Below are 43,294 nucleotides of genomic sequence, written 5' to 3'. Positions count from 1 at the left end.
GAGACCGTATCGATGATACCGTACACGCGCATCGCCTGCACCGAGCGGAATAATACTGCAACTCCGATGGTCGGCAGGATGAGCGGGAGCGTGATGTATCTGAACTGCTGCCACTTGCTCGCACCGGCGACGCGGGCCACGTCGTACAGATTACGATTGATGCTCTGGAGCCCGGCAAGGATGAGTAGCGCCATGAACGCCGAGGTCTTCCAGATGTCAGCGACGATAATGATGAACGTCGCGCTGACCGTATCGTTCAGCGTGTTGGTTGGTGCCACTACTCCGAGGTCGGCGAGAATCGGCGTCGCGAATCCGACGTTCGAGTCGAACATCAAGAAGAACATCATCCCCTGGATGACGATTGGGACGGCCCACGGAATGATAATCGCCGCACGGACCCACCGCCGGCCGTAGAAGTCTTGATCTAAGACGAGCGCTTGACCCAGTCCGATGAGGGTCTCGAACAATACGCTGGCCACGGCGAAGATGAGGGTTATTACGAGGGCGCTATCGAGGAGACTCGCGGCGTCGAATCCGGTCGGGAGGAACGTCGTTCCACCGGGGAGGAACCGGTTTTTCTCTCCGGTGAACAGCGCGACGTAGTTGTCGAGACCAACGAAACGGACACTGGAGAGGTCAGTCGAGACGGCGTACAGTGACAGCTCGAACGTCCGCAAGAGTGGGTAGATAGCCACGATACCAAGCAGGACGAATACTGGGGTCAGGAGTAGGTACGCGTACTGCGTGTCGCTCAGGTTCTCCAGCCACCGCAAGAAGACGACGACTGGCCCCGACTGCCGTGACTCACGTGCCGGCTCCGCAGCCGTATCGGCGCTCATACTATCCCTCCGAGAGGTGTGGGACTCATGGTTTGATCTGTTGAGTGTGGAGCTCTCAGCTCGTCAGTTGCTTCTCTCAGTCTCTTCGAGGCTGGATTGGAGCGTCGCCATCGCCTCGGCCGACGACACCTCTTGTCCGACCGCACGGTTCGCTTGTTCTGCGATTTTGCTCGATTGGTTGTTCCAGACGGACGTAACCGGTCGAGCCATCGTGTTCTCACCGGCGACGCGGAGCGTGTCCATGTAGTCGCCGGTCGGTTCGAGCTCCGAAGCCGTCTCGGAGTTGAATAGGCTCGCCCGTGGCGGTAGCCATCCCTCGACCTCTAGGAGGAACAGCTGGAACTCCTTGCGCATCGACGCTTGGATGACCTGCGTGACAGCGTCGAGCTTCTGGCTGTTCGGGTTGACAGTAATGTGCCAGCCACCGAGTGCGGAGGTGGACCCACCGGTTCCGGGGAACTGCGCCTCGCTTTCGGGGACGCCGTAGGGAAGCGGCATCGTCCCGAGGTCGTCACCGAACTCCGATGCTGCTTGGTTAATCGCGTACGGCCAGTTGCGGTGGAATACGGCATTTCCGTCGACGAACGGTGCGAGCGAACTGTCTTCGATCCACCCAAGGATGTTCGTCGGCGTGAAGCCGCCGCCGTAGTCGCTGAACTGCCCGTCAAAGCTCTCGTCGTGGACGAACTTTCGCATCATATTCAACGAGTTGACGACCGGGTCCGAGTCAACGGTGACGGGTCGTTCGCCGACGGGGCCAAACAGGTTCTCGCGACCACCGAAGTAGGCGCCGCCCCACGAAGACAGCACCTCGTTGAAGGTACAGCAGGCGGTCCCGACGTAGATATCCCACTGGGTGGTAAAGCCGTAATCGACACCCGAGACGTCCTGTGCCTCGGCAGCGATGTTCGACCACCGTTTCCACGTCATCGGCTCGGTGGCCCAGTTCTCCTCGGTCGGGTTGTAACCCGCCTCTTCGACGAGGTCTTTCCGGTACAACATCGTCGGGTAATCGGGGTACAGCGGAACACCGAACAGGTCCCCGCTGGCGGGGTCGATGGCCGTTTCGGTGAACCCGCCGAAGTACTCGCTTTCGATGGTCGAAAGCGCACTTTCGGGGAGCACCTCCGAGAGGTTAGCGAGTTGTCCTCGCTGGATGAAGATGTTCACCCAGCCGTTGTCCATCATGAACATATCCGGCGTCGTCTCCTGAGAGCTCAACAACCGGTTGTACGTCGAGCGACGCTTCCCGCTGTCCGGCTGGCCCGGCTGGAACTCGACGCGGATGTCGTCCGAGAGCCCTCCTTTCTCGTGTAGCGCAGTGCGGAGCTGGTCCGCGTGGTCCTGTGCGACAGTCGCGTCAAAGCCCCAGACGACGGTCGTTCCGCCGCTTTCAGACTCACCGACCTGTGCACCGGTGTCGGAGCCGTTACCAAACATACTCGCACAGCCGGAGAGGCCCGCTGTGACTCCCGTCGCACCTGCAGCGGCGATAAACCGCCGTCGTGAGACGCTCTTCTTCGTCCTCTTGCTCGTCTCTGGGTTCGCTGTCATCGTCCGAATTGTTCATCAAAATAGGGCCACTTATACTTTAGGGATTAGATTTGAGATATCACAAGAACTTTATCTGAACTCTGTGGCCAGTAGGTGTATGGGACTCCGACGGTCACTCGACGATTACAAGCAGAACGAAGACGCAACCGACGTATTTCCGGGCGAACGGCGTACGCAGCAAGGCAGATTCAGCGGGTCGGACCAACGCCTCGTTCACGTTTCACCAGCCGGGTCGCTCCGAGACTACTCGTACCCACTTTCGGGATTCAGCGGCATCGTGTCCTCACGCTTCGGCGTCCGTGTCGGTGACGCAGTCGAGTGGTTCGATGCGCTCGACACGGGGAGCCAGACGTACCGAGCGGGCCGCTCGCTCGTCGAGACGACGCACCGTCTCGATGGATTCGACGTGATACAACGCGACGTTACTGACGGGCTCACGCACACGACGGCGTTTGAGCTTGGCGACGGTGCACCGGAAGATATCGAACTGGTCGGGTTTGTCGAGATCAGCCCGGAAGGTCGAGACGGGCGCGTCGGGCAGCTAATCCACGACGAGGCCGTCGAGGTGTATCACAACCGCGAACACGACTATCTCGGCACCTCGACCGAGTTCGTGGAGTGTACGCCCCAAGTACTCGAACGGTTCGACGAGATACTCGCCGCGGAATCGCGGTCGTTTCCGGAGTTCGGCGCGTCCGAAGAGTACGAGGAGAGCCGCCTCACCGGCGGTGTTGGAGTCCGCGTCGCTTTCGAGGAGGGTGAAACCAGTCTCGTCACCCTGCTGTCGGACATCGGAACGCAGTCGCGCTCGGATGCGCTCTCTGCGGTCGCGACCCGAACGCGACGAACTAACAGCGATTCAGCCGCGCTCCTCGCGACGGCACGGCAGGCAGGACAGTACCCCACGGTCACGGACCAACTCGTCGCGACTGACCTTTCGGTCCTTGAGTTACTCTCCGCACCGACTGGGGCCCGAATTGCGGGACCGGATTTCGACCCATACTACCAGTACTCCGGCGGCTACGGCTACACGTGGTTCCGAGACGACGGAGAAGTTTCGACGTTTCTCTTGGAAGCCGACGAGTCGCTCGGGTTCGATGCAGCCGAGATACATCGACAGAGCGCCGAGTTCTACTTGCGGACACAGTTACCTGACGGCCGGTGGCCTCACCGGGTGTGGCCGATGAACGGCCGGCTTGCGCCGGGATGGGCGAACGGCCACATCGAGGGCACGGAAACGCAGTACCAAGCCGACCAGACTGCGAGCGTCCTCGTTTTCCTCGCCGAGTATCTCTCGGCGTACCGACAGTCGCTCCGAAACGTCACCGTTGAGGCCATCGAGAACGCGTTACAGTCGGGAGTCGGCGGGCTCGACAGTTCGCTGGAAGACGATGGCTTTCCGACGATATGCGAAAACGCGTGGGAGAATACGAATGGTCGTTTCACGCACACTGCCGCGAAGTTCGTTCAGGCCTACAGTACGATTGCGGCCGTCACGTGCGATGCAGCCACCAGAGAGCGCGCAGCTACGCGGGCAACGCAGGTCTTCGACGCGCTCGATATGGCGTGGGCCGCCGACGAGGGAATCTACGCGCTCCGATTAGACGACGGTGACGGTAACTTGGACGACCGAATCGACAGCACGACTTTCTCGCTCGTCGACGCCTACCTCGCCTACCGGGCCATCGAGGACATCGGCGAAACGCGACTGCGGCGGCTTGAGCGCCATCTCCACACCGCGTTCTCCAGGCTCTGGAAAGAGACCGACGACATCTCCGGACTCACGCGATTCGAGGGCGATACGTGGCGGCAGCGAGGGCAGGGAAGCGAGAAGGTTTGGACCGTCTCGACTGGCTGGGGCGCGTACGCGGCCGAGAAGTCGATTCGACTCTTCTCGTCGACCGACGAGTACGATCCCGAGAAGTGGGCCGACCAGTTGTTCGACCAAATTGATCTCGACGGCAGTCTGTGCCTTCCATCGGGGTACCTCCCAGAGCAGTTCTTCGACACTGGGGCGCCGGACAGCGCGACGCCGTTGGGTTGGTCCCACGCCATTCGACTAGCCACGCACGCATCCCGTGTCACCCGAGGTGCCCGCACCGAGTAGGGAGTGTTACATTCGAACAACGGGGTTCGAGGCGGTTACCCGCCGGACAGCTCCCTGTCTGTACTCCCATACTAAGATTTATCCCCCGCCTTGGCCGAACACTTGGGTATGGTGGAAGACGAGGTGGTGGACAGCCTCATGCGGATCGGGCTCTCGGACAAGGAGTCGCGAGCATACGTGACGATACTCCGTAACGGGGCTACGACAACCCGGGTCGTCTCCGAAGAGGCTGACATCTCTAAGAGTTACGCGTACGATATCGTCGGGAAACTCGAGGAGCGCGACCTCATCGAAATCGACGACCACGTCCAACCGACGCAGTTACGAGCGATTCCGCCCGCAGAGGGCATCGATAATCTCGTTTCTCAACTACAGACCGTCGAATCCCAGTTAGAGGATCTGTTTGACTCCGAGAGCTACGAACAGCAGAAGTTCAGTATCATCAAATCTCGACGGACGATACTCGCTCAGCTCAACAAGCTGATCGACACCGCTGAATCCGAACTCGTTCTCGCACTTCCCGCATCGGTTCTTCATCGGGTCGAAGACTCGCTCAGAGAGGCCCAGAGTCGGGGAGTATTTTGTATGCTTCTCGTCACGGAATACGACGGCACGAGTTCGATCGACGGTGCGACCGCGAGTATCATCCAGACGTGGAGCGCCCCGGCGCCAGTGACGCTGACCGTTGACCGGGGTGACGGTATCATTGCCTCGGCAGATGCGATACTGAACTCGAACTCAGATGAGTACGCCATCTATCACGCCGAGGAGCATATCGTCTCCTCGTTGTTTGACTCATTTATCGCCAACTACTGGCCGATGGGTGAGCAGGTACACGTTGGGTCGAAAAGCCAACTGCCGGCGACGTTCACGAGCTTCCGCCATGCGGTGTTCGACGCGACGTTACATCTGATGGACGGTGCTGTCGTCACGGCCGAGATGGACATTCGTCCCACCCAGAGTAACGCGGCGTTCGAGACGACTACTGGGACGATCGTGGCGGTGAAACAGAGCCTCGTCCGGCCCTTCTCGAACGACTTTCCGACCCAGGAGTCGTTCGTCGTTGAGACGTCTGACGACACGTTTACCGTCGGCGGCTCGAAGGCGTTCTTGGAGGATTTCGAGGCCCGACGCGTCATTTTCCGCTCGGTCAGTGATACAGAACAGGAATAGCGTTTCCTGTACGTTCTCACCGACTAGTCGCCGTCTCAAGAGACACTCGAGTTGCACACTAAGCGAGTTCGAACTGAAGAGATGGACGTCTCGTTACTACAGAAGGGAGGAATCTACGAGGTGAAGTCGGAGTCAGGGAACATCTACGAGGTCGACGTTGCGAGTGAGACGTGTACGTGTCCAGATTTCTCGAAGCGGAACCCGAGCGGTGGGTGCAAGCATCTACGGCGGACCGATCTCGAAATTCGGAGTGGGAACGTCCCTCGTCCCGATGGCCGTTTCCCTGAGACGACGGACGTAGTTGAGCAACTCTCAGCAGAGATTCGGCAGTTGAACCAGGAGATCGAAGAACGAGAGGACCGGCGACAGACACTCGCTGCTACAGTAGCGGTTATCGAGGAACTCTCAAGTCAATAGACGATTTGTTTAACCAACAATCCTAAGATATCGGCCGAAGACGTTGGTTAACAGAGCCTGACCCATGTCCTATTCACCACCAGACCCACCTCACGAAGTTCCAGCTGACATCGTTTCGAAGCTCGATGACCAACCTCCAGAGGTACTCCGACAGGTCGCTCGGTTCGCCGAAGAACTCGCGGAATACCATGAACGAGAAGCACGGCTAGCGGAAAATGAAGAGAGCAACCAAGTCGAGGAGCGGCCAGAGGACCTTCCGGACGACGTCCCCTCGAAGGCAACGATCACGGTGAAAGAGATCAACGACAATCGGTACTACTACTGGCAGTGGAGGGAGGGAGAGAAAATAAAGTCGAAGTACAAAGGACCGGTCGATTCGGATAACTAGTCCTCGTTTGTCGGTGGGACGGGGAGAGGGTGTTTTACTGGAAATAGTGGTGTGGTGGATGGTAATCTCGTCTCATCCGCTCGTCAAACACGAGTAGAAGCCGATGCTACTCACGATTGGCTGTTAACCAACAAATGAACAGTATTCCCCTCCACGTTGGTTAACTTACCCAGATTGTCTGACGAATGTCAGACCCCACCGTTTCCACTAATACACTTACACGATGGGAACTAGCGGCTCTAGCCACCCACTCTCCCCCCACTATTTCCAGTAAAGCTAGTGACGAAGGTCTCCCGAATTCTCGAGTTGCTTTCTTTCACTAGAACCAACCGCAACAGCAACCGCACTCTAGCTCTCCTACGGACTATCTCAAACGCTATTAATATAAATCTTTCTCTAGTTTAAAGTTTCTTCTTTCTAGGTCGCTCTCTATCATGGTGTTTTACTGGAAATAGTGGGGAGGGGGTGTTCCGTCATTCTCATCAGCTGTTACCCTCCGCAGTCTACCGGTTCGTGTTCTGACCGAGTATACTGGAAACAGTGGAGTCTATCGAGTATATAAAGAAACGTTTACTGGAAATACTGGAACCCTGTGGTCTGTCTTACTCGTGACTCGCTACCTGGTGCTACCGCGAATTACTGGAAACAACGGGGTGGGCCGGTCATCCGCGATCTGCTGTGTTTACTGGAAATGGTGGGGTGGGGTTGTTCATCAAGAGCAGGTTCTTCCAGTAGACTGGAAACGACGGGGTTGATATCGAATAGTGGAACTCACGCCCCATGGCGGTTATACTGGAAATAGTAGAAACGGTGGTCGAAACAGTTATGATTCTAGCCTGAATCAGTCGAGAACAATATGACTCCCCGATTTCAGCCGGACGATACGCTGTACAAACGGCGGAATACACTCAAAGTCGAGTACGTTCCAGACGACATCGTCGGGCGGGATAACGAGATCGAGGAGTACGAAGCGGCCCTGCAGCCGATCATCAACGGCGAGTACCCCGACAACATCTTCATCTACGGCAAGACTGGCGTCGGCAAGACCGCTGTAACGAACTTCTTACTGAACGAGCTCTTGGATTCGGCGGAACATTTCGAAGTTGACCTCTCTGTCATCTCGCTCAACTGCGACGGTCTCAGCACGAGCTACCAGGCGGCGATTAGTCTGGTGAACAATCTCCGAGAACCTGAGCACCACATCGCCGAAACCGGCCATCCCCAATCCAAAGTCTATCGTCTTCTCTGGGATGAACTCAACAAGCTCTCGGGGACCGTGATCATCGTTCTCGACGAGATCGACCACATCACGGACGACACGTTCCTCTACCAGATTACCCGTGCCGACAACAACGGATACATCGACAACATCCAGCTCGGCCTCATCGGGATCAGTAACGACTCGACGTTCCGAGAGCAGCTCGATGCGAAGGTTCAGTCGTCACTGTGTGAAACCGAGATTTCGTTCCCCCCGTACGGTACGGAAGAGCTCCAGAAGGTCCTCGAACAGCGGGCAGAAATCGCGTTCCACCAGAGCGCTCTCGAAGAGGGCGTGATTCCGCTGTGTGCGGCCCTCGGTCGCCAAGATGGTGGTGACGCCCGACGAGCCATTACACTTCTTCGGAAGGCGGGTGACCTGGCACGTACCGAGAACGCGGATTCAGTGACGACCGACCATGTCGAACGCGCCCAGGAGAAGCTCGAGGCACAGCAGAGCATGGACATCATGCGCGACCTCACCGAACACGAGCAACTCACACTCTACGCGCTTACCACGCTCGCTGCCGAGGAGTCTACGCCAGCCCGGTCACGAGTTGTCTATCAGCGGTATAAGGAACTCTGTGAGTATCGGGGCCGAGACCCGCGCACAGCCCGTCGGATGCGTAGTTTCCTCTCCGACTTCGAGATTCTCAATCTCACGCTCTCGCAGATGGAACACCGAGGGCAAGACGGGGGCACGTATCGTGAGCATGAGCTCAATCGCGATATCGCAACCGTCATCGACGCGTTGCAGACGATTATCAGTGACTTCGGTGCCCACCGGAGTATTCTCGAGTACCTCCCCGACTCTGGCGAGGAATTTCGGACAATCTGAATTCGAACTCAGGCCACTCCCTCAATTACCGCTTGTTTCGGGACTGCTCCTAAACGGACCCCACGTTTCCGACGTTCTTGACGACCGGCTAGCAGAATTCAATCAGTCGTCTGCACGTGTTCGGTAAGTGAATCGTGTCGGTACGTTTGGGGGGCGACTGCTCGGGTTGCGCGCGCTCCGGCGGGCAGGCCGTTCCTGCCGGGCCCGGGCGTTTCGCGCTGCCGTTGCGTCTGCGACGGACGGGGCACGGTCGCGGGGCCGGGTCGGGCCAAGTGCAGCCACCCGATACCGGTCAGCCCCGAGGGCGGGCCTGCGAGCACTCGACCCGCAGCCGGGCCGTGACCGAAACCGGGCTGACTGCATCTTCACCAGCCGTTGCGTCGGCGCTCCCTCGATGCGGTCGCGCCGACGGCCGGCTGGCTCAGACGTGGCCGCTTGCGCGGTCCGGGCGGGCTGCTCGCCGTTCGGGCGCTTGCCCTCACCCCTCGTTCGCCCGGGCTGCGGTGGCTACTGGGGGCTCGCCGTGCTCACCCCCAGTATGCCACGGTCCGGGGCTCACTCAGGGCTGGCTGTGCGGCCTGCCGGGCATGCGCTCAAACTCGGCCGCGACGAGCTGTGGGTCTGCGGGCGTCCAGCCCACACCGGGCTGCCGCACGAGGCGTTTCCGTTGCGTCTGCGACGGACGGGACAGGCTCGTGCGGGTCCGGGTGCGGTGCTGTTCCAGCGGGTCCTCGCTCTCTGCGGCCTCGCTGTGGCCGTATGCGACGCCGTTCACCACCGTATACCCCCCGGCCGTGCCGGCTCGGCGCCGCGGCCGCTTCCGTTGCGTCTACCGACGGACGGCGGTCGGCGAGGCGCCGACCCGCGGTGACCGGCTGGGTATATGGCGGTGACCGCGCGCTCACCTCGAGGTTCACCCCCCGCACTCGTCTGTGGGGGTGCCGTCGGTGCCGCGCCGCGCCGGACAGGGTCCGGCGTGAAGGCGCGGCGCGGGCACCTCGGTGACGGCGTCGTCGGTCGACGTCGGAGCCGTAGCTCAAGCAGGTTGGTTCGTGAGAATCCCGCGAGTGAGGTCGCGGGCGTCGGCGCGTCAGCGCCTTCAAAGACTACAATGTCTAGTAACAACTCCAGTCGAAAGGTAGTTTCGGTGGCTGAACAGGCGTTCGAGCAAGCGGATGAGACGGCGGTCGACGAAGACGGCTTCGAGGTCGTTGACGAGACGCCGACGTTCCAAGCGACGGTGCAACAGGAGATTCAGGCAAAGGTGGATGCGAACCACCCAGATGGGATCGCAGACACGAGCGACGAGCGGATTGACGGGGTGACGTTGGCCCAAGAAGAGCGCATTCGAGCGCGGGAAGCCGAGCTTGAACGGATTAGTGCCCGTTCGGAACTGGGGTCGCAAGAGGGTCGTGAGGCGCGGTCGCGGGTGATTGCGGCCAAGTGGAGCGCTGAGCGACGGCGGCAGTTCCAGAAGCGTGCGGCGAGCGTGAATCCGGTGATGGACCCTGACCGAGTGGATCCTCAGACGGAGCTCACCCAGGACCAGTTGGGCGCGGTGAACTCGCAGGCAAAACGGTTGGCAGAGAAGCTGGAGGGCTGGTCGCGAGCGACGATCAGTCGACGACTGAGCGAGGCGGTGTTGGGTGGCAAGGATATGATGTCGGCAGCGGTGAGTGTGTTCGAGGAACTCGAGGGCGCACCGGGGACGATGGTGCCAATCGGGAAACTGGAGGGCGTGTCGCGACGCGAGGTGTGCATTGAAGGAACGCTGACGACGGTGTGGGAGTCTGAGTCGCCGGCGATTCAGCAAGCAGGAATACTCGAAGACGAAAGCGGACAGGTGAAGCTGACGAGTTGGAAGGCCTCAGACGTGCCGTGGATTCGCGAGGGCGAACGCGTGCGGATTCACGGAGCGGCGCGAAACTGGTACGACGGGCGTGTCTCGATTGCACTGACGGGGTGGACGACTGTGCATTTCCCCGAGCGCGACGCTTGGTGGGACGTCTAACGGCGCGAGGTTGCCTTCTTTTTTTGTTGGTGGCCGGGCCGACCCAGGCCCCACCGCCCCACCCTCCGCTCCGTGCTCGCAGACGCTGCGCGCGCAGCCACGACCTCTGTTACTGGGAGAACGCGACCTTTCGGGTGTGATTGAAACGAGGAAGGAGAGAAAAGACACGTTGTAAAACGTCTGAGCGCCAGTTGCCCATCTCGTTCGTGAGTCCCACTCAGACTCTAGTTTTCACGTTATTCTGTGAGTGTGCTCGTATATTGCTGTTCCCAGTCGTTGCGGGCTTCGATTTCCCGGCGACCGCGAGCTGTAATCGCGTAGACGTTCGTTCGGCGGTCTTTTTCGCCCTTGTCGAGGAGCCCCTTCTCGACAAGCGTATCGAGGTTAGGATACAGGCGGCCGTGGTGGATCTCGGTTTCGTAGTAGTCCTCAAGTTGGTCTTTGATTTCGAGCCCGTGTGGCTCGTCCAAGCCGGCGGTGACATACAGCAGGTCGCGTTGGAACCCGGTCAAATCGTACATTTTGATGCCCGCAGCTAGTTTAAGAATACATATACGTTTGTTGGCCATCGGCCGGGTTTCAGAGCGGCCTCGCTGGACGAACGTTTATATCGGAAGGTACAGCCACGACGCGGTATGCCGCCAGAGCGTGATCCGACCGCGGAATTTCGACCGTATGGCGAAGCGATGCAGATTCCGGACGCGCAGTTGGAACCCGACCACGCCGAGCACGGTGACGCAATTCCAGAGCATGACTACCCTGCTGGTGACGATCTGGACACGGACATCTGTCAGACGTGTGAGCGGGCCATTCCTCGGACCCAGAGCCAGTGTCGGTTCTGCCTCGAACAAGGTATTTCGGCCTCTGACAGCGCCTCAGAGCCCCGCGAGCAATCACTCCATGGCATCATCTGCCTGCTCGTTACGTCACAGTCATCGCGGGGTGCACTCGCAAAAGGGACTGCAGCCACACGATTACTGCAGCGTTCCCACTCATCCCCTATCGACGAGTGTACACCTGTTGCAGCGCTCGAACAGCCGATCGCGGAGCCACTTCGAACGCGATGGGGCCACCTCCCGGATGTTGTCCCAGCGACTGGATCGCGTGCGAGTGGGTTCGTAGCGAAAGCACGGTCAGTCTCGCTGTGGTCCGCTTCTCCTTCGACGGAGAGCTCTTTTTCGCGATGGTACGATGCTGCTGGGACGCAGATCACCGACCGGACGCGGCGTGAACAGTTACTCTCTGACTCGGAGACGTGGGTTGTTCCAGCGATTACGCTTCGACGAACGTCTGTCGACATGTCGCCATCACAGTCGTCGTCAGCCTCGCCAACACGGCAACTGCTCCGCTGTCAGTCGTGTGGTGAGCAGACACCGCATCGGTTCGACTCACGCGACGACGGTCCGCCTGCAGCGTGGGCTGGTGAGCCGATCTGGCGGTGTTCCGTATGTCGAACACCGCAGTATGGACCCGACCCGAACGCCTGACGTTGGTACGAGGAGTGAACCAGAGTTCTGTTGAGATTCTTAGAACCTAACAGAAATCGTATGACTCAGATAGACGGCACATTTATTTCAGAACCCGTTTATTCCATCTCTACCACGCTGAACTAACTGATGAGTAGGACTGCTTTGGTTACCGCGATGTCGATTCTCGTTGTCTTGGGTTCGGTGCTGTTCGTGGGTGCTCGCCTCTAATAGTGAGGTCACCGCGGAAGTCGAGAGACTCGGTGGCGGAACTAACTGGTGTCAATAGGTCTATAAGCCAACAGTATGTTGTGATAGAATATACCATGTCACGGACTGGGCCAGAATACGTCGAATCGGAATCTGAACTCTACCAGGACCTTGACCTCAAACGGAAGCAGGGACAGATTTCTGAGGAAGTATCGCAGGCATTCATAGATTTGTATGACTTCGCCCAAGATCTCGGAGACGATATCGAGATAGGAGAGGCAAAGAATGCAAACTTTCGAATGTTTGTCGACGCTCATCGGGGAGATTACCAGAACAACCCAAGCGTGTTCTCGGCGAACGTGAGTGGGTTGGTGAAAATCTGGCCCGCTAAGATGCCCTACAATCGCGAATCTGAACCACCGGTTGGTTGGGACGAACAGGACTACGTCGACTTCAAACACGCATTCCAATCTCTCCGGGGTGTCCCCCGGGGTGACCAAGAGGTGAGCTTCCAAACACTAGTCACGGAGAGGGACCTCGAGGAATTCAAATCAATCGTCGAAGACTATGTCACTATCTGTCGCGAAAAATCCTGATTGATTTGAAACATATCTGGCTGTTGTACTCGCTTGTCTGACTTGGTGCAGCGTTGATTCCCCTGAGTACTACAGACTGTACTGCGAGGAGTACAGTCAGCGGAGTGCCTAATACGCCCCCGTCAGTTGATCAAGACAGGAGGCAACCTCTGTGTTGAAACTGCTTGGACTCACACTCACGTGCTGGGCGCTAGGCATCCTGTCGATCGCAATCGGACTGGGACTGCTCTTGCTGTAATCAGAACCTGACATTCTTGTCGAGTAGAGGCTACTGCGAATGATGGTTACGTAGAACTGTAGAGCATCGCCTTCGGTGTTTCAACAGAGACCTATCCCCGATCCCCGGAACAACCGGTAATTAACTACTGGTCAGTTTTGAGCGATTCGACTCTCTCAGGCGGGATGTTATGATGGGGATCGACTTGCGCCCTGAGTTCAGTATGGTTTCACCGATTTATCAACGACTGAGGATTCAGCAGAATCAGTGTGATATGTCCTCTAGGGGCTCAAGAGCAACAGTACACGTGAACACCGGTGCGTCGTAGTGGGTTGTGTTTGTGTGCGCCGGCGATGGGCGCCGGCGCAGGGGGTCGGAGCCGGTTTCGACCCCTGAGTCGGCGAGGTGACGACGAATGCACCAGGTAATCCACGCACTCGTAACTGCATCGACAACAGATGAAGCCCTTTCGCGAGCAGCCGATGTGTTCGACCAACTGGTGGGCACTGCTCCCCACGCCGAGGCGGTGTTCGACTACTATGTGACGTTTGATGACGATTCTACAACGGTCGCCGGCAGCGCCCGGTGGGGCGACCTGCCGATTGCAGTCCCCGTTGCCTCGGAGGAAGGCCAAGAACTGCTTGAGCGCGGGTGGCAGGCGACCACTCGTGAGTTCGAGCGGAATCTCGAGCGTGTTCGCGAGGGCGTTGACGACCTTGACGCTGCGGCGATCATGCGCGATGAGGACCTCGTCAGGCATGCGTGCCACAATCTCGGGGCGTACCGCGGGCCGGCGGTGTATCTATACGACGAGTTCGCAGACGGTGTTCGGCATCGCGAGCGGCTTGAGCAGCTCGTCGGGTCGAACGACCACCTATGGATCGTTCCCGCTGATGTCCATTACTGACTTTGGAGGCTGTGCCCGATGGAACTCCTGAGAGAGACGCTTCCTGATCGTGGTCTCGCTGTTCGACTCGTCGTTGACGACGCAACTGCCAAGTATCGAGTTGAGTACACGCCGTTGTCCGGCGGTGTGATGACCGACGAGTGGACTGTGTTCGGTGGCACCGTCGGCTACGATGCGTCGGTATTTGCAACTGGCGCTGCTGCACGTGCGTTTGTTGAGCGCGTCCGAACGGTCTCACACGACGACGCCCTCGCGAGGTTAGCAGCAGACACAGACTGAGCGACCGAGTAGTCTGGTGGTGCGCTTGGTGTTGTTTTTGCGCCGCCCGAAGGGGCGGAGGCGCAGTAACAGATGCCGATTCCAACATTCGCAGTTGAGTTGTCCCGCGTTCACCACCAGTCGCCCGCGATGCTCGCCAGGGAGGTGAGTAATCGATGAGTCTCGAACGCGTGTGCCGTCACGACGAGGCGCTGTTCGAGTTTCTGTGGTGTCCGGTGTGTGGCACGGAAGCGTTCACGCACATTCCCTTCGAGGGGGTGTTCTGCACAGAGTGCAATACCAGCGTGACGTGCCGTGAGTCGCCCGAGTCACGTGGCTACGATGAGGCGGTCATCATCACATTCGACGCGACGACGACGTGGAATCTCCACGTCGACGAGAAACTTCGCCGGCCGCTTCCCGACGACGAAGCACGCGTTAAGATTCTTGGTGCGCCGGGTGACTACCACGTCGATTGGTGGGCACCAACCACGACCGAAGACTGGACGCCAGTCGAGCGCAACGAGTTCGCTGACGAATCCGAACCAGAGGCGGTGTCGCACCTCGCATAGCGTCAATCGAGAGGCCCGTCGGTACTAGCGCAACATCGAGATTTTTTGTGCCCGTGGTGGGTGCGGGCTGAAGACACAGTCCGTGTAACTGCGGGCTGAAGACACAGTCCGTGTAACGTGATTTCCATGAGTCACCAACAGACAGAGTCAGACGTCTCGATCGACGAGATTCCAGTTGATCTCGAACTCGTGCATCGTTCGGAGTTCACCCGAGCCGACGTTCCCGAGAAAATCGAGTCGATAACGTGTGCCCTCCTAGGCGAGCAACCACCGACGAACCCACTAGTCGTTCTCAAAGCGGCTCGCTGGTGGTACATCCACGGCACAGGTGAGACCGATCCCGCGTACTGCTGGGCGATTGAGTGGGTTCGCCACCTCACGACCGGCGAAGCGACTGCGAGCGGCCTGTTCAGCGAGTGTCGAGAATATCTTCGCAGCCTCGAGCGCGAGGACAACGATCGGTAGTCCGCCCCGCCTGTTTTTTGTGCGCCCCAGAGGGGTGCGGCGCGTCCTGAAGCGACGCATCAGAACTGAAGCCAATGGCAACAACGAGTTCCCCGTCGGTGTCGTTCGACGAGACCGACACGCGACACGATGAGATGCATCGCACGATCGAACAGTGGCTTGCAGACCTCGCTGCCGACGTCGACGACGCACGGGCGAGCGAGCAGTTCCAGGAGTGGCTGGACGTCCAGAGCCGGTTCCACGACTACTCCCACCGCAACACCCTCCTCATCAACCTCCAGTGTCCCGAGGCGACGAAGGTCGCGGGCTACCGGACGTGGCAAGAAGAGTTCGACCGACACGTCGAGGAAGGCGAGTCGGCGATCTGGATCTGGGCGCCGATCATCACGACGCAGTGTCCCGAGTGTGGAAACGCACCGAGCTACCACGAAAACAGCGAGTGTGAGTACGACGAGACGCCTCCCGAGGAATGGTCAGAGGGGCTCGTGGGGTTCAAGCCCGCTCCGGTCTTCGACATTTCGCAGACCGAGGGCGAACCACTCCCGGAGCTGGACACGGCGGCGACCGGTGAGCCTGACACGCTCGTCGATGATCTCATTGCGATTGCATCGGACCTTGGCGTGACCGTCCGTATCGTTGACCCCAACGAGTGGCGGCATGGCGAAGCGAAGGGCGTCTGCCAGTCGCGGAGTGTCCAAGACCTCACCCCACTCGTGGAAGTGAAGGACCGGTCGAACCGCGCGGACCTCGCGTCGACGATCATCCACGAGTACGCCCACGCGATTTTGCACTTCGACATCACCGACGCGACCGAGCGGGCGAAACGCGAGGTCGAAGCGGAGGCCGTCGCGTACGTTGTCGGCCGATACCTCGGCTTGGATACGAGTGGATCGGCGTTCTATCTCGCGGCGTGGCAGGGCGAGGAGACAGACGTGCTGCAAGAGCGACTGGGTCGGATTAGCGGGACGGCTGAAGAGATTCTCTCGACACTCGACGCGGTCTGAGGCCTCCCATCTGTGGTTCGGCTGTTGCGCTCTGTTGAGCCTCTTTGTCAGACGTAGTTTGTCTGTAATAGAGGGTGTATAGAACTTTTCACAGGGTGTTGTTTTTGCAGGTCCAGCGGTGAATTTCTCGGTACACCGTTCCTGCGGATTTATTGACTGACTGTCGGCGACCCGGCGGAATTGTCTCGATGAGTTGAACTGGCCACTTCCCTTCTCCACGATATGATGACCAACGAACTCGACTCCTTGCTCGAATGGTTCGAGTTGAAGGACGAACTTCGGACGGGATGGGTGCTTCGGAATATCGACTCGCCTGAATCGGTCGCAGCCCACACGTGGGGGACAGCGTCGCTTTGTCTGCTCTATGCCGAGCAGGAAGACGTTGACCGTCAGAAAGCAGTGACGATGGCACTCATTCACGACCTCGGCGAAGCTCGAACGGGCGATATCGCAACCCGCGCGGAAGACGGACGTCAGACCACCCCCACGTCCGAGAAGGAGGCGGCTGAACGGAGTGCAGTAACCGATCTCGTCGGACCTTTCAACGATACTGAATTGCTGTCACTCTGGGAAGAGTACGAGGCACGTGACACCCCGACGGCACAGTTCGTCAAGGACATGGATCTGATCGATAATTGTCTCCAGGCGCTCAAGTACGAGCGCCAAGGTCGGTACGACGAGGCCGAGACGAACGACCACTTTGCCGAGTTCGAGAATCTGGACGAGTTCTTTGCTACCGCCGCGCCTCGCTTCCAGACAGAGCTCGGCCAGGATTTGTTCGAGCAAATTAAATCGCAGTACGAACGAGAACTTGGGCGACCCTGCCAACTCTGAATACGTCTTTCAGTCACGACTCCCCTGGTCGGTGTCGCACCTGTATTGACTGCAGGACGATCAGGACAGGAGCGTTAAAAACAACCCTACCTGATTCTGTGTCACCTGTCACTCTGTTCGGAGTGTCGTTTTTCATGCGCCCGAAGGGGTGCGCGCAGTGCGCGCTGGCTACCATGATTCCTGTACTACCAGAGTTCGACCCACCTACGCGCGTCCTCAAGCGGGCGCAGTACGAGGCGTTTGCATTCGAACTCCTTGATGGCGATGTCCGCGTGCGAAACAAGAGCTATGCCGACCCGGCTGCGCACGAGTATCGGGTTCGAATTCGCGATAGTGTGCCCGATTCGTGTTCGTGTCCCGCTGATGCGAGCGGTGACGGCCCGTGTAAACATCGGGTTGCAGTCGCGATCCGCCCACGAATACTCGAACTCGCCGTCAAGATGCGCGTCGTCACAGATGGTGGGTCAACATCACGCGGCGATGACGGCACAACAGACCTGCCCTGCGAGTGTGAACAGCTGTCTGAAGCTCTTCCCTGTTGGAACTGTATCGACGCTGGGCGGCGTAATCTGTCTGAGTAGTCGTTGGTGTGGGTTTCGTACGTCACCAATCACCCATCAGTCGTCAGACTGCTGGGACGCAGCGTACGCACCAGCAAACTGCTCGCGCATCTCTCGACGGAGCAGTTCACTCATGACTTCGTAGACGACCGGCTGGGGATACTTGTCGAGGAGGTGTTGGACGTCAGCTGCACATTTGCTTTTTTCAGTCGCAAAGTTCGCAGTCCATGGTGAGCTACTCATACAAGAGAGTCATTTGTTGTCTCAGTTAACTGTTCGCCTGGTGAGAAATTCCTACTAACGCAGTCCGCGACTCGTGGCCCACAGATATCGATAACGAGTGTCGAGTGCACGAAACTCGGTGGGCACGAGGCCCACGAGGGAGTTATCAAGGGGGTGGATGCAGATGGCTTGGTACGCGATTCCGCACCCGTTGCAGAACAGGGCGCGTCTTGTGTGACACGACGAGCCTGCAACGGTAATCCACCTGCGAGCATGTTTGGTATTGTGGTTCAGTCATTTAATGACCGTCAACCGAAGCCAACCTGTTCGAGACGGCAACCGCGTTTTTTGGCCCCTGACGGGTGCGGGGCGCACCAAATTGCGTCGCGCGGTGTTCGAGATGGCGACACGAGATGTCTACGAGCGACAGTTCGACGAATCGTGCGGCAAATCCTGTGGAAACGCCTCCTGTCCCGAGTGTGGCGGCCAGGTCATTACCGACGCTGGTGAACGGCGGTGCCAGTCGTGTGGGTTTATCATCGACGGCCACGGCATCGACCGCGGTCCTGAGTGGCGGTCGTTCGAGCGCGAGGAGCGAAGACGAGTGGGTGCACCACGAACGCCGACGCGACACGATCACGGCCTCGCGACCGAGATCGGCCGACACGTCGACGCGAACGGGACACCGATCCCGGGCGAAAGACGACAGCAACTCTCCCGACTCCGCACCCAACACAGTCGGAGTCGGTACCAGTCGAGTCGTGAACGTCGGCTCGCGCGTGGCTTGGACGAAGTCCGGCGACTCGCCGGCGCACTCGACCTCCCAGACAGTCTGCGTGACCAAGCATGTCGGTGTTTCCGGTCCGCTCAACAGGCGGACCTGCTGCCAGGACGGTCGATTGAAGCAGTCGCGGCTGCGAGCGTCCACGCGGCATATCGATGTGCAGGACTCTCGCGAACGCTCGCTGAACTTGTCCCACTCGCACGGGTGGCAGAATCGCGGGTCCGGTCGGCGTACAACGCACTCAATATAGAACTCGGGCTGCCTGCGGAGCCAGTCACACCGGTTGAGTTCGTTCCGCGGGTGGCAGACGCGCTTGCTGTGACGGACCAGATTCGGCGACGAGCACGGTCGTTAGCCGAGACATCAAGTAGTGAGTGGGCTCATCGTGGCGCGAACCCACATGCAGTCGCTGCAGCGTGTGTGTACACGGCCGCTGTGGAGCGTGACTGGCCGCTCACGCAGGCGCGTGTTGCGGCCGTGAGTAATACCTCAACTCAAACGATTCGAACGCACCACCAGACGTTGTGTGAAGCACGTAGGTGAATGTTCATTTAGGCAGACTACTGGGGGCCGAGATACTGCTTGCACTCTACAATCATTTCGTCGGCGAATGACTCGGTCACTTTTCCCTGTGGATTGACAACGGCGTCATGTTTGATTGTCGCGACGACCCATGGAGAACAATACGAGGTCTTGGTCGGGTCTTTGCCACTCACCCAATCATCTCCAACTTCGAAGTTTCGCGGGAGATTACTGGTTGTGAGAGCTGCACACAGATACTCCTCGCCAGGATACGGGAGCGAGTCTGCAGCAAGAACGACCCAGAGGCGTGGATTTGAGCCGCGTCGAAATGGATCCGGTGCCCAGAATACGTCGCCCTTCTGGAAGCGGTTGGTGTCAGTCACGCTGTTGTCGTGGGTCAACGGCGTGTTCTTGCCACTCGTCGTAGTCGAATGGTTCTTCTTCGCGGCTCGCTGCTGTAGCAGCAGCATGGTTAGCTGCAGCGTCAAGGCTCAAGACGTGGTCACTCACGCGCCAGTACGTGCCTCGATGCTCAACGCGGCCTCGTTCTCTGAGCCTGACGAGAGTCGGGCCAACTGAGCCGGGCTTGACGGACGTCCGCTCGGCGATCTCGCTTTGGGTGAACGCTTGGTCAGCATTCTGGGCTAAGAACGAGAGGAGCTTGTAGGCGTTTGTCCCCGGTTTTGGGTTGCCATTCCCGTCGTCAATGGTCTCGAAGCGATCCGCGCTGATGGGCATAGTATATCGGATGTACTAAGATGTATTGAATGTATTGGACAGCAGCACCAGCGCTTATTCGAATAGCAGCGGTTATCTGGACAGATGCAACCAGAAAGTCGGTCAACTGCCCTTCGCATATTTTGGTCAAAATCAGATTAGTAGCTATGTGTCTCGCTTAATCCCTCTCATCAGAAAGGAGATGGTCCCACGGTTACTCACGGCCGTTACGTTCCGTAGGTTAGTCTTGAGCGACCGTTTGGGCTGGAGTTTCTGTCGCAGGGGCAGGTGGTTCGTGTGTTCGGCTCTGGTGAATCGCCATACAGCGGTTGATTTCACTGTGTTGCGGCACGCTTGATGTTGTGAACGACACATTTCACGACGAGTTCGCGAAATTCTCGATACCACGTTCGCGCTCGCACGGCGTCGCCGTGCGTGCGCTTAATCGACGAGAAGACGGTCTCACACATCGATCGTTGGCGGTAGCGAGGCCCATCGACCCGCGCGTTGTGCGCGTGGTCGATGGGCCGGAAGATACGATGCATAATCAGTGGTCTCACGTCCTCTTCCCGCAGTTTCTCGCGTAATTGCATCCAGTCGTAGCCTTTGTCGGCGGCGAGGCTGTGCAGGTCGCCTGCGTTGCGGCAGGCGACCTGCCAGCCGAGCTGTGTGTCGTGCGTTTTCTCAGTCGTACAGTGAACGTCGAGAACCGCCTGAGTGTCTGTGTCGACGAGAGCGGTCGCTTTCAGTGTCTGAACGCGATAATTCGTCCGGCGGCAGTAGTGCTTGCTCGCGTTCTCACGGTCAAAGAACGTGGCGTCGATGGCGGCGTGACCTGAGGGATCGTGCAGCTCCGACGAGAGTCGGAGCAGCACTCGCCAGACCTTCATCTCGAACCTATCAAACGCTTTCACTAACGTCGAGTGGTCTGGGAGATCGCCGTCTTCGAGGCCGATCTCCGCCAAAATATGCGGCATCTCGCTCAGCAGATCGAGTGTGTTGCGGTACGATTCATCGAGGTAAACCCGCAGACAGTGCAGCGAGACGAGGGCGTAGTCGGCGAAGCCGCCACCCCCTTCGGGGGCGGCGACTTCGCCTCGACCACCAACAGCGTTTTTAGCTAACGTGACGGCTTTGCTCGTGAAGCGGGAGATCTTCGACATAGAGCATCGCCGGTTTCCCGCTTCATCTTCCAAATTCTAACGGTCGAGACCGACGCCGTCTAGTGATTCACCAGAGCCGTGTGTTCCAAACTCGGGGTGCGTCTCTTCCATCCACACGTACACGATCGCTCCGGAGACGAACATCAGGGCGGCGGTCATGTAGAACGCGGCTTCGGCGTTCAGGAACTCCATCGAGAGGCCGATGAGGATTGCGCCGACGCCATATCCCGAGTCACGCCACATCCGGTAGACGCCCATTCCAGTCGCCCGCCACGTCGGGTGAGCTGCATCGCCGGGGACAGTCATCAGATTCGGGTAGAGCAACGCCATCCCGAGACCGGAGATACCCGAGAGGGCAGTCCACAGGACGTAGCCGTCAACGAGTACCATCCCGAGGACGCCCGCACCGGCGAGGAACATCCCCGCAATCACGGGTGGACGGCGACCGACTCGGTCTGCGAGTCCACCGGTCGCAATCTGGAGGAAGTACATCGCGCTGTGGATGCCGACGACGAACCCGACTGCTGCGATGCCGACTCCCTGACTCGTGAGATACAGCGGGACGGCGAGCCAAAACAGCGTATCGACGAACTTCTCGATGTGACCTGCCTGTGCCGCGGCGAACAGCGTCTTGTCGCCGTACGTCGCCCGTTTCAGAACCTCGCCGAACGGGAGGTTCGCGTCATGGTGGTCTTCATCGTCAATTTCGGCCTCCGCGAGTTGGACTGTCTCCTTGATCAGGAAGACCGAGATGAGGAACGCCAGCACGACGACGACGGCGAGGAAGTAAAACGGTTCGGGCCGGAGACTCGTCTGGGCGGCGATGATACCCGTCACCCAGGCACCGACGGCGACGCCGCTGTACCCGAACGCCTCGTCGATACCGACGGCGAGCCCTCGCTGCTCTGGCCCCGCGATATCGATTTTGGCGTTGATGGCCATACTCCAGGTCAACGCCTGGTTGATGCCCAACAGGATGTTCCCGACGGTGATCCAGCCCCAACTCGGGGCAAAGATGAGGATGACAGGGAGTGGGAGTGCGGTCACCCATCCGAGGATGAGTACGGGCTTGCGGCCGTATTCACTACCCCACTTGCCGGCGTAGAGGTTTAACAGCGCCTTGACGAAGCCGAACGAGACGACGAACGACCCGATGACGAACAGCGACTCGACGCCGAGGACGTCGCGGCCCAGCACGGGGACGACGGCGCGTTCGGACCCGATAGTCAGCCCCGTCGCGAACACCAGGAGGACGTGTAGTGAGAACTGTCCGAGGTGCTCGCGAATACCCTGTTTGAGGTCAGTTTCTGTACTCATCGATCACTCCGCTGCGCAGTTGTTGGGACCCAGTTCAAGCTCGGCCAGTTCGTCGGCGTGAACTGATTCTTGCCCCACGTTCGTTCGCTTGACGCGCTTGAAGTTCGGCGGATGATCTGGGATATCTGACGCGAGTTCCTGGATGAATTCCTCGCGGTCGCGGCCGAGGTCCTTGTTCCGCTCTCGGACCTCGCTCAGCGTTGCAGTCACCGGCGGTTCCGGCGAACCAGGGTCGTGTGCCGGCAGGACGAGCGCGTCGTCTGCTCGGTCTTGGAGTCGCTGGAGGCTCTCGTAGAGCGTCGCGGCATTCTGTTCGACGTTGGAATCTTCAATTCCGGCTTCGACGCCAAGTTCGACGCGGCCTACGCTTTCGTGGAAGAGCGTGTCGCCCGTAATCAGTGCCGCACCCTCGATATCGAACGAGACGCTTCCTTCGCTGTGTCCCGGCGTGTGGATGACCTCGATATCGAGGCCGCCGACCGAGACAGTCTGTTCATCTTCGATGGGAGACGCGTCGATTGCCAGTGCATCCTTCGGGTGGAGGTAGTAGGGGACGCCGTGACGGTCGGCCAGCTCTGCAGCGCCCGAAACGTGGTCGGCGTGGGCGTGCGTGTCGAAGACACCGACGAGGTCGGCGTCGTACTCGTCGAGAACCGCTTCGTACTCCTTGAGGTGGTGTGATGGGTCGAAGACAGCGGCCTCACCATTGGAGACGAGTACGTGAGAGAGACAGCCTTTCCCCGGTCGTGCGACCTGAACGAGCGTTCCATCGAGGTCGACAGAGACCGCCGCATGGCGGTGAACGCGACTCCACCCGTTCATCCCATCTTCGAGTGTCGCCGCGGTGTAGCCCATCTCTTGGAGGACGTTCGCTGCCGTCTCTGCAGCGATGCCTGCGCCGCAAACAGTAACAATCTCTTTCTCCTCGGGGAGGCCCAAAAGCGCGTCCTTGGCTTTGTCAGGGTCGTCAGCCAACTCGTCGTAGACGTCGATGTTGACGCTACCCGGGACGTGCCAGTCGTCGAATTCTCCTTCGTGGCGAATGTCGACTACGAGCAGGCCGTTTTCGTCAGTCTGCAGTTGTTCTCCAAGTTCCTCGGGGGAAATATCCGACATCAGTATTCTTCAGTATGGGAAGTAATAGGATATAGGCACTGCCGGACATGACCGGCACTGTTAATTTTGTATAGACGAATGTGGTAGTATGAGTCTCTACGAGGCGTCGTTTCGCGTCAAACACGAGTGTCCGTATCGAGAGATTTCGGAGCGACATCCAGATATCACGATTCGTGAGTGGTATCTGGATGACTGCCAGGTAATCGAGATTACTGCACCGGGGTCTCCGACTGACGACCTCCTCGACGAGATCGATCGCTTAGGGACGGTTCTTCACGAGTCAGTCGACGATACTGGGCTCCACGTCGTCACGCAATCATGCCTGTGTTCACTGGAAGACTCCATCATCGAGCGATTCGAAGCGCACAATTGCCTGTATCAGCCGCCCACAATTCATCGGCAGGGTTGGGAACACTACTCCGTGATTGCCTTCGACGAGAGCGATATCAGAGAGCTTCTTCACGAGTTGGAAGCTGACCGCGACATCGAGGTGCTCTCGAAGACGGCGATTACAGCACAGCGAATCCCGCACAGCATGTTGGCTCCGGTCGACCAGTTGTTCGAGGATGTGACCGAACGACAGATGGCGGCGCTTCGGTTGGCATTGGAGAGTGGCTACTACGAACAACCCCGGAAGACGTCGCTCAGGGAGTTGGCCGACAAGACGGCCGTCGCTCGCTCGACGTACGAAGAGCACCTCCGGAAGGCCGAGAACAAAATCCTCACGAGCGCGGGGCAGTTTTTGCGACTGGTCACGGCGACATCGACGGCAGATCCATTAGAGGTCGAAAAGACTCGCCAAGCTGAGCGGGCTGCCGACTAACCGAACGTCATCACGCCGGGCAGAGTTTCAGTTAGTCAATTGTGAGTACCTTATCAGCACCCTTTTGATTTAATAACAACTAGATTACTGGATGGGCTACTTTGTCTCCCCCTATGAACGATGTAGCGAGCCACGTATCATAGCAGACGAAGGATCAGAACTTGCCCACTCCGAACAGGGACAATAACGTGTTCGTGGGTGCCAACCCAACAAGGGCCCCGATGAATCGACCGTCGGTGAACGCCCGACGATGTCGCACGAATGGATTTGGTGGGATTCGAATTAAGTCACTTAGACATCGGTCGTCAGCAACGCACTCATACCTTCCTCCGAACTAAACAGGCGTATGCGTGAACTCGTCTTCGCCCTCGAATACGCCCCGGGAACCAATGCAGTCGCTGACATCCTCGGTGCCAATCCGGAGACCACGATTCGCTCGCTCTCGTGCCATGTTTCGTCTGACCACCTCTGGCGCGTCGACCACGTGACAGGCGGCGACGAAGCACTCAGTGACCTCACCAACACTGTCGCAGACGCCGAATACTACACTGACTGTCTGGCTCGACGTGACTGTGAGGCCGACTGGGAAACCGACATCCTCGACCGTAGTGACGACGCACTCGTTCTTTACTCATACTGGACGCGGACGCCTTCCTGTACCTCCATCCCGCACCTCGCGCTCGATCACTTCGGTGACGGCCTTATTTTCCAGACGACGTGGGTTGGCCACCGCTACGAGTGGCGGATTATCGCCCCCAATGACACTACCTATCACGCGTTTCGCAACGCCATTGAGGCCGAAATCGACGACACCACCGGTGTCACCTTCGTCCGGGTCGGGGACGCTGAAGAGACGACGCCCGACGACAGCAGCGCGGCACTCACCGGAGAGCAAGACGCCGCCGTGCGGGCCGCCGTCGACCATGGCTACTACGAAACACCCCGCGAAATCGAGACCTACGAACTGGCAGAGCGACTCGGAATCCCCGGGTCAACGTTGTCCTATCGACTCCGCCGCGCCGAAGCAAAACTGGCGGAAGCCTACGTCTCCGAACGCAACCCGTCAGCAGCTCCCCCCTCCTCAAACATCTGACTAAGTTTGGTACGTACCAAACTAAGCGGCTTATCTATGGGAGTCGTCCGTACATCCAATGGGAACGAATACACCCGGTTCGGACGATGTATCCCCCCGAACCGTAACTCTCGACGTGCCGGGGATGGACTGTCCCTCTTGCGCCGAGAAGATTGTCAACAGCGTCTCGAAGCTCGACGGAGTAATCTCTGTTGAACCACAGGTGATGACCGGCACCGTCCGCATCGAGTATCTTCCCGAGACGGTCGACGTGGATGCCCTCGTCGAACGCGTGCAAGCCGCTGGCTACAACGTCGAGTCACGTGACGACCTCCATACCGAGCGGTTTGACGTCCCGACGATGGACTGCGCCTCCTGTGCCGGGAAGATTGAAAATGCGCTCGACGGCGTCGCTGGTATCCGAGAACGTGAGACTCTGCCGACGACTGGCACGGTCATCGTCACCTACGCCCCCGGCCAGAGTTCGCGTGCCGACCTCGTCGCGGCTATCGAGCGGGCAGGCTATACCGTGGAGGAGACCGGGGAAGAAGTGGAAGAAGAAGACCTCGTCAAGGAGCGTCAGTTACGAGACGTCTGGTTGAGTCCGCGTGCGCTGAAGACATGGCTCGGTGGCGGCCTCTTACTCACGGGGCTCGCCATCGAGTTCCTCCTGTCGGGGTTCGACGTGACACTCGTCGCACTTCTCGGACGGGAGTTCGGAACCGCCGAGTTGTTCTACTTTGCCGGCGCGGTAATCAGCGGGGAGGAGATCCTCCGAAACGGTTACTACTCCGCTCGCACGCGCTCGCTGGACATCGACCTGCTGATGAGCCTCGGCATCCTCGGTGCAATCACTGCGAGCGTCGTCTTCGGTGAGGCACTCTACCTCGAAGCCGGGATGCTCGCCGTCCTGTTCAGCGTTGCTGAGCTGATGGAGGAGTACGCGATGGACCGCGCTCGCTCCTCGCTCCGTGAGTTGATGGACCTCTCGCCGACGACCGCAACCGTCCGCCGCGATGGTAAGGAAACGACCGTCCCGGTCGAGCAGTTGTGCGTCGGTGACCGCGTCATCGTGCGGCCCGGCGATCGGGTTCCCGCCGACGGTACGGTCGTGGAAGGTGAGAGTGCGGTCAACCAGGCCCCCATCACCGGCGAGAGTGTCCCTGTGGATAAGACGGGCGGCGACGAGGTGTACGCCGGCACCATCAACGAGGAAGGCTACTTGGAAGTCGACGTAACGGCGGAGGCCGATGACAGCACGCTCGCCCGTATCATCGAACTCGTCGAAGACGCACAGCGGGATAAGACCGCCCACGAACAGTTTGTCGACCGCTTTGCCGGCCAGTACACGCCGTTCGTTGTCACGCTGGCCGTCCTCATCGCTGTGGTACCACCGTTGCTCATCAGCGAGAGCATCTCGCTCGGTGTCGGTGGCCAGACACTCGTGTTCGCCGGTGATTGGGCGACGTGGTTCAAGCGCGGACTAGCACTCCTCGTGCTCTCCTGCCCGTGTGCGCTGGTCATTCAGCACGCCTGTCAGCGTCGTCTCCGGAATCACGAGCGCCGCGAAGAACGGCGTGCTGATCAAGGGTGGGACGCACCTCGAGTCGGTCGGGACCGTCGGAGCGGTCGCGTTCGACAAAACGGGCACCCTCACACACGGTGAACTCACCGTCACCGACGTCGTCCCCGCCGGTGGCGAGTCCCGCGAGTCGGTGCTGTCCGTGGCGGCGAGTCTCGAAGCCCGCAGCGAACACCCGATCGCGGAAGCCATCGTCGAGGCCGCTGACGAGTGGGCAGTCGAGACGGACGACGTTTCGTCGTTCGAGAGTTTGACCGGGAAGGGCGTCCAAGCCGACCTGAACGGCGAGACGTACTTCGCCGGAAAGCCCGGGCTGTTCGAGGAGCTGGGACTCATTTTCGGTTCCGACCGTACCGTATCCGACGGCGGTGTCGCTGTGGGGGAATCCGGCGGCGACGATATCGCTGCGGCTACCGATGAGACAATTGAAGGGCTACAGGCTGATGGGAAGACGGTCATTCTCGTCGGCACCAGGAAGCGGATCTTGGGTGTCGTCGCGGTGGCCGACGAGACCCGGCCGGAAGCGAAGCGAACAGTCGAACGGCTCCACGACCTCGGCGTCGAGCGGATTGTGATGCTGACCGGCGACAACGAGGTGACGGCGCGAGCGGTCGGCGAGATGGCCGGCGTTGACGAAGTGCGGGCCGAGTTGCTCCCCGAGGACAAGGCCGAGACGGTGGCCGCACTCGACGAGGAGTTCGGCGGGGTGATGATGGTCGGCGACGGGGTCAACGACGCGCCAGCGCTCGCGACGGCGACGGTCGGTGTCGCGATGGGCGCGGCGGGGACCGACACGGCGGTCGAATCGGCGGATGTCGCGCTGATGGGCGACGAGCTGTCGAAGCTTCCGTATCTCTACGCGCTGTCGGGGAAGGCCAACGGGGTCATCCGCGAGAACATCTGGGCGAGCATCGGTGTGAAGGCACTGCTGGCTGTCGGTGTGCCGTTCGGGCTGGTCAACGTCGCGATTGCCGTCGTCGTTGGCGACATGGGAATGAGCCTCGGAGTGACGACGAACGCACTTCGGCTGGCGAGACTCAAACCCGACAGTTTCGAGTGACGGTATCGATCAGTACGATATTCCACTTTCACACCCGTCTACCACGGTATCTACACCGATGAAGACGCCCAAGTAACATAGGCAAACTTTATCTTTAGACGTATCAAATTCTTCTTTTATGGTGTCCCCTAAGGTCGAAGACTATCTGAAGACCATTTACGATCTTCAGGACCACGATACGCGGGTCGCACCGTCAGCGATTGCGACCGCGATGGGGGTCAAACCACCAACTGTGACGACGATGTTACAGCGGATGCACGACGATGGGTTCGTCGACTACGAACCGTATCAGGGGGCCCGTCTCACCGCTCGTGGCGAACAGCGGGCTCTCACAGTAGTCCGCCACCACCGACTCCTCGAACTGTTTTTGACCGAGCAGCTCGGGTACGACTGGTCGGACGTTCACGACGAAGCCGACGCGCTCGAACACTACGTCAGTGAGAAACTCGAAGCACGACTCGAGACCGTTCTGGAAAACCCGACGGTCGACCCACACGGTGCCCCCATTCCGACTGGGGACCTCACGGTGCAGCGTGACTCACGTCACCAGTCGGTCGCAGAGTGCAAAACGGGGGATATTGCCGCCGTATCCGAAGTCCGAGACAGCAACCCGGCTGTGTTAGACTACCTGTCGACGGCTGGGGTGGCGCTCGGAACGCGCCTGGAAGTGACCGAGATCGCTCCGTTCGGGATGGTTACACTCGAAGTGATCGAGACCCGCGAGCAGTTCTCGCTTCCCACAGAGATCGCGGCGGACGTCTTTGTCTCACCGTGTAACAACCGTTCAAACAGCGAAACCGGGCAGTTTAGCGAGGTACGTTAGATGCCATCATTACCATATTCACGAGCAGCAGAGCTCACAGAGCAGTTAGAGCATAGATTAGTTGACTCTCTTGAATCGGATTTCAAGACCACTCGCCGGGCAGTCCTCGGTGGAATCGGCTTGGCAGGGAGTGCCGCTCTCATGGGGACTGGACGGGCGGACAGCGAGGGTCACGGCCATAGCGGCGATTCCCATGGAAACTTCGGTGCAGTCGGTGAGTACAGCGATCTGGATTTCGACCCCCACGAGTATCTCTATCAGTTCAACACGGGTCGCGGCGAGCAGGAGAACGTCCCACAGGACATCTACGAGGAGAACGGCCGGACAGTTCGTGAGTTCACGTTCCAAGCTGTCGACACCACGGTCACCATCGCCCCGGGCATCGAGTTCCCGGCGTGGGCTTACAACGGTCAGGTACCCGGCCCGACGATTCGCGCCGTGGAGGGTGACCTGATACGTGTGAAGTTCGAGAATCTCGGACGACACGCCCACACCATCCACCCGCACCTCCGGAACCTCAACCCGAACATGGACGGGATTCCGACCAACGGACCGGGTGTCCTCAACACCGGTGAATCGTTCACCTACGAGTGGATAGCCCAACCCGCAGGTGTCCACTTCTACCACTGCCACTCGCTCCCACTCAAAGAACACATCCACCGGGGATTGTACGGGGCAATCATCATCGACCCCGACCCGGAGCGTGTTGCCGAAAAGCCAGAGGAGTACTGTGAGTTCCACCGCTCACAGATTACCGACGAACTCCGCGCGGACCTCGTCGCAGAGGCGAAGACCCGGAACCACGAGCACGCCGAGAACGACGCCGTCAACGAGATGGTGATGGTGATGAACGGCTTCGACACCAACTTCGACGGCGGAAACGAAGTGTACGCAGCCAATACGCGAGCATTCGCCTACGGTGTTGGCGAGACTGACGGCCGAGGGAACTGGAAAGCTGGTGAGACCAAGCGACCGATCCAGATCGATGGCCAGCAACGCCAGCGGGTGTATCTCATCAACGCGATCGAGTTCGACCTCATCAACTCGTTCCACACCCACTCGCAGTTCTTCGACTACTACGACCACGGAACGACGCTGCTGCCGACGAACAAGACCGTCGACACAGTCATGCAATGTCAGGCACAGCGCGGCATCATTGAACTGGACTATTCGAATCACGATCCGGGACTGTACATGTTCCACGCCCACCAGTCAGAATTCGCTGAACTTGGCTGGATGAGCTTCTTTGAGGTGGTCTAAATGAACAAACCAAACACGGATGGCGGCACGACTGTGAACCAAACTGAACGCCCGCTGGGACTCCCCAAGTGGGCTGCAGCACTGCTCCCAATTCTTCTGCTCGCACTCATCGCAGGGGGATTCTTCGCGGCGACACCACTCGCGTCTCTCGACAACGGTGGTGCGCCACTCCCCGACGTGTCGGTCACGCACACGACCTTGCCGAACGACGAGACAGTTGTCCTCCACGTCACGAACAACGGACCGCGTGAAGTGACCATCTCACAGGTCCTCGTCGACGATGCCTACTGGAATTTCGAGGTGCAAGGTGCAGGTGGCGATACCACACTCGCACCGCGTGAGAGCGCACAGGTCGTCATCCCGTATCACTGGAACCCCGGTTGGGACCTCGAAACCGCGCTCATCCTCTCGGACGGCGCTACGGTCCACCACACCATCGTGGCCCCGAGCCAGTCGCCGGGTCTGACGGGTGACCTCTTGCTGACGATGGCCATCATCGGCCTGTTCGTCGGGGTCATCCCCGTCGCGCTCGGGATGCTGTGGTTCCCGTTCCTCCAGTCGATGAGCGACCGGTGGCTCCACGCCATCCTCGCCTTCTCGGCGGGTATCCTCGCGTTCCTCGCCATCGACGCCGGGTTCGAGGCGTTCGAACTCGGCGAACAGGTTCCGGGCGCGTTCGAGGGAACCGCCCTCGTCGCGCTGGGAATAATCGGTGCACTCCTGGCCGTACAAGCCGTCAGTGCATGGCGGAAAGGTCGAGCCGCTGCCGGCGACGCTCGCGCACAGAGCGGTCTGTGGGTCGCCTACCTCGTCGCACTCGGCATCGGTCTGCACAACCTCGCCGAAGGACTGGCCATCGGGAGTTCGTTCGCACTCGGTCAAGTCTCGCTCGGGGCGTTCCTCGTTGTCGGCTTCATGCTCCACAACGTGACCGAAGGACCGGCCGTCGTCGCACCCGTGGCTCGCGGCGAACGCCCGAGCGTCCTGCACTTCCTCGCGCTCGGCTTCATCGCAGGCGCACCGGTAATCCTCGGCGGCTGGCTCGGGAGCCTCGCGTTCTCACCGACGCTCGGAGCGTTCTTCCTCGCCATCGGCGTGGGTGCAATCCTGCAGGTCATCTGGGAGCTGTGGGGAATGATGAGCCGGAACGGACGCGCAGCGTCGGCGCTGAACCTCGTCACGTTCCTCGTTGGCCTCGTCGTGATGTACGCCACCGACCTCTTCGTCGCACTCTAATCCCCTCCGGCCATTACTCACACAACCTATGAACCGACGTCAGGTACTTCGACTCTGTGGCGCAACACTCGCAGTGACGGCTTCTGCGGGCTGTTCGGCCACCGGTGGATCGGACGGCGTGAAACGCGTCTCGATGAACGATGACTTCGAATTCGACCCGAAGCGGTCCACGATTAACGCTGGCACCACCGTGAGATGGACGAACGACAGCGACATCGGACACACAGTGACCGCTTACGAGGGGCGGATTCCGTCCGACGCGGCGTACTTCGCCAGTGGTGGTTTCGAATCGGAACGAGCTGCGCGAAACGACGTCAGCGGTGGACTGATCGCTTCAGGAGAGACGTACGAACACACCTTCCAAAACGCTGGAACCTACGAGTACGTGTGTATACCACACGAGAGTTCCGGGATGACGGGCACTGTCGTCGTCAAGTAATCCGTTTGGTTTGGTCGCAACGACGTTCCTTTTCTTGAGAGATACCTGAATCAGTCAGATAGTACGCCTCAGGGGACATTATCGACGTATGCGGGAAATAAGACGATTTATTGTATTGTCTGTAACTGTGTACTCATCCGACCGCACGCAGTCGTGCGGTCGAGCGAACGATGACGTGCAGACGCTACTAGAGGAAATCATCCCCGCAAACTATCAGCTAGAGTCTCAGCTACTCATCCCATGCGGAACTGAAGCAAGAACCGTTTTGTCGCCGGAGAACGAACGACGACTGTGCCTTCCCGACACGCTTCTGAGACACCGAACAGCGGCGATGGCTCTACACGCGAACGGGATGGGAGTCTCCTTCGGTCGCTCGTTGTCTCAGTCCTCTTGGCAGCGGTCGGTATCGTTGTCGGATTCGGTCTCGTTCTCGTCGCCGGTCTGGTGCTGCGAGTCGCCGGGATCGAGATCACGCCTGTACTGAGTATAGTTTTATCGTTGGTCCTCGCGACAGGGATCGGATTCGGTGGGGTCGCCCTCCTCTACATCCGGTATCGAGAGTACGACTTTTCGTACGTCGGGTTTCGTGTCCCCACACTCCGCGAGCTCGCCTATACGGCCGTCGGGTACGTGGCTGCGCTATCGCTTGGGCTCTCGGCAACAGCCGCAATTTCGCTTACGGGCGTCGAAGCGGGGACGAACAACGCCGCGCAACTCGGAATGGAGAACCCGGAAGTGCTACTGCTCCTGATTCCTGCGTCGTTTCTGCTCATCGGTCCCGGAGAGGAACTGCTCTATCGGGGCGTCGTGCAGAACCGTCTTCGGGAGCGATTGCCGGCCGTGGCGGCGATTCCGCTCGCGAGCCTCATCTTCGCATCGATCCATTACTTCTCGCTCTCCGGGTCACCGTCCGCCAGGTTGGTCAGTATCTCGCTGTTAGTCCTACCGACGCTCGTTTTCGGGGCTGTCTACGAGCTTTCGGACAACATCGTCGTTCCCGCACTCACCCACGGCGCCTATAACGCGACGCTGTTCTCGTTGCTGTATATCGCTCTCCAGTTCTCTCAAATGGCGTAGTACATCGCCTTTCTGCCGTTGAATTCCGACCTCGGGTTACAGTGTACTCGGGTTAGTCAGACGGTGATTCCGACGATTCGGCGGGTGGAGTCGATTTTTCGAGACGGAATCGGCTGTATCCGACTCCGAGGAGTAGAAGGACGAGACTGAGCACTCCGGCGATAGCGATAGATTGGCCCCGAATCGTCGTTCCAGCCTGCTCTCGTAGGACTAGTACAGCTCCGATTCCGACAAGCGCGATTCCCTGAGCGCCGATCGACCGAGCAGGACGAGTGACGTATCCCGATTCGGCGAAAATCCCGGCGACCGATCCAACGAATAGCAACAGACCCCCGACTGAAACCGGCCGGAGCGCGAATAAGACGCCCACTTCGGACAGAACCAATCCGAAGGCGATGAACATCGGCCACGGACTCGACCCGGTTTTCAAAGACTCCGTTCCTGACTCCTCACTCATTTCGATGTACCTTCGGGTTGGTTCGGATCGTGAGTTCGTTCCTGTTCGTTCGCCCGAGACAGGCGGTCCAGTGATTGCCGCTCGTTCGCGCTGCCATCATCGAACAGTTACCGGCCACGCACAATAAACTGGCTACCAGCTGAGCTGATTGTCTTATTAAATCCGAGCAGACTAGTGCCGATACATCGGTAGCATTTAGGATCGGATGTGATTCCGCCTAGTAGCTCACGGATGTGGCGCTGACACATCGAGTCCCACAGTTCAATTCTCTGATTCGACCGTTTCTTTGAGATACTCTATTTCTTTCCTCGTATGTTGGTAATCTTTCTCGACCCCCGTCTAGAACGTTTTTAAAACTCCATTCGATGAGGCTTCCGAAAACCGTCTCTGGGAACGATGCCCACACGTACGCCGTCAGGTTCGTCCCCTCCCCAGTCGGTTCGAGTTTCCAAGAAACTCCTTCATTGACGGAGATGTGTAGGCCGTGATACCGATATCTGGCGTTTGAGGCTTCCCACGTGATCAGTTCCGGAGGTCTGAACTCGGTTATCTCGCCCACGGCGACCCCCGGAAGTCCTGCAATTTGCTCTCTCACTCGTATTCTGGTACCTTCTCGAAGTTCTTCGTCGTCAGATAGAATCGCCAGTGATTCGTGTTCCGGGTTCGATGGTACCCACCAGTCTTCGATCTCGATCAGGTACTTCCAGACTGTTCCGGGGGGAGCCTCGATTCCGATAGTCGGTTCAATCTCGAACATTACAGGTACGACGCTGGGATACCGTATCCGTGGTGTGGGGAAGCTCCGGATTCAATCGTCCGATCGATCTCGAACTCGACTTCACCAGACCAGACTTTGTCTCCGTGGACCGGTATCATATCAACCGAACGGCGAACCCACTCAACACTAACAACAGCACGATTCCGAGTAAGGCGTAGAGTAAGGCATGCTTTTCTTTCATGAACGTGCTTCGGAGCGGAACGTAAAATGGGTGTCCATCTTCCAGAAGAGGAGAGGGTGAATCACCAGAGAGATTCGCTAGTTACTTGTAGAAGAGATGTCTGCGTCTCGGTATGGCCATCGAGGACATCCTAACGCCAGTTATACTCGTACTGCTGTTCGGTCTGGTCGGTCTCTACGTCAGCAATCCGACGACGGAAGGGTCGGCGCCGATCATCGGGTCGGCCCTGATCGGAGCGATGGTCGTCCTGCAGATAGTACAACTCATCATAGCCGGTCGTCGCTCAGCGGCAGAGAGGGAGTCTCGCAGGACGCCATAGCGTGATCTTTCAAATCAACGGCTTTGTTGAAATCCTATTGGTTCAACACCTATCCCGCTGAAACAGCTGTTAGGTAGGCGTGCATAGTTATCAGCGGCTATCAGAAAGGCCGGTTCATTAACACTACTCCGAGGTTGTGAGTGATATGGCGGGTACTATCAAGCCGTCGTCGCTATCATGCGTAGCCGTCTCCTCCGATAATGTACAATTCCGTCCAATACGTATCCCCATCGTAGCCGACGAGGTACTCCCCGGAGAGTGTCGAGTCGTCTGCCTCCCGATCGACGCGCTCGGCCTTGGGTTGCTCTGAGAACTGGTCTGTGAGTTGGTCGAATTCCTCTGGCGGCTCCCCCTCCTCGACTTGATACTCGTCATCGTCCGCCGTTGCCTCTGAAATGATCGCCTCTTGGTCTTCGGAGAGCCCCGAGAGCGAAAACTCGTGGTTGTCACGGAAGTCATGGCCGAACTCCTCCGCCGATTCATGCACTTGGTGGGCCATGTACTCGTAGGTGTTCACGTCCGTGTCGTCCGACCCCTCGATGGCAACTCGCCCGAACGTATCAGAATCCCATTTAATAACCGGGTGTTTGGGGTCCGGAACGAAGACGGACTCGACAATATCGTCTTCGAGATAGAGGAATGCCACATTCGTAAGCTCAAAGGTGCCGCCGTCGTCCCACCCATAGTCTTCGAGGTGCCTTTTGTCCACTTCGGGGAGGTCGTCGTACTCGATAATTTCCGCTTCGTCGATGTCGCCGTCATGCTCCTCGAATGCGACTCGGAACAATGTGGCGGGGACTGACTCGTCGATTTCATAGGGGAGTTCGTACACAGCGCCATCGTAGACGAAGGGCGTGTCCTCCGGGGCGGGTCGATTGGTGGCAGTCGTCGTCACTGTGCCATCGGCGATAACCTCCGCCGCAAACTCCCGCTCTGAGTGGTTAATTTCGTCATCAATGGGGAACGTGACGCGGCGTGCAATTTCCAGGTCCGTCACGGGATCCATGTTAAAGCTGACCGGTGGTTGCGTGCCTACATCGGGGCCGTTGTGTCCGTTCTCGGAATTCGGCTCCTCGGGACCTATTGCGGCGCATCCCGAAAGTGGAAACGTTAGCCCCGCGCCCAGCGAGACAAGGAGGGATCGTCGGCGCATGATAACAAATCCTGTTTCATCTGAAAATACTCTTTGGGTTGGTAAAATGTCCCTTTGACCGAGAGGGGGAACAGCGTCTTTGCTTGAGTCCCGATTCATCGAGAATGGCGGCATCCTCTTCTACTATATCTAACGTTAGCTCTGTTGAATTCCTCTCACCGTCTTGCGATTTGTTGAGAGACTAGCTTTCACTGTGATCCACGGAAACTAGCCAGAAAGAGCGCTCTCTCCAATGTCAACGCTGAAGGATTTCAACAGAGCCCTAACGTTCAGAGTATCTTGTCGATGTTGTGAGTGAGGCAGCCGACAACGAGTTCCCGGAACTGCTTCCACCAGTGTCGTGAGCGGACGAATGCACCGTACTTGCGTTTGAGTCGAGAGTTCACCGTCTCGTTCTGACTACGCTGCCCGTAGAGATCGGCATCCAGCCGAGCGTTCCATGCCTTGTGGAGCGACGAAAATTCGCGGTGCTTGATGAGAGGACGAACGCCGTTTTCACGGGCTAATGAGCGAACCTTCTGGTCGTCATATCCCTTGTCGCCGAGGAGAACCGCTACTTCCCCGGTATTCCGTTTGATGAGCGATGGTGCGATTTGCGAGTCGTGTTTTCGTGTCGTCGTCACGTGTAAGTCAATAATTGCGTTCGATCTCGTGTCTACGAGGAGCGTGACTTTTAACTGCTGAATCATCAACTTCGTTCGCTTGGTGTAGTGTTTTGAGGCGTGACTGCGGTCAAAGCCGGAGGCATCGATCCCGACGACACCGTTGGTCGGGAGGAGTGTGACCGAGAGGTTGAGCAGGACGCGCCAAACCGCCATATCGAGCCGGTTGAACGCCTTACACAACGTCGAGGGAGAGGGGAGTTCCTCAAGATCAATAGCTCTCCGGCTCTGTTGAAATCCTTCAGCGTTGACATTGCGAAGAGCTACTCTGTCCACCGTATTTCGTCGATCCGGTTAGAAACTAGCCTCTCAGCAAATCGCAAGACGTGAAGAGGGTTTCAACAGAGCCAGCTCTCCTAATCCGAGGCATCTCGATAAGCTCGTCAAGCAACATCCGGTACGTCGTATTCTTCCGCACCTTGAGGCAGAGTAAGACGATGTGCTGGTGAAGTGTGTACCCGGCATTTCGAGAACTTCGATGAGTAGCGAGCGACAGCTCGTCGTGCCAAGTGAAATGCCTGCTCGACGAACCGGAGTAACCGCGACTTCGGGAGGGTCTGCATTCGCTCACACTACCGGACGTACCTGTAACTCCCTGAGGATTTCAACAGAGCCATATAATCCTATTTCCCGTATTGGTCATGATTACGCCGGTAATCACGACCACTTTGAAGTACCCCGACGCCGTCCGGTAAGCACGAATGCTGCAATCGGCTCAGAACGGCGCTTCCCCCTGGGTAGAGCCGCCGAGACCGGGCTTCGAGTTTGGTGAGGTTCCAGTCAGCTACGTCGAAGAACGAGTGGAATCCAACAGTTCGATATAGAACGAAGGCCCTCAACATATATGGAGATAGAGCGTGAACGATAACGTATGACCGAAGACGAATCGAACTCCAAGGGTCTGATGGAGCGCCAGACCACGGGTGAAGACCGAGTAAGGATGGCCGCCCGGCAGCTGTCAGAGCCCAGGACGGCAAACTGGATCGCCTCCGAAGCGGGCTGGTCACACGAGCCGACCAAGCGCGTCCTCGAACGACTCGTCGACGATGGTATCCTCCACCGTGACGAGAGCGGGACGCACACGACGTACTACCCCGATTACCGCCGTCAGGCGATGCAGGAGGCGATGCGCCTCCGGGATAGTGGGCACACTGTCGAGGAACTCACGGACCGGCTCGCCGATATGAAGGCACAAATCCGTGGCTGGGAGGACGAATTCGACGTCGAGACACCGAATCAGCTTCGCGGAACGCTCGCCGAGGAGGGTCTCGACGCCGACGAAGAAGACCGCCGGCGTGAGATTGCCCGCGAGTGGGAACACCTCCAGCGACGCATCGACATCGTCGGGTTCGCCATCCGCGAATGGGACTTCCTCACTCCAACGAACGAGCCTGCCGAGGCCAGTAGCTGACGGATGTCGGTCCCGCATCCCGGTGGCGACCCGAACGCAAACCTCTACGCCCAGCTGAAGCGGGACGTTCTCGACCGCGTGCCCCAGATTACGACGGTGGAGTTCGTTCCTGACGATATCGAGGCCAAGCAGCTGCGGGCCCGTTTTGATCCCGCCCGCCTTGACCCTTCGACAGGGCCTGAGTCGCCGGAACTGTCCATCAAGTGGTATCGACAGGACCCCCACGATTGGTTCCGTATCAACTACACCGACCCGAACACGGGATTTCACGCTGGCTGGCACCAGGACGAAGACCATCCAGATCTCGGACGAACGCATTTCCAGTACTCAGCTGCCGATGAGGAAGATCGCTGGGGAATCACGTTCGAACACGAGACCCCCTCGTTGATCCTCTGGGAGATCATCGAATCGCTCCTCGAGGATGTCCGTCCGAACTACCAGTACGGGAACGAGGACTCATGACATCACGAGAACGTGCCGATCGGTCGCTCGCGAACTCCTTCGAACGGTATCTCCAGGACAAGGGGAAGGGTCGTGGTGGCGACGGCGGGAACTATCGACGGAACGCAGCGCGTGAGCTGGAGCGGTTTGCTGAGTGGGCCGCCGGCGACCGCGGCGACGACGACTGGACCGGGATCGTCTCCGACGACGTCGACGACGACCCCACCTTTGAGGACCTCGACGAACGTGTCTTCCGGGAGTACGCCCGGCATCTCAGTGGAGATCGCGGACTCAAGCAGAATACCGTACAAACCTATTATCGCTATATCTCTGCGTGGTGCGGCTGGTGCGTCAACGAGGGGTATCTCGAAGCACACTACGCCCAGCGGGCGAGCGCGATGGCACCGCTCCCCGAGGACGACGGCCGCAAGCCCGGCGACCAGCAGGCTTGGACGTCCGAGCAGCGCCACGCCCTCACCCGCCACGTCGACGAACGGGCCCGCGACGCCGTCGAGACGTACACGACACTCCCCGAGGATACTGACCCCCTCGACAAGCAGCGAGCGCGCTACGCGGCGCTGAAGGTGGCCCGAGACCGCGCCCTCGTGTTCGTTCTCGCATACACAGCTGTCCGTGTCGGGGAACTGCTCCGAGACCCGAATGATCCGCGCCGGCGTGGGGTCCGGTGGGAGGACATTTCGCTCGACGACGGTAGTATGGACGTCTACCGAAAGAAACAGCAGTGGGACGCCGCGAGCCTCCCCGATCCGGTGATTTCGCCGCTTCGGAGCTACCGCCAGCTGATGGACCCACCGACGGAGCGCTGGCCGGTGTTCCCGACGTTCGACCAACGGACGCTCGCAGGGCTCGTCCAGGAAGAGCTAGCCGAACGAGGAGAACGCCCGGAGGCAATTGCTGAGCGCCGGGAGGAGTACGCTCGCGACCTCCTGCTGGCGCTTGATGAGGATATTCGGCCGCCATCGATCACGACGGACGGCGCACGGTCGATTCTCCAACGGCTCTCGGAGGCCACAGAGATCGATATCGACCATCCAAAACACGATTATCTTGCTCCGCACGGTGGTCGACGTGGAATGGGGGAGGTACTGGTCAGAGCGTTCGGGTATACAGTCGCGGCCCGGTATCTCGATAACTCCGAAGAGATGGTTCGAGAGCGCTACTCACATATCGAGGCTGGAGAACTTGGTGATGTCGCCACTGAGGCGCTCGAGGAGATCGATAGTATACCGGAGTAACCTTTTTTCGAGTGTGGGGGTGGACCGACGTGGTCACACCGCTTCGACGGTGAACAGTGAATCGTCGTTGAGGACGACCTGTACCCGGTGGTGCCAGGCGTCAGCGAACGCCTCCCGCTGTTGATTGCTTGCTGACCCATCGAGTATTTCTTGGAGATTCCCGATAGCGGGGCCGCCGTCGGGAACGTCGCCAACATGGTAGGTCACTTCAACAGTCTCGTCCGTGTCGGTTCGCCGGAACCGGAACGTCGGCGCCGCCGTATCCGGATCGAATGCGTCGAAGTGCAGGAGATTTCGGCGGCCGCCGTAGCCGCCGGCGAGCCCCCCGAAGCCGTCGTCTTCGGTCGCACCGGTCACGTACGAGATGATGCGGCTCATCACGCCGTATGCGGCATCGTCCCGCGGGCCGGCTGCCTGGACTTCGATTTCGCTTCGGATTGGATATTCGTCGGGATAGAGGGCGTCGACCCCGAGCTGGACGATCCGGTAGGCGCCCGAGGCAGTCGGACAGGAGTGACCGGCCTCTTTCACTGCGTCGGTGTAGGTGACGACGAACGGATCGCCTGGTGTGAGGACGCCGAGGGCCTCCGCGACGGGGTCGCGGATTTCGATCGGGTCGCCGTCGTAGTCGACCTGCCAGTCGGTGCTAGTGTGCGTCGCGTCAGTCCCCGGTGAATTTGTTGTCATTGGTTGTGGTGGTTAGTGTCGGAGCAGTCGCATCCCGTTGAGGATGACGAGCAGAACGCTGGCCTCGTGGACCAGCATCCCACCGGCGAGCGTAACGTAGCTCGTGAGCACGCCCGCGAGCAGGACAGTCACGGTCAGCACCGCGAGCCCGACGTTCTCGAGGACGTTCCAGCGCGTCGCCTTGCTCAGTTTGACCGCATACGGGATGCGTTCGAGGTCGTCGGCCATCAGCGCCATGTCCGCCGTCTCGATGGCGGTGTCCGTGCCGGCAGCACCCATCGCGATACCGACGTCGGCGGTCGCCAGCGACGGCGCGTCGTTGATGCCATCGCCGACCATCGCGACGACGTGGCCGTCGGTCTGGTAGGCCTCGATGACCGTCTGTTTGTCCTCGGGAAGCAGTTCGGCGCGGTACTTGTCGATGCCCACTTCCCCTGCGACGGCACTTGCTGTCCGCTCGTTGTCGCCGGTGAGCATCACCGTCTCGATGCTGGCATCCTGAAGCGCCGCTACGACGCCAGGAGCGGCCTCTCGAAGTTCGTCTCGCATGGCGATCACGCCGATGACGCTGCCATCTCGCACGACGTGGACGACCGTCTCACCGCGTTCCTCGCGGCCACGGACGTACTCGGCGACGTGATTCGGGATGTCGATGCTGCGGTCGTCGAGCAGCGCCCGGTTCCCAACGACGACCTCGTGGCCGTCCGTATGGGCGACGACCCCCTTGCCGGCGACCACGTCGAAGTCATCCGGATCCGGAACCGACCGGTGTTCGGCGCTCGCGGCATCGGAATGGGCGACCGTAGTTCCGCCATCGGTTGCGGCAGTCTGACGGTCGCGCGCTGCGTCGACGATGGCGTCGGCGAGGTGGTGTTCGCTTTTCTTCTCGGCAGTCGCCGCGAGCGAGATTACCTCGTCGTCGTCGACGCCGAACCCCTCAACGTCCGCGACGGTGGTCTCACCTTTCGTGAGGGTGCCGGTCTTATCGAAGGCAACAAGGTCGATCTTGCCGGCACGTTCGAGGTGTTCGCCACCCTTCATCAGGACTCCCGATCGGGCGGCGTTCCCGATGGCCGAGACGATGCTGACCGGGGGTCCGATGACCAGCGCGCCCGGACAGCCGATGACCAGCAAGGTCAGCGACAGGATCGCGTTCTGCGTGACCGCGTACGCGCCGATTGCGAGCACGATGACGGCCGGGGTGTAGTACTTCGCGAAGCGGTCGATGAGACTCTCCGTGGGCGACTGGGCCTCCTGGGCCTCCTCGACGCGGCGGATGATGCGTTCGAGCGTCGTATCCGAGCCCGCACCCGTCGTCCTGACCTCCAGTGCGCCTTCCTGGTTGACCGTCCCCGCGTAGACTTCGTCACCGTCGGTCTTGTGAACGGGCGCACTCTCGCCGGTGACCGGGGCCTGATTGACGGCACTCTCGCCGTCGACGACGCTCCCATCGACCGGAATCTTCCCGCCCGGCTTCACGAGGACAACTTCACCCTCCTCGACGTCGCGGGCAGGTACTTTTTGGAGGTCTCCGTCGCGTCGGACGGTCGCCGTGTCGGGCGTCATCTCCAGAAGTTCCTGGAGGGCCGTCCGGGTCTTCCGCATCGTCCGGCCTTCTAGGTAGCTGCCGAGACTGAACAGGAAGACGACGGCGGCAGCTTCCCAGTATTCGCCGATGACGATGGCACCAATGGCCGCCAAGGTCACGAGCGTCTTGATGCCGAGCGTCCGGTTGGTGACCTCGTAGTAGGCGGTCTTGGCGATGTCGTAGCCGCCGATGATCGCCGCGAGGATGAGAATACCGGCACTCGCTGTATCGAAGCCGGTGAAGTGGCCGAGGCTCCAGCCGCCACCGTAGAGCAGGCCGCTGGCCGCCGTGACGATGGCTTTCCGGTTCTTCCGGTAGTACTGTGTGATCGTTTGTGCGTTCATTGATCTAGGCGGGCTGGGGCGTGTAGCCCTGGTTTTCGATGGCCTGTGCGAAGGCGTCGGGGTCAGCGACGTCGTCGTCGTACTCGATCTCGACTCGGCCGGTCGTGTAGTGGACTTCCACATTCTGGACGCCGTCGACGTTCGAGAGGGCGCGTTCAACGGTGCTCGCGCATGTCGGGCAGTCGAAGTCCATCACACGGAGTTGGGTTGTTTCGTTCATCACAGTTCTACGTAGCACCCGGACCGCCATATATATTTTTTAGATGATATGTTTGAATAGGGATACTGGTCGTTGGAACAGTCCAATAGGTCGTTTAGGGCTTCGATTTGATCCGACCACAGGCCAGTCGTCCGGTCGAAGCGCTCGACAGCAGTGTTCGCCGCTACCTTTTCCCGCACGTGTCTCGCAGTCCCATTATGAGCAGTTCCGGTGCCGATCAACAGCTCGACGACATCGCGATCAGGGATACCCGCGTCTCGGACGCCATCGACGAACCGATGCGGGCGATGATCCTCGACATACTGGCCGATGAGGCACGGACGGCCGGCGAGGTTCACGACCGACTTACCGAGCGAGGGATCGAGCGGACCGAAAACACCGTTCGGCACCACATTAACGAACTCCGCGATTCCGGGCTCGTAGACGTCGTCCGCTTCGAGGAGGGGCGTGGCGGCACGACGAAGTACTACCACGCGAACACGATCGTCCTCTCGTACTCCCTGCCCGACACCGCTGATGCCGCCGTGGAGGAGATGACCGACGCTATCCAGCCGCAGGTCACGGAGGCACTGAACCATCTCACAGGGGAGTACGAGGAATCGATCGAGGAGATCACAACGGAGATGCAGCCGTGCGATCACTGTCGGAACCAGAAGTACGAGACGTACGTCCTGCTGACCGTCCTGCGGCGAGCGTTCGTCCGCGCTCAGCGGGAATCGTAAGCGAAGACGGGACCACCACGGCGGCGATATCCGCTATCTCGGTCTTCGGAGAGATGATTTCGTACGGAAGATTAGCGTACTGGAATTGACGCTGTGGACGGCCGTTAGTCGTCGTCCTCCGCCATCACCCGATTGGGAATCGTCCCCTCTTCCAGGGACTCCGCCGGGTCCGAGACGTCCCGCAGCGTG

The 43,294-nt window shown here is 59.3% G+C and carries 40 protein-coding genes and 3 pseudogenes; 28 read left to right on the top strand and 15 right to left on the bottom strand.

All coding sequences use genetic code 11. From position 1 onward, the window contains the following. Positions 1 to 839: carbohydrate ABC transporter permease (locus DEQ92_RS19565; RefSeq protein WP_147299509.1), on the bottom strand; the 839-nt coding region annotated here is incomplete at its 3' end. Between the two features lie 63 nt (positions 840 to 902). Next, positions 903 to 2,393: an extracellular solute-binding protein gene (locus tag DEQ92_RS19560; RefSeq protein WP_115821459.1), complete on the bottom strand. Its 1,491-nt coding sequence runs from the start codon at positions 2,391 to 2,393 to the stop codon at positions 903 to 905. A 97-nt stretch (positions 2,394 to 2,490) separates the two neighbouring features. On the opposite strand from DEQ92_RS19560, the gene DEQ92_RS19555 reads away from it, so the two are divergent. The 6 genes and pseudogenes from DEQ92_RS19555 to DEQ92_RS19525 all read left to right on the top strand — a co-directional run bounded on the left by DEQ92_RS19555 (position 2,491) and on the right by DEQ92_RS19525 (position 10,584). After that, positions 2,491 to 4,500, top strand: a complete 2,010-nt coding sequence (locus DEQ92_RS19555; protein ID WP_199522934.1) for a glycoside hydrolase family 15 protein — start codon at positions 2,491 to 2,493, stop codon at positions 4,498 to 4,500. A gap of 108 nt (positions 4,501 to 4,608) precedes the next feature. Beyond that, on the top strand, positions 4,609 to 5,673 hold the full coding sequence (locus tag DEQ92_RS19550) for a TrmB family transcriptional regulator (protein WP_115821457.1): 1,065 nt from the start codon (positions 4,609 to 4,611) through the stop codon (positions 5,671 to 5,673). A 33-nt stretch (positions 5,674 to 5,706) separates the two neighbouring features. Beyond that, positions 5,707 to 5,958: pseudogene (locus DEQ92_RS19545) on the top strand (hypothetical protein); the annotation flags it as partial. A 196-nt stretch (positions 5,959 to 6,154) separates the two neighbouring features. Next, positions 6,155 to 6,478 (top strand): hypothetical protein, encoded by a 324-nt coding sequence (locus DEQ92_RS19540; RefSeq protein ID WP_115821455.1) that lies wholly within the window; start codon positions 6,155 to 6,157, stop codon positions 6,476 to 6,478. Positions 6,479 to 7,334: 856 nt separating this feature from the next. Further along, the gene (locus tag DEQ92_RS19535) at positions 7,335 to 8,573 is read left to right on the top strand and encodes an orc1/cdc6 family replication initiation protein (protein ID WP_115821453.1); all 1,239 of its coding nucleotides are present in this window, start codon (positions 7,335 to 7,337) and stop codon (positions 8,571 to 8,573) included. A gap of 1,111 nt (positions 8,574 to 9,684) precedes the next feature. Next, positions 9,685 to 10,584 (top strand): SOSS complex subunit B family protein, encoded by a 900-nt coding sequence (locus DEQ92_RS19525; RefSeq protein ID WP_115821449.1) that lies wholly within the window; start codon positions 9,685 to 9,687, stop codon positions 10,582 to 10,584. Between the two features lie 236 nt (positions 10,585 to 10,820). Here the strand turns inward: DEQ92_RS19525 and DEQ92_RS19520 are convergent, their stop codons facing one another. After that, entirely contained in the window at positions 10,821 to 11,105 is a 285-nt protein-coding gene (locus DEQ92_RS19520) for a PadR family transcriptional regulator (protein WP_115821447.1), read from the bottom strand. A gap of 1,271 nt (positions 11,106 to 12,376) precedes the next feature. Between DEQ92_RS19520 and DEQ92_RS19515 the strand changes: the two genes are divergently transcribed. The 8 genes from DEQ92_RS19515 to DEQ92_RS19480 all read left to right on the top strand — a co-directional run bounded on the left by DEQ92_RS19515 (position 12,377) and on the right by DEQ92_RS19480 (position 17,694). Further along, positions 12,377 to 12,856 carry a hypothetical protein gene (locus DEQ92_RS19515; RefSeq protein ID WP_147299508.1) on the top strand — a complete coding sequence of 160 codons (480 nt, stop codon included), beginning with the start codon at positions 12,377 to 12,379 and terminating at the stop codon, positions 12,854 to 12,856. A 632-nt stretch (positions 12,857 to 13,488) separates the two neighbouring features. Further along, complete coding sequence (locus DEQ92_RS19510; RefSeq protein WP_115821443.1) at positions 13,489 to 13,980, top strand: hypothetical protein; 492 nt, start codon at positions 13,489 to 13,491, stop codon at positions 13,978 to 13,980. A gap of 18 nt (positions 13,981 to 13,998) precedes the next feature. Then, complete coding sequence (locus tag DEQ92_RS19505) at positions 13,999 to 14,259, top strand: hypothetical protein (RefSeq protein WP_115821441.1); 261 nt, start codon at positions 13,999 to 14,001, stop codon at positions 14,257 to 14,259. A 155-nt stretch (positions 14,260 to 14,414) separates the two neighbouring features. Continuing rightward, positions 14,415 to 14,810 carry a hypothetical protein gene (locus DEQ92_RS19500; protein WP_115821439.1) on the top strand — a complete coding sequence of 132 codons (396 nt, stop codon included), beginning with the start codon at positions 14,415 to 14,417 and terminating at the stop codon, positions 14,808 to 14,810. Positions 14,811 to 14,936: 126 nt separating this feature from the next. Further along, entirely contained in the window at positions 14,937 to 15,275 is a 339-nt protein-coding gene (locus DEQ92_RS19495) for a hypothetical protein (RefSeq protein ID WP_115821438.1), read from the top strand. A gap of 74 nt (positions 15,276 to 15,349) precedes the next feature. After that, a complete protein-coding gene (locus DEQ92_RS19490) occupies positions 15,350 to 16,279 on the top strand; it encodes an ImmA/IrrE family metallo-endopeptidase (protein WP_115821436.1) in 930 nt (309 codons plus the stop codon). A gap of 222 nt (positions 16,280 to 16,501) precedes the next feature. Further along, positions 16,502 to 17,113: an HD family hydrolase gene (locus DEQ92_RS19485; protein ID WP_115821434.1), complete on the top strand. Its 612-nt coding sequence runs from the start codon at positions 16,502 to 16,504 to the stop codon at positions 17,111 to 17,113. A 173-nt stretch (positions 17,114 to 17,286) separates the two neighbouring features. Continuing rightward, positions 17,287 to 17,694 carry an SWIM zinc finger family protein gene (locus tag DEQ92_RS19480; RefSeq protein ID WP_115821488.1) on the top strand — a complete coding sequence of 136 codons (408 nt, stop codon included), beginning with the start codon at positions 17,287 to 17,289 and terminating at the stop codon, positions 17,692 to 17,694. 36 nt (positions 17,695 to 17,730) lie between these two features. On the opposite strand, the gene DEQ92_RS19475 is transcribed toward DEQ92_RS19480, so the two are convergent. Next, positions 17,731 to 17,916 (bottom strand): hypothetical protein, encoded by a 186-nt coding sequence (locus tag DEQ92_RS19475; protein WP_115821432.1) that lies wholly within the window; start codon positions 17,914 to 17,916, stop codon positions 17,731 to 17,733. Between the two features lie 379 nt (positions 17,917 to 18,295). Between DEQ92_RS19475 and DEQ92_RS19470 the strand changes: the two genes are divergently transcribed. Then, a complete protein-coding gene (locus DEQ92_RS19470; RefSeq protein WP_115821486.1) occupies positions 18,296 to 19,222 on the top strand; it encodes a transcription initiation factor IIB family protein in 927 nt (308 codons plus the stop codon). Positions 19,223 to 19,239: 17 nt separating this feature from the next. Here the strand turns inward: DEQ92_RS19470 and DEQ92_RS19465 are convergent, their stop codons facing one another. From DEQ92_RS19465 to DEQ92_RS19445, 5 genes are all read right to left on the bottom strand, one after another. Next, complete coding sequence (locus DEQ92_RS19465) at positions 19,240 to 19,584, bottom strand: hypothetical protein (protein ID WP_115821430.1); 345 nt, start codon at positions 19,582 to 19,584, stop codon at positions 19,240 to 19,242. Next, positions 19,577 to 19,939 carry a MarR family transcriptional regulator gene (locus tag DEQ92_RS19460; protein WP_115805882.1) on the bottom strand — a complete coding sequence of 121 codons (363 nt, stop codon included), beginning with the start codon at positions 19,937 to 19,939 and terminating at the stop codon, positions 19,577 to 19,579. The genes DEQ92_RS19465 and DEQ92_RS19460 overlap by 8 nt, the downstream gene beginning before the upstream one ends. Before the next feature lie 314 nt (positions 19,940 to 20,253). Then, positions 20,254 to 21,081 carry an IS5 family transposase gene (locus DEQ92_RS19455; protein ID WP_115821428.1) on the bottom strand — a complete coding sequence of 276 codons (828 nt, stop codon included), beginning with the start codon at positions 21,079 to 21,081 and terminating at the stop codon, positions 20,254 to 20,256. Between the two features lie 36 nt (positions 21,082 to 21,117). Beyond that, positions 21,118 to 22,398, bottom strand: a complete 1,281-nt coding sequence (locus DEQ92_RS19450) for an MFS transporter (RefSeq protein ID WP_115821426.1) — start codon at positions 22,396 to 22,398, stop codon at positions 21,118 to 21,120. 3 nt (positions 22,399 to 22,401) lie between these two features. Then, positions 22,402 to 23,514 carry a rhodanese-like domain-containing protein gene (locus DEQ92_RS19445; RefSeq protein WP_115821424.1) on the bottom strand — a complete coding sequence of 371 codons (1,113 nt, stop codon included), beginning with the start codon at positions 23,512 to 23,514 and terminating at the stop codon, positions 22,402 to 22,404. A gap of 88 nt (positions 23,515 to 23,602) precedes the next feature. Between DEQ92_RS19445 and DEQ92_RS24555 the strand changes: the two genes are divergently transcribed. From DEQ92_RS24555 to DEQ92_RS19400, 8 genes and pseudogenes are all read left to right on the top strand, one after another. Beyond that, the gene (locus DEQ92_RS24555; RefSeq protein ID WP_115821422.1) at positions 23,603 to 24,337 is read left to right on the top strand and encodes a helix-turn-helix domain-containing protein; all 735 of its coding nucleotides are present in this window, start codon (positions 23,603 to 23,605) and stop codon (positions 24,335 to 24,337) included. 346 nt (positions 24,338 to 24,683) lie between these two features. Further along, positions 24,684 to 25,430 (top strand): helix-turn-helix domain-containing protein, encoded by a 747-nt coding sequence (locus tag DEQ92_RS19435; RefSeq protein ID WP_115821420.1) that lies wholly within the window; start codon positions 24,684 to 24,686, stop codon positions 25,428 to 25,430. Between the two features lie 58 nt (positions 25,431 to 25,488). Further along, a pseudogene (locus tag DEQ92_RS19425) lies at positions 25,489 to 28,051 on the top strand (heavy metal translocating P-type ATPase). A gap of 118 nt (positions 28,052 to 28,169) precedes the next feature. After that, positions 28,170 to 28,874, top strand: a complete 705-nt coding sequence (locus tag DEQ92_RS19420) for a metal-dependent transcriptional regulator (RefSeq protein WP_115821418.1) — start codon at positions 28,170 to 28,172, stop codon at positions 28,872 to 28,874. After that, complete coding sequence (locus DEQ92_RS19415) at positions 28,875 to 30,134, top strand: multicopper oxidase domain-containing protein (protein ID WP_115821416.1); 1,260 nt, start codon at positions 28,875 to 28,877, stop codon at positions 30,132 to 30,134. Further along, positions 30,135 to 31,370, top strand: coding sequence for a ZIP family metal transporter (locus tag DEQ92_RS19410; protein ID WP_115821414.1), 1,236 nt, complete (start codon positions 30,135 to 30,137; stop codon positions 31,368 to 31,370). It begins immediately after the preceding gene. A 28-nt stretch (positions 31,371 to 31,398) separates the two neighbouring features. Beyond that, entirely contained in the window at positions 31,399 to 31,809 is a 411-nt protein-coding gene (locus tag DEQ92_RS19405) for a plastocyanin/azurin family copper-binding protein (RefSeq protein ID WP_115821412.1), read from the top strand. A gap of 291 nt (positions 31,810 to 32,100) precedes the next feature. Beyond that, positions 32,101 to 32,886 carry a CPBP family intramembrane glutamic endopeptidase gene (locus tag DEQ92_RS19400; protein WP_115821410.1) on the top strand — a complete coding sequence of 262 codons (786 nt, stop codon included), beginning with the start codon at positions 32,101 to 32,103 and terminating at the stop codon, positions 32,884 to 32,886. Positions 32,887 to 33,560: 674 nt separating this feature from the next. Here DEQ92_RS19400 and DEQ92_RS19390 read toward each other — a convergent pair. Next, a complete protein-coding gene (locus DEQ92_RS19390) occupies positions 33,561 to 34,100 on the bottom strand; it encodes an SRPBCC family protein (RefSeq protein ID WP_115821406.1) in 540 nt (179 codons plus the stop codon). A gap of 314 nt (positions 34,101 to 34,414) precedes the next feature. Between DEQ92_RS19390 and DEQ92_RS19385 the strand changes: the two genes are divergently transcribed. Next, the gene (locus DEQ92_RS19385) at positions 34,415 to 34,621 is read left to right on the top strand and encodes a hypothetical protein (RefSeq protein ID WP_115821404.1); all 207 of its coding nucleotides are present in this window, start codon (positions 34,415 to 34,417) and stop codon (positions 34,619 to 34,621) included. 175 nt (positions 34,622 to 34,796) lie between these two features. Here DEQ92_RS19385 and DEQ92_RS19380 read toward each other — a convergent pair whose 3' ends face one another. Continuing rightward, the gene (locus DEQ92_RS19380; protein WP_147299507.1) at positions 34,797 to 35,774 is read right to left on the bottom strand and encodes a hypothetical protein; all 978 of its coding nucleotides are present in this window, start codon (positions 35,772 to 35,774) and stop codon (positions 34,797 to 34,799) included. Between the two features lie 269 nt (positions 35,775 to 36,043). Continuing rightward, positions 36,044 to 36,999, bottom strand: a pseudogene (locus DEQ92_RS24550) (IS5 family transposase). 308 nt (positions 37,000 to 37,307) lie between these two features. Between DEQ92_RS24550 and DEQ92_RS19365 the strand changes: the two are divergent. The 3 genes from DEQ92_RS19365 to DEQ92_RS19355 are packed head-to-tail and all read left to right on the top strand — an operon-like array spanning position 37,308 to position 39,544. Then, the gene (locus DEQ92_RS19365) at positions 37,308 to 37,847 is read left to right on the top strand and encodes a hypothetical protein (RefSeq protein ID WP_115821400.1); all 540 of its coding nucleotides are present in this window, start codon (positions 37,308 to 37,310) and stop codon (positions 37,845 to 37,847) included. Between the two features lie 3 nt (positions 37,848 to 37,850). Further along, positions 37,851 to 38,309, top strand: coding sequence for a hypothetical protein (locus DEQ92_RS19360; protein WP_115821398.1), 459 nt, complete (start codon positions 37,851 to 37,853; stop codon positions 38,307 to 38,309). Continuing rightward, the gene (locus DEQ92_RS19355; protein WP_115821396.1) at positions 38,306 to 39,544 is read left to right on the top strand and encodes a phage integrase SAM-like domain-containing protein; all 1,239 of its coding nucleotides are present in this window, start codon (positions 38,306 to 38,308) and stop codon (positions 39,542 to 39,544) included. The genes DEQ92_RS19360 and DEQ92_RS19355 overlap by 4 nt, the downstream gene beginning before the upstream one ends. 33 nt (positions 39,545 to 39,577) lie before the next feature. On the opposite strand, the gene DEQ92_RS19350 is transcribed toward DEQ92_RS19355, so the two are convergent. From DEQ92_RS19350 to DEQ92_RS19340, 3 genes are read right to left on the bottom strand one after another with little or no spacing between them, the layout of a single operon-like run. Beyond that, entirely contained in the window at positions 39,578 to 40,231 is a 654-nt protein-coding gene (locus tag DEQ92_RS19350) for a hypothetical protein (protein ID WP_115821395.1), read from the bottom strand. A 12-nt stretch (positions 40,232 to 40,243) separates the two neighbouring features. Further along, positions 40,244 to 42,163, bottom strand: a complete 1,920-nt coding sequence (locus tag DEQ92_RS19345; RefSeq protein ID WP_115821393.1) for a cation-translocating P-type ATPase — start codon at positions 42,161 to 42,163, stop codon at positions 40,244 to 40,246. 4 nt (positions 42,164 to 42,167) lie between these two features. After that, positions 42,168 to 42,383: a heavy-metal-associated domain-containing protein gene (locus DEQ92_RS19340; protein ID WP_089769846.1), complete on the bottom strand. Its 216-nt coding sequence runs from the start codon at positions 42,381 to 42,383 to the stop codon at positions 42,168 to 42,170. Positions 42,384 to 42,580: 197 nt separating this feature from the next. On the opposite strand from DEQ92_RS19340, the gene DEQ92_RS19335 reads away from it, so the two are divergent. Further along, on the top strand, positions 42,581 to 43,105 hold the full coding sequence (locus tag DEQ92_RS19335; RefSeq protein WP_115821391.1) for a helix-turn-helix domain-containing protein: 525 nt from the start codon (positions 42,581 to 42,583) through the stop codon (positions 43,103 to 43,105). Positions 43,106 to 43,294 lie beyond the last annotated feature (189 nt).

The organism is Haloferax sp. Atlit-6N (assembly GCF_003383195.1).
Taxonomy (GTDB): Archaea; Halobacteriota; Halobacteria; order Halobacteriales; family Haloferacaceae; genus Haloferax; species Haloferax gibbonsii.
The sequence above is the reverse complement of the archived record's forward strand: the minus strand, read 5'-3'. Positions and strand labels throughout refer to the sequence as shown.

Coding starts and splice junctions, on each gene's coding strand:
- DEQ92_RS19355 (WP_115821396.1), top strand. CDS start 38,306: ATGACATCACGAGAACGTGCCGATCGGTCGCTCGCGAACTCCTTCGAA.
- DEQ92_RS19445 (WP_115821424.1), bottom strand. CDS start 23,514: ATGTCGGATATTTCCCCCGAGGAACTTGGAGAACAACTGCAGACTGAC.
- DEQ92_RS19475 (WP_115821432.1), bottom strand. CDS start 17,916: ATGAGTAGCTCACCATGGACTGCGAACTTTGCGACTGAAAAAAGCAAA.
- DEQ92_RS19560 (WP_115821459.1), bottom strand. CDS start 2,393: ATGACAGCGAACCCAGAGACGAGCAAGAGGACGAAGAAGAGCGTCTCA.
- DEQ92_RS19350 (WP_115821395.1), bottom strand. CDS start 40,231: ATGACAACAAATTCACCGGGGACTGACGCGACGCACACTAGCACCGAC.
- DEQ92_RS19345 (WP_115821393.1), bottom strand. CDS start 42,163: ATGAACGCACAAACGATCACACAGTACTACCGGAAGAACCGGAAAGCC.
- DEQ92_RS19495 (WP_115821438.1), top strand. CDS start 14,937: ATGAGTCACCAACAGACAGAGTCAGACGTCTCGATCGACGAGATTCCA.
- DEQ92_RS19460 (WP_115805882.1), bottom strand. CDS start 19,939: ATGCCCATCAGCGCGGATCGCTTCGAGACCATTGACGACGGGAATGGC.
- DEQ92_RS19515 (WP_147299508.1), top strand. CDS start 12,377: ATGTCACGGACTGGGCCAGAATACGTCGAATCGGAATCTGAACTCTAC.
- DEQ92_RS19505 (WP_115821441.1), top strand. CDS start 13,999: ATGGAACTCCTGAGAGAGACGCTTCCTGATCGTGGTCTCGCTGTTCGA.
- DEQ92_RS19360 (WP_115821398.1), top strand. CDS start 37,851: ATGTCGGTCCCGCATCCCGGTGGCGACCCGAACGCAAACCTCTACGCC.
- DEQ92_RS19405 (WP_115821412.1), top strand. CDS start 31,399: ATGAACCGACGTCAGGTACTTCGACTCTGTGGCGCAACACTCGCAGTG.
- DEQ92_RS19480 (WP_115821488.1), top strand. CDS start 17,287: ATGATTCCTGTACTACCAGAGTTCGACCCACCTACGCGCGTCCTCAAG.
- DEQ92_RS19335 (WP_115821391.1), top strand. CDS start 42,581: ATGAGCAGTTCCGGTGCCGATCAACAGCTCGACGACATCGCGATCAGG.
- DEQ92_RS19550 (WP_115821457.1), top strand. CDS start 4,609: ATGGTGGAAGACGAGGTGGTGGACAGCCTCATGCGGATCGGGCTCTCG.
- DEQ92_RS19340 (WP_089769846.1), bottom strand. CDS start 42,383: ATGAACGAAACAACCCAACTCCGTGTGATGGACTTCGACTGCCCGACA.
- DEQ92_RS19470 (WP_115821486.1), top strand. CDS start 18,296: ATGGCGACACGAGATGTCTACGAGCGACAGTTCGACGAATCGTGCGGC.
- DEQ92_RS19525 (WP_115821449.1), top strand. CDS start 9,685: ATGTCTAGTAACAACTCCAGTCGAAAGGTAGTTTCGGTGGCTGAACAG.
- DEQ92_RS19535 (WP_115821453.1), top strand. CDS start 7,335: ATGACTCCCCGATTTCAGCCGGACGATACGCTGTACAAACGGCGGAAT.
- DEQ92_RS19410 (WP_115821414.1), top strand. CDS start 30,135: ATGAACAAACCAAACACGGATGGCGGCACGACTGTGAACCAAACTGAA.
- DEQ92_RS19490 (WP_115821436.1), top strand. CDS start 15,350: ATGGCAACAACGAGTTCCCCGTCGGTGTCGTTCGACGAGACCGACACG.
- DEQ92_RS19380 (WP_147299507.1), bottom strand. CDS start 35,774: ATGCGCCGACGATCCCTCCTTGTCTCGCTGGGCGCGGGGCTAACGTTT.
- DEQ92_RS19435 (WP_115821420.1), top strand. CDS start 24,684: ATGCGTGAACTCGTCTTCGCCCTCGAATACGCCCCGGGAACCAATGCA.
- DEQ92_RS19555 (WP_199522934.1), top strand. CDS start 2,491: ATGGGACTCCGACGGTCACTCGACGATTACAAGCAGAACGAAGACGCA.
- DEQ92_RS24555 (WP_115821422.1), top strand. CDS start 23,603: ATGAGTCTCTACGAGGCGTCGTTTCGCGTCAAACACGAGTGTCCGTAT.
- DEQ92_RS19500 (WP_115821439.1), top strand. CDS start 14,415: ATGAGTCTCGAACGCGTGTGCCGTCACGACGAGGCGCTGTTCGAGTTT.
- DEQ92_RS19520 (WP_115821447.1), bottom strand. CDS start 11,105: ATGTACGATTTGACCGGGTTCCAACGCGACCTGCTGTATGTCACCGCC.
- DEQ92_RS19365 (WP_115821400.1), top strand. CDS start 37,308: ATGACCGAAGACGAATCGAACTCCAAGGGTCTGATGGAGCGCCAGACC.
- DEQ92_RS19420 (WP_115821418.1), top strand. CDS start 28,170: ATGGTGTCCCCTAAGGTCGAAGACTATCTGAAGACCATTTACGATCTT.
- DEQ92_RS19455 (WP_115821428.1), bottom strand. CDS start 21,081: ATGTCGAAGATCTCCCGCTTCACGAGCAAAGCCGTCACGTTAGCTAAA.
- DEQ92_RS19415 (WP_115821416.1), top strand. CDS start 28,875: ATGCCATCATTACCATATTCACGAGCAGCAGAGCTCACAGAGCAGTTA.
- DEQ92_RS19540 (WP_115821455.1), top strand. CDS start 6,155: ATGTCCTATTCACCACCAGACCCACCTCACGAAGTTCCAGCTGACATC.
- DEQ92_RS19390 (WP_115821406.1), bottom strand. CDS start 34,100: ATGTTCGAGATTGAACCGACTATCGGAATCGAGGCTCCCCCCGGAACA.
- DEQ92_RS19510 (WP_115821443.1), top strand. CDS start 13,489: ATGCACCAGGTAATCCACGCACTCGTAACTGCATCGACAACAGATGAA.
- DEQ92_RS19450 (WP_115821426.1), bottom strand. CDS start 22,398: ATGAGTACAGAAACTGACCTCAAACAGGGTATTCGCGAGCACCTCGGA.
- DEQ92_RS19385 (WP_115821404.1), top strand. CDS start 34,415: ATGGCCATCGAGGACATCCTAACGCCAGTTATACTCGTACTGCTGTTC.
- DEQ92_RS19485 (WP_115821434.1), top strand. CDS start 16,502: ATGATGACCAACGAACTCGACTCCTTGCTCGAATGGTTCGAGTTGAAG.